Origin of the sequence: Pseudomonas marincola, assembly GCF_900682675.2 — a bacterium.
GTDB classification, from domain to species: Bacteria; Pseudomonadota; Gammaproteobacteria; order Pseudomonadales; family Pseudomonadaceae; genus Aquipseudomonas; species Aquipseudomonas marincola.
The window spans coordinates 690,141-740,000 of record NZ_LR215729.2 but is presented as its reverse complement, the minus strand read 5'-3'; the positions used below and the strand labels follow the sequence as shown (position 1 = coordinate 740,000).

At 56.9% G+C, this 49,860-nt stretch carries 47 protein-coding genes (1 of these 47 cut by a window edge); 27 read left to right on the top strand and 20 right to left on the bottom strand.

All coding sequences use genetic code 11. The annotated features are described in order from the left end of the window. Positions 1–216 precede the first annotated feature (216 nt). Positions 217–1,416, bottom strand: coding sequence for a tyrosine--tRNA ligase (tyrS, locus tag PMYSY11_RS03245; protein ID WP_069902640.1), 1,200 nt, complete (start codon positions 1,414–1,416; stop codon positions 217–219). Between the two features lie 223 nt (positions 1,417–1,639). Here tyrS and PMYSY11_RS03240 point away from each other — a divergent pair, with 223 nt between their 5' ends. Together PMYSY11_RS03240 and PMYSY11_RS03235 are read left to right on the top strand one after the other, a co-directional pair. Further along, positions 1,640–3,046 (top strand): peptidoglycan DD-metalloendopeptidase family protein, encoded by a 1,407-nt coding sequence (locus PMYSY11_RS03240; RefSeq protein WP_150548314.1) that lies wholly within the window; start codon positions 1,640–1,642, stop codon positions 3,044–3,046. 4 nt (positions 3,047–3,050) lie between these two features. Beyond that, positions 3,051–4,142: an anhydro-N-acetylmuramic acid kinase gene (locus PMYSY11_RS03235; protein ID WP_150548313.1), complete on the top strand. Its 1,092-nt coding sequence runs from the start codon at positions 3,051–3,053 to the stop codon at positions 4,140–4,142. Positions 4,143–4,215: 73 nt separating this feature from the next. Here the strand turns inward: PMYSY11_RS03235 and erpA are convergent, their stop codons facing one another. The 4 genes from erpA to argC form a co-directional block, all read right to left on the bottom strand. After that, a complete protein-coding gene (gene erpA, locus PMYSY11_RS03230; protein WP_069902671.1) occupies positions 4,216–4,566 on the bottom strand; it encodes an iron-sulfur cluster insertion protein ErpA in 351 nt (116 codons plus the stop codon). A 77-nt stretch (positions 4,567–4,643) separates the two neighbouring features. After that, the gene (locus tag PMYSY11_RS03225) at positions 4,644–5,054 is read right to left on the bottom strand and encodes a bactofilin family protein (RefSeq protein WP_069902637.1); all 411 of its coding nucleotides are present in this window, start codon (positions 5,052–5,054) and stop codon (positions 4,644–4,646) included. 15 nt (positions 5,055–5,069) lie between these two features. Then, positions 5,070–5,795 (bottom strand): DUF6776 family protein, encoded by a 726-nt coding sequence (locus PMYSY11_RS03220; protein ID WP_069902636.1) that lies wholly within the window; start codon positions 5,793–5,795, stop codon positions 5,070–5,072. Then, positions 5,795–6,829, bottom strand: a complete 1,035-nt coding sequence (gene argC / locus PMYSY11_RS03215; protein WP_090515381.1) for an N-acetyl-gamma-glutamyl-phosphate reductase — start codon at positions 6,827–6,829, stop codon at positions 5,795–5,797. Before argC ends, PMYSY11_RS03220 begins: the two co-directional genes overlap by 1 nt. A gap of 132 nt (positions 6,830–6,961) precedes the next feature. Between argC and hemJ the strand changes: the two genes are divergently transcribed. From hemJ to PMYSY11_RS03195, 4 genes are all read left to right on the top strand, one after another. Beyond that, positions 6,962–7,390 carry a protoporphyrinogen oxidase HemJ gene (hemJ, locus tag PMYSY11_RS03210; RefSeq protein ID WP_090515383.1) on the top strand — a complete coding sequence of 143 codons (429 nt, stop codon included), beginning with the start codon at positions 6,962–6,964 and terminating at the stop codon, positions 7,388–7,390. Positions 7,391–7,453: 63 nt separating this feature from the next. Continuing rightward, entirely contained in the window at positions 7,454–8,410 is a 957-nt protein-coding gene (locus PMYSY11_RS03205; RefSeq protein WP_150548312.1) for an NAD(P)H-dependent flavin oxidoreductase, read from the top strand. Between the two features lie 146 nt (positions 8,411–8,556). Then, entirely contained in the window at positions 8,557–9,510 is a 954-nt protein-coding gene (locus PMYSY11_RS03200) for a DUF805 domain-containing protein (RefSeq protein WP_150548311.1), read from the top strand. A gap of 77 nt (positions 9,511–9,587) precedes the next feature. Continuing rightward, positions 9,588–10,379, top strand: coding sequence for an SDR family NAD(P)-dependent oxidoreductase (locus tag PMYSY11_RS03195; RefSeq protein ID WP_150548310.1), 792 nt, complete (start codon positions 9,588–9,590; stop codon positions 10,377–10,379). Positions 10,380–10,388: 9 nt separating this feature from the next. On the opposite strand, the gene PMYSY11_RS03190 is transcribed toward PMYSY11_RS03195, so the two are convergent. Next, entirely contained in the window at positions 10,389–11,873 is a 1,485-nt protein-coding gene (locus PMYSY11_RS03190) for an AAA family ATPase (protein ID WP_172970659.1), read from the bottom strand. Positions 11,874–11,958: 85 nt separating this feature from the next. Between PMYSY11_RS03190 and PMYSY11_RS03185 the strand changes: the two genes are divergently transcribed. From PMYSY11_RS03185 to PMYSY11_RS03175, 3 genes are all read left to right on the top strand, one after another. Further along, entirely contained in the window at positions 11,959–12,297 is a 339-nt protein-coding gene (locus tag PMYSY11_RS03185; RefSeq protein WP_090515392.1) for a histidine triad nucleotide-binding protein, read from the top strand. A gap of 109 nt (positions 12,298–12,406) precedes the next feature. Further along, entirely contained in the window at positions 12,407–13,054 is a 648-nt protein-coding gene (gene coq7 / locus PMYSY11_RS03180) for a 2-polyprenyl-3-methyl-6-methoxy-1,4-benzoquinone monooxygenase (protein WP_150548308.1), read from the top strand. A 144-nt stretch (positions 13,055–13,198) separates the two neighbouring features. Further along, complete coding sequence (locus PMYSY11_RS03175; protein WP_150548307.1) at positions 13,199–13,963, top strand: carbonic anhydrase; 765 nt, start codon at positions 13,199–13,201, stop codon at positions 13,961–13,963. Between the two features lie 84 nt (positions 13,964–14,047). On the opposite strand, the gene speD is transcribed toward PMYSY11_RS03175, so the two are convergent. Next, positions 14,048–14,842 carry an adenosylmethionine decarboxylase gene (gene speD, locus PMYSY11_RS03170; protein ID WP_069902627.1) on the bottom strand — a complete coding sequence of 265 codons (795 nt, stop codon included), beginning with the start codon at positions 14,840–14,842 and terminating at the stop codon, positions 14,048–14,050. A gap of 314 nt (positions 14,843–15,156) precedes the next feature. Continuing rightward, positions 15,157–15,579 (bottom strand): OsmC family protein, encoded by a 423-nt coding sequence (locus tag PMYSY11_RS03165; RefSeq protein ID WP_150548306.1) that lies wholly within the window; start codon positions 15,577–15,579, stop codon positions 15,157–15,159. A 230-nt stretch (positions 15,580–15,809) separates the two neighbouring features. Here PMYSY11_RS03165 and crp point away from each other — a divergent pair, with 230 nt between their 5' ends. Next, positions 15,810–16,454 carry a cAMP-activated global transcriptional regulator CRP gene (crp, locus tag PMYSY11_RS03160; RefSeq protein ID WP_069902625.1) on the top strand — a complete coding sequence of 215 codons (645 nt, stop codon included), beginning with the start codon at positions 15,810–15,812 and terminating at the stop codon, positions 16,452–16,454. Between the two features lie 52 nt (positions 16,455–16,506). Here crp and trpC read toward each other — a convergent pair whose 3' ends face one another. The 6 genes from trpC to rpe all read right to left on the bottom strand — a co-directional run bounded on the left by trpC (position 16,507) and on the right by rpe (position 22,130). Then, a complete protein-coding gene (gene trpC, locus PMYSY11_RS03155; RefSeq protein ID WP_150548305.1) occupies positions 16,507–17,343 on the bottom strand; it encodes an indole-3-glycerol phosphate synthase TrpC in 837 nt (278 codons plus the stop codon). Continuing rightward, positions 17,340–18,389: an anthranilate phosphoribosyltransferase gene (gene trpD, locus PMYSY11_RS03150; RefSeq protein WP_069902623.1), complete on the bottom strand. Its 1,050-nt coding sequence runs from the start codon at positions 18,387–18,389 to the stop codon at positions 17,340–17,342. Before trpD ends, trpC begins: the two co-directional genes overlap by 4 nt. Next, positions 18,386–18,982 (bottom strand): aminodeoxychorismate/anthranilate synthase component II, encoded by a 597-nt coding sequence (locus PMYSY11_RS03145; protein ID WP_150548304.1) that lies wholly within the window; start codon positions 18,980–18,982, stop codon positions 18,386–18,388. Before PMYSY11_RS03145 ends, trpD begins: the two co-directional genes overlap by 4 nt. Before the next feature lie 10 nt (positions 18,983–18,992). Further along, positions 18,993–20,471 carry an anthranilate synthase component I gene (trpE, locus tag PMYSY11_RS03140; RefSeq protein ID WP_069902621.1) on the bottom strand — a complete coding sequence of 493 codons (1,479 nt, stop codon included), beginning with the start codon at positions 20,469–20,471 and terminating at the stop codon, positions 18,993–18,995. Positions 20,472–20,772: 301 nt separating this feature from the next. Beyond that, positions 20,773–21,456 carry a phosphoglycolate phosphatase gene (locus PMYSY11_RS03135; protein ID WP_090515400.1) on the bottom strand — a complete coding sequence of 228 codons (684 nt, stop codon included), beginning with the start codon at positions 21,454–21,456 and terminating at the stop codon, positions 20,773–20,775. Next, positions 21,456–22,130, bottom strand: a complete 675-nt coding sequence (rpe, locus tag PMYSY11_RS03130) for a ribulose-phosphate 3-epimerase (RefSeq protein ID WP_090515402.1) — start codon at positions 22,128–22,130, stop codon at positions 21,456–21,458. Before rpe ends, PMYSY11_RS03135 begins: the two co-directional genes overlap by 1 nt. A 135-nt stretch (positions 22,131–22,265) precedes the next feature. Between rpe and PMYSY11_RS03125 the strand changes: the two genes are divergently transcribed. After that, the gene (locus PMYSY11_RS03125; RefSeq protein ID WP_150548303.1) at positions 22,266–23,261 is read left to right on the top strand and encodes an alpha/beta hydrolase family protein; all 996 of its coding nucleotides are present in this window, start codon (positions 22,266–22,268) and stop codon (positions 23,259–23,261) included. A gap of 25 nt (positions 23,262–23,286) precedes the next feature. Here PMYSY11_RS03125 and PMYSY11_RS03120 read toward each other — a convergent pair whose 3' ends face one another. The 3 genes from PMYSY11_RS03120 to PMYSY11_RS03110 are packed head-to-tail and all read right to left on the bottom strand — an operon-like array spanning position 23,287 to position 25,749. Then, positions 23,287–24,042, bottom strand: a complete 756-nt coding sequence (locus PMYSY11_RS03120) for a DnaJ domain-containing protein (RefSeq protein WP_150549646.1) — start codon at positions 24,040–24,042, stop codon at positions 23,287–23,289. Between the two features lies 1 nt (position 24,043). Next, positions 24,044–24,727: an N-acetylmuramate alpha-1-phosphate uridylyltransferase MurU gene (gene murU, locus PMYSY11_RS03115; RefSeq protein WP_150548302.1), complete on the bottom strand. Its 684-nt coding sequence runs from the start codon at positions 24,725–24,727 to the stop codon at positions 24,044–24,046. Next, positions 24,724–25,749 carry an aminoglycoside phosphotransferase family protein gene (locus tag PMYSY11_RS03110; RefSeq protein WP_150549645.1) on the bottom strand — a complete coding sequence of 342 codons (1,026 nt, stop codon included), beginning with the start codon at positions 25,747–25,749 and terminating at the stop codon, positions 24,724–24,726. Before PMYSY11_RS03110 ends, murU begins: the two co-directional genes overlap by 4 nt. A gap of 126 nt (positions 25,750–25,875) precedes the next feature. Between PMYSY11_RS03110 and PMYSY11_RS03105 the strand changes: the two genes are divergently transcribed. From PMYSY11_RS03105 to PMYSY11_RS03055, 11 genes are all read left to right on the top strand, one after another. Next, on the top strand, positions 25,876–28,686 hold the full coding sequence (locus tag PMYSY11_RS03105) for an LPS-assembly protein LptD (protein WP_150548301.1): 2,811 nt from the start codon (positions 25,876–25,878) through the stop codon (positions 28,684–28,686). Further along, complete coding sequence (locus PMYSY11_RS03100; protein ID WP_150548300.1) at positions 28,667–29,959, top strand: peptidylprolyl isomerase; 1,293 nt, start codon at positions 28,667–28,669, stop codon at positions 29,957–29,959. Before PMYSY11_RS03105 ends, PMYSY11_RS03100 begins: the two co-directional genes overlap by 20 nt. Beyond that, on the top strand, positions 29,956–30,945 hold the full coding sequence (gene pdxA / locus PMYSY11_RS03095) for a 4-hydroxythreonine-4-phosphate dehydrogenase PdxA (protein ID WP_150548299.1): 990 nt from the start codon (positions 29,956–29,958) through the stop codon (positions 30,943–30,945). The genes PMYSY11_RS03100 and pdxA overlap by 4 nt, the downstream gene beginning before the upstream one ends. 104 nt (positions 30,946–31,049) lie before the next feature. Continuing rightward, positions 31,050–31,871: a 16S rRNA (adenine(1518)-N(6)/adenine(1519)-N(6))-dimethyltransferase RsmA gene (rsmA, locus tag PMYSY11_RS03090; RefSeq protein ID WP_150548298.1), complete on the top strand. Its 822-nt coding sequence runs from the start codon at positions 31,050–31,052 to the stop codon at positions 31,869–31,871. Positions 31,872–31,894: 23 nt separating this feature from the next. Continuing rightward, positions 31,895–32,275 carry a Co2+/Mg2+ efflux protein ApaG gene (apaG, locus tag PMYSY11_RS03085; protein ID WP_069902610.1) on the top strand — a complete coding sequence of 127 codons (381 nt, stop codon included), beginning with the start codon at positions 31,895–31,897 and terminating at the stop codon, positions 32,273–32,275. A gap of 1 nt (position 32,276) precedes the next feature. Continuing rightward, the gene (locus tag PMYSY11_RS03080) at positions 32,277–33,101 is read left to right on the top strand and encodes a symmetrical bis(5'-nucleosyl)-tetraphosphatase (RefSeq protein WP_150548297.1); all 825 of its coding nucleotides are present in this window, start codon (positions 32,277–32,279) and stop codon (positions 33,099–33,101) included. Further along, positions 33,098–33,427 (top strand): thiosulfate sulfurtransferase GlpE, encoded by a 330-nt coding sequence (glpE, locus tag PMYSY11_RS03075; RefSeq protein ID WP_150548296.1) that lies wholly within the window; start codon positions 33,098–33,100, stop codon positions 33,425–33,427. The genes PMYSY11_RS03080 and glpE overlap by 4 nt, the downstream gene beginning before the upstream one ends. Positions 33,428–33,704: 277 nt before the next feature. After that, on the top strand, positions 33,705–35,627 hold the full coding sequence (locus tag PMYSY11_RS03070; protein WP_069902607.1) for a PrkA family serine protein kinase: 1,923 nt from the start codon (positions 33,705–33,707) through the stop codon (positions 35,625–35,627). Positions 35,628–35,724: 97 nt separating this feature from the next. Further along, complete coding sequence (locus tag PMYSY11_RS03065) at positions 35,725–36,999, top strand: YeaH/YhbH family protein (RefSeq protein WP_150548295.1); 1,275 nt, start codon at positions 35,725–35,727, stop codon at positions 36,997–36,999. Continuing rightward, the gene (locus PMYSY11_RS03060; protein ID WP_090515422.1) at positions 36,996–38,576 is read left to right on the top strand and encodes a SpoVR family protein; all 1,581 of its coding nucleotides are present in this window, start codon (positions 36,996–36,998) and stop codon (positions 38,574–38,576) included. Before PMYSY11_RS03065 ends, PMYSY11_RS03060 begins: the two co-directional genes overlap by 4 nt. A gap of 131 nt (positions 38,577–38,707) precedes the next feature. Next, on the top strand, positions 38,708–39,946 hold the full coding sequence (locus PMYSY11_RS03055) for a multifunctional CCA addition/repair protein (RefSeq protein WP_150548294.1): 1,239 nt from the start codon (positions 38,708–38,710) through the stop codon (positions 39,944–39,946). Here PMYSY11_RS03055 and folK read toward each other — a convergent pair. Continuing rightward, complete coding sequence (folK, locus tag PMYSY11_RS03050) at positions 39,943–40,476, bottom strand: 2-amino-4-hydroxy-6-hydroxymethyldihydropteridine diphosphokinase (RefSeq protein WP_150548293.1); 534 nt, start codon at positions 40,474–40,476, stop codon at positions 39,943–39,945. The genes PMYSY11_RS03055 and folK overlap by 4 nt on opposite strands. Then, positions 40,467–40,823 (bottom strand): dihydroneopterin aldolase, encoded by a 357-nt coding sequence (gene folB / locus PMYSY11_RS03045; RefSeq protein WP_150548292.1) that lies wholly within the window; start codon positions 40,821–40,823, stop codon positions 40,467–40,469. Before folB ends, folK begins: the two co-directional genes overlap by 10 nt. A 251-nt stretch (positions 40,824–41,074) precedes the next feature. Between folB and plsY the strand changes: the two genes are divergently transcribed. Continuing rightward, a complete protein-coding gene (gene plsY, locus PMYSY11_RS03040; protein ID WP_069902601.1) occupies positions 41,075–41,644 on the top strand; it encodes a glycerol-3-phosphate 1-O-acyltransferase PlsY in 570 nt (189 codons plus the stop codon). A gap of 35 nt (positions 41,645–41,679) precedes the next feature. Here plsY and tsaD read toward each other — a convergent pair whose 3' ends face one another. Then, positions 41,680–42,705, bottom strand: coding sequence for a tRNA (adenosine(37)-N6)-threonylcarbamoyltransferase complex transferase subunit TsaD (gene tsaD / locus PMYSY11_RS03035; protein WP_150548291.1), 1,026 nt, complete (start codon positions 42,703–42,705; stop codon positions 41,680–41,682). A 205-nt stretch (positions 42,706–42,910) separates the two neighbouring features. Between tsaD and rpsU the strand changes: the two genes are divergently transcribed. The 4 genes from rpsU to PMYSY11_RS03015 all read left to right on the top strand — a co-directional run. Beyond that, positions 42,911–43,126 carry a 30S ribosomal protein S21 gene (gene rpsU, locus PMYSY11_RS03030; RefSeq protein WP_003296736.1) on the top strand — a complete coding sequence of 72 codons (216 nt, stop codon included), beginning with the start codon at positions 42,911–42,913 and terminating at the stop codon, positions 43,124–43,126. A 174-nt stretch (positions 43,127–43,300) separates the two neighbouring features. Continuing rightward, the gene (dnaG, locus tag PMYSY11_RS03025; RefSeq protein WP_150548290.1) at positions 43,301–45,289 is read left to right on the top strand and encodes a DNA primase; all 1,989 of its coding nucleotides are present in this window, start codon (positions 43,301–43,303) and stop codon (positions 45,287–45,289) included. Positions 45,290–45,356: 67 nt separating this feature from the next. Then, the gene (gene rpoD / locus PMYSY11_RS03020; protein WP_069902598.1) at positions 45,357–47,201 is read left to right on the top strand and encodes an RNA polymerase sigma factor RpoD; all 1,845 of its coding nucleotides are present in this window, start codon (positions 45,357–45,359) and stop codon (positions 47,199–47,201) included. 358 nt (positions 47,202–47,559) lie between these two features. Then, positions 47,560–49,860 carry the 5' portion of an EAL domain-containing protein gene (locus PMYSY11_RS03015; protein WP_239655531.1) on the top strand. It continues 1,383 nt past the right edge of the window, so the window shows 2,301 of its 3,684 coding nt (coding positions 1–2,301); it begins with the start codon at positions 47,560–47,562; the stop codon falls past the right edge of the window.

Below are 49,860 nucleotides of genomic sequence, written 5' to 3'. Positions count from 1 at the left end.
CTGTCAACACCTCGTTTTCTACCGCTTTCGATCACCGTGGCGATCACTCTAAAAGGCTTTCAAACCACCCTTCAGAGCCCGGCGCATTCTACACAGCTTTCGCTGCTTTGCAACCCCTCTTTTTAAGCTAACTTCTTGTTTTATAAGAAGTTTTCCGAGAGGTCGCCGCCGGGAGAGGTGCGCATTATAGGCACCTCAGTTTTGCCGTCAAGGGTTTTATTCGGCTTTCAGGCTAATCCGTGCAAATGACTTCTTACCGGCCTGGCAGACATGAGTTGCGCCCAGCTTGAACAGGAAGGAGCGATCTACAACCTGACCATCAACACGCACACCGCCAGAACCCAACAAGTCACGCGCCACTGCCGCGTTCTTTACCAGGCCTGCCTTATTAAGGAGAGCGGCAATCGGCATGTCTTCGCTCGCAGCCAATTCGACCTCAGGAAGATCTTCCGGCAGCTCGCCATCCTTCATGCGGTTACCCGCAGAGCGATGAGCGTTTGCAGCCGCCTCTTCTCCGTGGAAGCGCGCAACGATTTCTTCTGCCAGCTTGATTTTGATGTCGCGCGGATTCGCACCGTTTTCGACATCCAGCTTGAACTGATTGATTTCATCCATTGAACGGAAGCTGAGCAGCTCGAAGTAACGCCACATCAGCGAGTCGGGCATCGACACCAGCTTGTTATAGATAGTGCCCGGTGCTTCCTGAATACCGATGTAGTTGCCCAGCGACTTGGACATCTTCTTCACACCATCCAGACCTTCAAGCAACGGCATGGTCACGATGCACTGCGAAGACTGGCCGTAAGAGCGCTGCAATTCGCGCCCCATCAGCAGGTTGAACTTCTGATCGGTACCGCCCAACTCGACATCGGCCTGCAAAGCCACAGAGTCATAACCCTGCACCAGCGGGTAGAGGAACTCGTGAATCGCAATCGGCTGATTGGTGGTGTAGCGCTTATTGAAGTCATCACGCTCAAGCATGCGCGCAACGGTGTATTGCGACGCCAGTTTGATGAAGTCGGCAGGCGTGAGCGTCTCCATCCAGGTGGAGTTGAAGGCAACCTCGGTCTTGGCTGGGTCCAGAATCTTGAACACCTGCGCCTTATATGTCTCAGCGTTGGCCAACACCTGCTCGCGCGTTAACGGAGGGCGCGTAGCGCTCTTGCCGCTCGGGTCGCCGATCATGCCGGTGAAGTCACCGATCAGGAAGATCACCTGATGACCCAACTCCTGGAATTGACGCAGCTTATTAATAAGCACCGTATGCCCCAGGTGCAGATCAGGTGCCGTTGGGTCGAAGCCCGCTTTAATGCGCAACGGCTGACCGCGCTTGAGCTTTTCGACCAGCTCGGACTCAACCAAAACCTCTTCTGCGCCGCGCTTTATCAGCGCCAGCTGCTCTTCAACCGACTTCATGGCAGGACTCTTAATCACTCAAAACGAAAGGGAACCAACGATACAAGATAACGGACAAATAACAAGTTTTGCCAACAGCTAGTCAGTCTGCGGCGTGATAGCACTGTAACAGGGTTGCCTCACAGGCATTTTGGTTATATTTTATACAGTTAGTGCATATTCATCATGTAATTCATCTTTTCCATATTTTTCTTTTCATCTCTTCAAAGTCAAAAGTAGCCATATGACCCATAAAATAAGCACGGCGCCACCCCTGTACCCCAAAACCCACATTTTGGCTGCCAGCGGTGTCGCCGCTGTGCTGAGCCTCGCCTTGTTAGTGTTCCCCACACGTGAAGTAGAAGCCAAGAAGACCTATCTGGGCCTTGAACTGGACGCCCCAACAGAACAACTGCTTAATAATGAAGACCTGCCAGAAAAGCTTGAGGCCCCAATCCTCGCCTCGCCTTTCGCGCAGATAGAAGGCGATTCAGCAGATGCAAAAGAAGTCGCCCTCAAGGAAATCACTCCAGAGCCGCCTGAAGACCCCACGCAAAAATCCATCACCGTTGCGAGTGGCGATACGCTCTCGACCATCTTCGAAAAAGTTGGCCTGCCCAACAGCACGCTGCATGACGTGCTGCAAAGCGATAAGAACGCCAAACGTTTCGCCAAGCTGAAAGTAGGCCAGACCCTTGACTTCAAACTGACCGAAGACGGCCAGCTCGAAAGCATCGAGTGTCAGGTAAGCCAACTCGAAACCATCCGCATGGAAAAGAGCACGAATGGCTACGCCTTCAAGCGCGATATGCTCAAGCCGGAAGTCCAGTCCGCCTACGCCCACGGTGTAATCACCGATTCGCTGTTTGCCTCAGCCCGTCGCGGCGGTCTTTCGCACAACCTGACCATGGAACTGGCGAATATTTTCGGCTACGACATCGACTTCGCGATGGACATTCGCAAAGGCGATGAGTTTGAAGTGATTTACGAGAACAAGGTGGTAGACGGCAAGAAAGTCGGCACCGGACATATCCTCTCGGCACGCTTCAAAAACCGCGGCAAAACCTACACAGCTGTTCGTTATACCAACCAGCAAGGCAACACCACCTATTACACAGCCGATGGCGGCAGCATGCGCAAGGCCTTCATCCGCACGCCAGTCGACTTCGCCCGCATCAGCTCGCGCTTTTCCAACGGTCGCCGCCACCCAATTCTGAATAAGATCCGCGCCCACAAAGGCGTCGATTACGCAGCGCCTCGTGGCACCCCGATCAAAGCGACTGGCGATGGCAAGATCGTACTTGCGGGTCGTCGTGGCGGTTACGGTAATGCTGTAATCATTCAGCACGGCCAACGCTACCGCACGCTTTACGGCCACATGCAGGGTTTTGCCAAAGGTATTCGTACTGGCGGCTCGGTCAAGCAGGGTCAAATCATCGGCTATATCGGCACAACCGGCCTCTCTACCGGCCCACACCTGCACTATGAGTTCCAAGTGAACGGTGTACACGTCGACCCGCTCAGCCAAAAGCTGCCGATGGCAGACCCGATTGCCAAAAAAGAGAAGGCACGTTTCATGAAGGTCAGCCAACCGTTAATGGCGATGATGAACAAAGAGCACGAAACCATGCTCGCGCTTAACAAGCGTTAAGTTCATGCACCGCTATTTCGGGGTCATGTCGGGCACCAGCCTCGACGGCCTGGACATTGCCCTGATCGAACAGGGCAATTCCACTCGCTTAGTTGCCACCCACTACATCCCGATGCCGAATCAGCTGCGCGCAGACATTCTCGCTCTGTGCGCAAGCGGCCCGGATGAACTGGCCAGAGCGGCACTCGCCGAACAACAGTGGGCACAGCTTGCAGCGCAAGGCATTGGCGCAATACTCCACGAGCAGAACCTGAACCCTGAAGATGTCCGCGCCATTGGCAGCCACGGCCAGACCGTGCGCCACGAACCGGCACGCGGCTTCACAGTTCAGATCAGTAACGCTCCTTTGCTTGCAGAGTTGACCGGTATTTGCGTGGTCAGCGATTTTCGCCGGCGCGATGTCGCCGCTGGCGGTCAGGGCGCTCCTTTGGTGCCGGCCTTTCATGAGGCGGTGTTCAATGCGGCGGGCGGCTTGCGCGCAGTTCTCAACATCGGCGGTTTCAGCAACCTGACGCTGCTGGCACCTGACGCCGAGGTTCGTGGCTTTGACTGCGGCCCCGGCAATGTTTTGCTCGACGCCTGGATTGGCCGACACCAGAACGCCAGTTACGATCAGGACGGCAACTGGGCGGCCACAGGGCAGGTGCAAGCGCAGTTGCTCGACGCCTTTTTGCAGGACAGCTTCTTCGCCACCCAAGGCCCCAAAAGCACCGGCCGTGAGCTGTTCAATATCGAGTGGCTGGATCAGCACTTGAGTCGACTGCCATCATTTCGCCCAGAAGATGTGCAAGCCACGCTGCTTGAGCTGACTGCTCAAACCATCGCCAAAGCCTTGCTCAGCGCTCAGGCTAAAACCGAACAATTACTGGTTTGCGGCGGCGGCGCGCGTAACATCACGCTGATGAACCGCCTTGCAGCCTTGCTGCCAGACTGCAGCGTTTGCGCGACCGATACCCACGGCGTTCCTGCTGACTGGGTCGAGGCGATGGCCTTTGCCTGGCTCGCCCATTGCTGCCTGGAAGGCATACCCGCAAACCGCCCAAGCGTTACCGGTGCCAAAGGCTTGCGGATACTCGGCGCCATCCACCCGGCCTGAGCTTTATTACCCCACATACAAAAACGCCGCACTGATTAGCGCGGCGTTTTTGGTGTGACTCAAGCAAGCATAATCAGATCGAGAATGAAGAACCGCAGCCGCACGTAGTGGTTGCATTCGGGTTATTGATCACAAAGCGTGAGCCTTCCAACCCTTCCTGATAATCCACTTCGGCACCTGCTAGGTATTGAAAACTCATCGGATCAACTACCAGGCTAACGCCTTCGCGCTCAATGATGGTGTCATCATCTGCGACTTCTTCATCAAAGGTGAAGCCATACTGGAAACCAGAGCAGCCGCCACCTGTAACGAATACGCGCAACTTCAGACGAGGATTTCCCTCCTCATCGACCAGGCTCTTCACCTTGCTCGCTGCACCTTGGGTAAACAGCATTGCTGTAGGGGTGAAGGTTTCGACGCTCATGCTGACTATCTCCCGGCGCCAGGCGCCATACTGCATTGATGCCGTGCATTATCCGCTTACCCTACAAATGCGGTCAACTATTCTGCGATTTCTAGGCTCTCGGGTAATTCTAACGGCTTTACATGTTCTTTCAGGTGGCAAAGATTACCTTCGATTTGGGCGCCCATTGCCATCTCCATCAGACCATAATAGAGATTACCGCATACGCGTGCACGCGCGCCGAGCTCGAGATGCTCGCTGGCATAAACATCGCCAATCACTTCACCGTCAATAACTATATGGGGTGCGCGAACCTCACCTTCAACCTTGCCTTCGACACTGACGCGGATCATTCCCTCAGTAGTCAGTAGATTCCCTTCTACCCGACCATCAACCTGAACAGCTCCCATAAAGCGCATTTCGCCAGACAACGATGCACCCGCGGCTATGAGGCTGGTTTTGCCAGTAAATCGCTGCACGTCAACCTTCTTCTTTTCTTTGTTCCACATGTGGGCCACTTACTCTTAATCGATCCATTTGAATGTGCGTTCCAAAGGTTTCTCACCTTTGACTTCGGCGCGCACTCGAACCTGAGCGGGCACGAAGCCTTCAGGTATTTCCAACTCGGCGAAGCGTCCTGCCTCGGGAATTGACTTAAAGTGTTTGAAGGTGAAGGGCAGCGACTTGCCATCGAACTGCCCCGCCGCCTCTGTCGTCAGCTCGGACAATTCAAGCTTGGCTGACTTGCCAGCCTGCTTGCCCTCAACCGTAATCCGCAGTTGGCCGCTTAAGGGTTTGTCATCCTTACCCACCCGACTGAGGAGTATCTTGTAGCGATAATTGCGTGGCTTTTCCGTGGACTGCAGCTCAAAGGTGCCAATTCGCAAGCCGTCTTGACGACTATTGGGCGCCAGCACTCCTTTATAGGAAGCCAAATCCTGCTGCAGTTTGAAAATCTGCTCTTCAAGAAGCTTTATCGACAAGCGACTTTGCTCATTGGCCTGCAACGCAACCGTTTCGCCACTGGCCGCTCTGGCCAGGCTCTGCTTCAACTGCTCGATCTCGGCGTCTTGCTGGGCAACCCGCTCTTGCAGCGGTTTTACCTGATCGTTCAGGGCCTGCATTTGCTCGTCATGCCAATAGGCGCCGACCATAAATGCAGCCGGGATCGCCAGCAGCGCAACCGTTAGCGCAACGCGCAAGCGCCCAGTACGACGGGCGCCACGCGGATGAACCTCCCAGCCTGCCATCAGGGCAACATGGCCGCATGCGCAAGGCCGGCATTCTCTTCCAGGCCAAACAGAATGTTCATGTTCTGCACGGCTTGACCAGAAGCGCCTTTGACCAGATTGTCGATGACCGACAAGATCACCACCAAGTCACCATCTTGCGGACGATGCACGGCGATGCGGCAAACGTTGGCGCCACGCACGCTGCGTGTTTCCGGATGGCTGCCAGCTGGCATCACATCCACGAAGGGCTCATTGGCATAACGCTTTTCGTACAGCGCCTGCAGATCTACCGAACGATCGACCACGGTTGCGTACAGCGTCGCGTGAATACCGCGAATCATCGGCGTAAGGTGCGGTACGAATGTCAAACCAACCTCATGCCCCGCAGCGCGGCGCAGGCCCTGACGAATTTCTGGCAAGTGACGGTGACCTTTGACGCCGTAAGCCTTCATGCTCTCGCCCGCCTCGCTGAACAGCGAGCCAACACTGGCGCCACGCCCTGCTCCACTGACGCCGGACTTGCAGTCGGCAATCAACCGATCGGTATCAGCCAGCCCTGCTTCAAGCAGCGGCAGCAAACCCAACTGAGCCGCCGTCGGGTAGCAGCCAGGCACCGCAATCAAACGAGCTTGCTTGATCGCGTCACGATTGACTTCCGGCAGGCCATAAACCGCCTCACCCAAAAGCTCAGGAGCGCCATGCGGTTGGCCGTACCATTTGGCCCACTCATCGGCATCGGCCAGACGGAAATCGGCAGACAGGTCGATAACCTTGGTGCCAGTGGCCAGCAAGTCAGCAGCCAGTGCGTGCGCTACGCCATGCGGGGTTGCGAAGAACACCACATCACAGGCGCCCAGCGTGGCGACGTCCGGCACACTGAACGCAAGCGTTGGATAATGGCCGCGCAAGTTCGGGTACATCTCGTCCACTCGCATACCGGCTTCGGAGCGCGAAGTAATGACTTCAACCTGGGCCTGCGGGTGCTGCGCCAACAGACGTAACAGCTCGACGCCGGTGTATCCGGTTCCACCTACAATCCCAACCTTGATCATTGCTTGCCCCTTACGATAGCGCTGAAAAGATGCTGATGATAAGGCCGCAGCCGCCGCGGGCCAACCGCCATTGATGACGGATGCCGTACAGGCCTCTACTATCTGCCTATCTATTTGCCAAGGTGTTACCCAATGCTCTATTTGTGGCTCAAAGCTCTGCACATTATTGCGCTGGTCTGCTGGTTTGCCGGACTGTTTTATTTGCCACGCCTGTTCGTCTATCACGCCATGAGCGACGACCAGATCAGCCGCGACCGTTTCTGCACCATGGAGCGCAAGCTGTATCGCGGCATCATGACCCCTTCGATGATCGCAACCGTGCTGCTGGGCATCGGCCTCATCAGCCTCAATCCCGGTTTCTACTTTAGTCAGGGCTGGATGCACGCCAAACTGAGCTTGGTCGTGTTACTAGTGATCTATCACTTCATGTGCGGCGCACAAATGAAACGTTTCGCGCGTGGCGAAAATCAGCGCACCCATGTTTTTTACCGGTGGTTCAACGAAGCGCCGGTTCTGGTGCTGCTCGGTGTGGTAATCCTGGTTGTGGTGAAACCCTTCTAGGCCGCGTCGCGCTCATTAACCGCCGCCAAAGAGCAACTATTCACAGACATTGAAGGAAACTTTATGACTTTGCCCGCCTTGCTCGAAAACAAACTCCGTCTGCCTCTGGTCGCAGCGCCGATGTTTCTGGTGTCGAACCCGGACCTGGTGCTTGCCTGCTGCAAAAATGGTGTCGTTGGCAGCTTTCCCGCACTCAATCAGCGCGAAAGCGCCGGCTTCAAGCAATGGCTTGAGCAAATAGAAGCGGGCCTTACCCCAGACAGCGCGCCTTATGCGGTCAACCTGATCGTGCACAAGAGCAACCCACGGCTGCAGGCTGATCTGGCCATTTGCATCGAACACCAGGTGCCCATCGTGATCACCAGCCTGGGCGCAGTCAAAGAGTTGGTAGATGCGGTGCATGAATATGGCGGCTTGGTTTTCCACGATGTCACCACGCGCCGTCACGCCGAGAAGGCAGCCGAGGCCGGAGTTGATGGATTGATTGCAGTGGCTGCCGGTGCGGGCGGGCATGCCGGGACCTGGAGCCCGTTTTCGCTGATCGCCGAGATTCGCCAGTTCTTCGATAAAACCCTGTTGCTTTCGGGCTGCCTCAATCATGGCCACGAAATCCTCTCCGCACAGTTGCTCGGCGCCGATCTGGCCTACATGGGCACCCGCTTTATTGCGACCACCGAAAGTGACGCGCAGCCTGAATACAAGCAGATGATTCTCGGCGCCAAAGCGGCAGACATCATCCATACCCCGGCGGTGTCCGGCGTACCCGCCAGTTTTATGCGCCAAAGCCTGGAACAAGCTGGTTTTGACCTTAACCAATTGCAGAACAAGGGTGAGATCAATTACGGGGAGAAACTCAAACCCATCAGCGATGAAGCAAAAGCCTGGAAAACCGTCTGGTCTGCTGGTCAAGGCGTTGGCGAAATCAGCGATGTTCCCGACACGGCAGAGTTGATTGCACGACTGGATCGTGAATATCAGGCCGCGCTCAACCGTGCTCTGGCACTCAAGGCTGCGCACTGAAACTAACGACTTGAGTTGATGGCAATCTGCTACATTTTATCGGCTGCCGACAACCGTCCAGCGTTACAAACCAGCGGTGCCATTACCGCTGGTTTAGCATCAAGCAATCACATCAATAGAGTTCTGCCGCAGAGAAGGATGCTCTTATGAATCAAGCCCGTTATAAAATTGTGTTCAGCGGCGAGCTTATGCCTGACGCCTCGTTGGACACGGTGAAGGAAAACCTGGCCCGGCTGTTTAAAAGTGACGTCAGTAAAATCAATGACCTGTTCAGCGGCAGGAATGTCGCGATCAAACATAATCTCGCCGAAAGCGAAGCTGATCAATACATCGGCGCCTTGCAGCGTGCCGGTGCAAGGGTCCGCAAAGAGCCTGAACTCAGCGAAAGCCTCAGTTTAATGGCAACCGATGATCATGGCGCGCCTGCAGCGGCGGCCGAGTCAGCCGAGCAAATGACCTGCCCCAAATGCCAGCACGTTCAACCCAAAGCGGACGAGTGCAGTGCCTGCGGCATCATCATCGAGAAGTATATCGCCCGCCAGGCAACCCTGACCGACAGCGCCCCGGCGCAGAGTAGTGAGGTCTCGGCAGTAGCGCCCGCCTCGCCTTACGCACCGCCAAAGGCCAACGTCAGTGACAACATGCCCGAGTTCGGCCAACTCAAAGCCTTCACCACCAATGGCCGGATTGGCCGCCTGCGTTATCTGGCATGGACGCTGGTCATGCTGCTTGCCAGCACACCGCTGCTGGGTGTTGCGGCGGCAGGCTACGCCATATCCGATCTGTTCGGCAGCCTGTTGGTTGTACTCGCGACTATTGCCGTGTTCGTAATCGCGATTCAGATAGGTGTGCAGCGCCTGCATGACATTGGCTGGTCTGGCTGGCTCTTGCTGATCAATATTGTGCCGGTGGTGGGCAGCGTGTTCGCCCTGCTGATGGTGGTAATGCCCGGTACCAACGGCGCCAATCGCTACGGCCCAATGCCGCCGCCCAATAGCACCGCAGTTAAAGTACTGGCCTGCTTGTTCTTGCTGGTACCGTTGAGCGGCATTATTGCTGCCATCGCCATGCCAACTTTATTTTCCGCCTATGCGCCTTAATCGATAAGCTATGCACTGTCTCCATTTGGAGGGGGACGCCCCGAACAGGGTTAAACCAACTGCAACATGGAGACAGCATGACTCAGTACGCACTTGTTACAGGTGCATCCAGTGGTATTGGCCTGGCACTGGCCGAGGCGCTCGCAAGACGCGGGCGCAACTTGATTCTGGTCGCCCGCAAACGCCCTGCCCTTGAGAGTATCGCCAGCGAGCTGGCCATGCGTTTCTCGGTCGAGGTTCTGTTTCGCGTTTGCGACCTCAGCGAGCCACAACAAGTCACCGGCCTGCTATTCGAACTGGAAGAACAAAACCTGCGCATCGACCTGCTGGTCAACAATGCCGGCATCGGCACAGCTGGCGCGTTTGTCGCTCAGGACTGGCGCCGCGAGCAGCAATTACTAGAGGTCAACGTACTGGCACTGGCGCGCCTGTGCCATTCCATTGGCAACATCATGGCCGGACAGGGCAGCGGGCAGATACTCAATGTGGCATCAGTCGCCGCCTTCCAGCCGGGCGCGTGGATGAGCAACTATTACGCGAGCAAGGCTTACGTGCTGCACTTCTCCGAAGGCTTGCGCGAAGAACTCAGCCGCTACGGCGTCAGCGTTTCAGTGCTGTGCCCCGGGCCGACTAAAAGCGCATTCTTTCGCAGCGCAGAGCTGGATGTCAGCGGTATTGAAAACAGCAAGTTGATGATGAGCTGCGAAGAAGTGGCGCTGATTACCGTCAAGGCACTGGCAAAGCGCCGGACCATCATCATTCCGGGCTGGCGCAATCGACTGCTGGCACTCTCGCCGCGCTTTGCCCCACGTTGGCTGGTGCGCAAGATCAGCGCGAAGATCAACCAGCGCGTGGGCAAGATCGCTTAGCGATACCGTTCAACCATCGGCGCTCACCGTTCTGCCACGCGCCCAGTCACGCAGCGCCGTGATCTGCTCGGCCATCACCACCGAAAGCGGCGCGGTTGCCTGAATCGCCTGCACCAGCAGCGCCTGATCGACCGCGCGCTGCTGGGCTTGCGCCATATACAGCGCACTGACAATCACCTGCTCAATCTCGGCTCCGGAAAACCCAGCGCTGGCCGCAGCCAATGCAACCAAATCGAATTCAGCCGCGGCCATTTCGCGACGCTGTAGATGGATGCTGAAGATCTGCTCGCGTATCGCACTGTTTGGCAGGTCGACAAAAAACACCTCATCAAACCGGCCTTTGCGCATCAGCTCCGGCGCCAGCTGGTCGATGGCATTGGCGGTCGCCACCATAAATACCGGCGCCGTGCGCTCCGCCATCCATGTCAGCAAAGTGCCCAATACCCGCTGGCTCACACCGCCATCGTTATCGCCGGTCGCCAGCCCCTTCTCGATTTCATCGACCCACAGAACGCAGGGCGACATTTGCTCGGCAAGCTTCAAGGCGTCGCGCAGATTACGCTCGGTCTCGCCAAAGAACTTGTTGTACAGCGCAGCAATATCCAGGCGCAGTAGCGGCATGCCCCACATACCCGCGACGGCTTTGGCGGCGAGGCTTTTACCGCTGCCTTGCACGCCGAGCAGCATAATGCCCTTGGGTAAATCGGTGGCCGAGGCGCTCAAAAATGCGCTTTGCCGGGCTGCCAGCCAACTCTTCAGATTGCTCAGACCGCCCACTTCGGCAAAGCGTGCGGTTTCATACTCGAAGCTCAACACACCATCGAGATCGAGCAGTTTGAATTTGGTCTTGTTCAGTTCGGGCAAGTCTTCCTGCGTAATCGCGCCGTCATCGCAAATCACATTTCGCGCCAGCACGCGCGCTTCGGCATGGCTCATACCGCGCAGATTCTTCACCACCTGCTGCAAGGTTTTATTGTCGGTGCGCACCCGCACATTACGGTTGCGCTCGCTCCAGCTCGCCGCCTCCTCTCGCACAATTGCCAGCAACTCATCTTCCGATGGCAAGGCCAAAGCAAATCTGGCGGCATAACGCTGCACTTCAGCGGGTAACTTACAGGCATGTGAAACCAGCACCAGCGTGGGTTTATGCGCGTCCTCGCTCATGGCGATTTCTTTGAGCAAGCGCACCAACTTGGGGTTATCGCTGAGAAAGGGATGCAGATCGCACATCACATAAAGGGTTGGCTGCACATCGGCCTTGATCAGCCGCAGCGCCGCCTCCGGCTCTGTACTGTTGTGCTGATCAGCGCCGTCTGCGCCAAAGCCAAGGCGCTGTAAACCCTCAGTAACGGACCAAAGCACAATACTCAGCGCGCGCCTGACGGCTAGACTGGTAAGGGTTTCAAGGACGCGACGCTCATCCCATGACTCGATCAAGATCAGTTTGACCTTGGAATCCAGAACTAAACCAAGGTCATGAATATCGTTTCTCAAGCTGAAATCCTTAGCTGGCGGTGGCTCGCACGTGCGATCTGCACGGCGGTTTAAACCCAAGTTCCTAACAGCCCGGGAGGTTTTTATGGACTGTCTGTTCTGCAAGATTGTCAGCGGCGACATCCCTGCGCAAAAGATCTATGAAGACGATCAGATACTCGCCTTCAACGATATTAGCCCGCAAGCGCCGGTGCACTTTCTGGTTATCCCGAAAAAGCATATCAGCACGCTCAATCATCTGACCGCAGATGATAAAGAGCTCGCCGGGCATATTCTCCTGACGGCTCAACATTTGGCAAAAGAGTCAGGGTGCGAAGCGGGCTTCAGGGTTGTGATGAACTGCGAAGAGCACGGTGGCCAAACGGTTTACCACATTCATATGCACGTGCTCGGCAAGCGTCAAATGACCTGGCCACCTGGCTGATTGCTCAGCCAGGAGCACGCCCACTCACGGGCAGGCGCTGATCTCGATCAAACCTGACGCGCGGGTTTAGAGTAAACTGTGCGCTGTTGTTTTCGTCGGAGATATTCTCATGGCCCAAATGCGTCACTACTCCCCAGTCGACCGCCTGCTGCTGCAAGCAGATACGGCGCTGCGCACGTTGTTGCCATTCAGTGGCCAGCCAAGCCGACCTTCACCCGCTATCGTGCAGCCCGAAGCACAGCTTGATGCCGAGCAAACCCAGCATATTGCCGGGCTGATGCGCATCAATCACACCGGCGAGGTGTGTGCTCAGGCGTTGTATCAAGGCCAGGCATTAACCGCCAAACTGCCACATGTGCGTGAAGCCATGGAACAGGCCGCCGATGAGGAAATTGATCATCTGGCGTGGTGCGAGCAGAGAATCCGTCAACTGGGCAGCCACCCAAGCGTACTCAACCCGTTGTTTTACGGTTTGTCGTTTGGCATCGGTGCATTTGCAGGGCTGGTCAGTGACAAAGTCAGTTTAGGATTTGTTGCTGCCACTGAAAATCAGGTGGTGAAACACCTCGATGATCACCTGCAACAAATTCCCGCCACAGACGAGAAGTCTCGCGCCATTCTTGAACAGATGCGTGAAGATGAAGAACATCACGCCTCAAGCGCAATTGAGGCCGGTGGCTTGCGCTTTCCTGCGCCGATAAAGCTGGGCATGTCCCTGTTATCCAAAGTGATGACCAAAAGCACTTACCGCATGTAATCATCGACGGGCTCAGGACTGCCTGAGCCCGCCCTGAAACTTCGTGATTTCTCGTAGTCTTTTTCCGCACAACTGTTATAGCCCGCCCTGACCCCGCCAAACTCTCTACCATCGCCCCTGTTAATTATTACAGGGAGTTTCAACGTGTCTGTAAAACATATTCAGCAGAAACTATTCATCGCACTGCTTATCGCGATGCCTGTTCATGCACTCGCCAGTGGCTGGAGCTACGCAGGCCAGAACGCACCAGAGCATTGGGCAGATATAGACCCGACAGGTGGCAGCGAGGCTTGTCTTGCTGGGGAGGCGCAATCACCCGTGGATGTAGATCTACACAAGCTTGCGCATCAACCCGGCTTAGCCAAAGACCTGACCATCAACTACCAACGCAGCGCGCTGCAGTTGGTCAATAACAGCCACTCAATCCAGGCCAACCTGCAACCAGGCAACTCTCTGATATTCAAGGGCAGTAGCTACAACCTTGTGCAGTTCCATTTTCATACGCCGAGCGAACACCAGTTCAATGACAAGAATTTCCCGATGGAAATGCACCTGGTCAATCAGGCTGAAGACGGACGACTGCTGGTAATGGCGGTGATGATCAAACAAGGTGAAGCCAACACTGAACTGGATCACCTGTGGAAAATGCTGCCACAAAAAGCCGGTCAGGCCTTCGACATCAGCGAGCCACTGGCACCTGACCTCGCGGCCATATTGCCGAGTAATAGCAAGCATTTGCTGTATACCGGCTCGCTGACAACACCGCCATGTACCGAGGGCGTACAGTGGGTGTTATTCGAGCAACCGATTGAGATGTCCGCCGCGCAGATCAAGGCATTTCAACAGCTATACGCCGACAACCACCGCCCGATAAAACCGCTCAACTCGCGCCAAGTGATTGAAGACTAATCGCTCCAGGGCTGCTGGCCGTTAACCTGAGTTATTCATGACCACAAAAAAACCCGCCGAAGCGGGTTTTTTATGCTGCTGCAATTACTTCCAGAGGTTGCGCGCGTAGAAAATCTCGAGCATCTCATGGCGAACACGGTCTTCGACCAGTTGGCGCTGTTCAGGCGTCAGGCTGCTGGTCGCATCGCCGAACAGGTAGTTGTCGAGGTCGAACTCTTTGAGCAGCATTTTGGTGTGAAACAGGTTCTCCTGATACACGTTAACGTCGGTCATTTGATACGCCGACTGCGTGTCTTCGGACAGGTAGTTCTGAATGGAATTGATCTCGTGATCGATGAAGTGCTTGTGGCCTTCAACGTCACGGGTGAAACCGCGCACACGGTAGTCAACGGTGACGATATCCGAGTCAAACTGATGAATCAGATAGTTAAGTGCTTTCAGCGGCGAAATCACGCCACAGGTCGACACGTCGATATCGACACGGAAGGTCGCAATTCCATCTACCGGATGGATTTCCGGATAGGTATGGACGGTGATGTGGCTTTTATCCAGGTGCGCGAGAATAGTCTCTGGTAACGGACCAGGCGACTCCTCAATCTGGCTTTCTGTTGGCTCAACCGGCTGCTCGGAAATCAGGATGGTTACGCTGGCCCCTTGGGGGTCGTAATCCTGACGAGCGATGTTGAGGATGTTGGCACCGATAATGTCTACAACATCAGTGAGAATCTGCGTCAGGCGCTCAGCATCGTATTCCTGGTCGATGTACTGAACATAAGCCTGCTGGTCTTCCGGCGTTTCCGCGTAGCAGATGTCATAGATGTTGAAGCTCAAGGTCTTGGTCAGGTTATTGAACCCATGGAGCTTGAGTTTGCTTTTCACCGTTGTAGAACTCTCTTTATAAGCGGCAACGCCGCGTGGTCGAGCATGCCCGTCAACCGTGATGTACCCGGTTGCGTAGGACGGTTTACACCTCTTCGCATTGCGATTTTGGTTATTGGTTCCAAGAGCGCGGCTGCGCTCAAAAGGGGCGCCATTATGCAGATTGATGCCCATGCCCGCTAGAGCATGCAGCATACAAATGATAAAGGGATTGCAGTGGCAAACATTTTGGCTGTTGCAGCCAGAATGGACTTACTCCGGAACAAACCAGGGACACTGGTTTATCCCGGAAAACACTTGTCTTTAGATTGGAATTAACCCAATTCGACGATCTCATAATCGTGGGTAATTTCAACACCGCCACGGCCGAGCATTATCGAGGCCGAGCAGTACTTCTCTGCTGACAGCTCAACGGCCCGCTTAACTTGTGCTTCTTTCAAGCCGCGACCTTTAACCACGAAGTGTAAATGGATCTTGGTGAACACTTTTGGCTCTTCGCTTGCACGCTCAGCCTCAAGAAAAGCCTCACAGCTTTCTACCGCTTGTCGCGATTTTTTTAGGATACTGACTACATCAAAGTTGCTGCAGCCGCCCAAGCCGATCAACACCATTTCCATCGGACGCACGCCCAGATTACGTCCACCACTCTCTGGCGGGCCATCCATTACAACCGCGTGGCCACTGCCCGACTCGCCTAGAAACAGGGCGTCTCCGGCCCATTGAATGCGCGCTTTCATTTGCAAGCCTCCGCTAGAAAAAGGGCCAGCAGCTTATCACAGGCAAGTCCGGGATAAGTTCCGTCGAAATAGCCGAGAAGTTGCAAATAAGGTGTTATCCAGGTCGCAAAACATTATCTCGCAACACTCTGCCTGTTAAGATGACGCCGGATTACTGGCACACTGAATGCGACTACTAATAAGAAAGCGTCTGTCGCACAGGCATAAATTTTTTAATTCGGGACTCGGGAATGGTCGCTATAACCCTTACACCTAAAATAAAGAATCTCGATAAGATCTTGGCACATTGCCATCGCCGTCGTTATACGGCAAAGAGCACGATTATCTATGCAGGTGATCGTAGCGAGACTCTATTCTTTATCGTCAAAGGCTCTGTCACCATCCTCATTGAAGATGACGACGGGCGCGAGATGATCATCGCCTATCTCAACAGCGGAGACTTCTTCGGAGAGATGGGTCTATTTGATAAAGTGGGCGCTGAAAAGGAACGCAGCGCTTGGGTAAGAGCTAAAACGGAATGCGAAGTTGCAGAACTCAGCTACACCAAATTCCGTGAATTGACGGAACAAGATCCAGACATCCTTTACGCACTCGGCAGCCAGATGGCTGAACGCTTGCGCGCCACAACTCGTAAGGTCGGTGATCTGGCCTTCCTTGATGTGACGGGTCGCGTTGCACGTACCCTGCTCGATCTGTGCAAACAACCGGATGCGATGACGCATCCGGATGGCATGCAGATCAAGATCACTCGTCAGGAGATTGGCCGCATTGTCGGTTGCTCACGCGAGATGGTCGGCCGGGTTCTCAAGTCGCTTGAGGAACAGGGTCTGGTCAACGTCAAAGGCAAGACCATGGTGGTATTCGGCACACGCTGAGTACCAGGCATAAAAAAACCGGCATCGATGCCGGTTTTTTTATGCCTGCGATTTAGTCAACATCGGGGCTGTAGGCCACACGCTTGCGCGTCGGGAAGAACAGTTTCTCCAGCTCCGTACCTGGGTTCTCGGCGCGCATGAACACTTCGCCGACCAGAAACGCGTAAACGTCGTTGATTTCCATCAGCTCGACATCAGCCCGATTGAGAATGCCGCTCTCAGTGACGACATGACGATCCTGCGGCACCCGGGTAATCAGGTCGAGCGTGGTGTCGAGGCTGACCTCAAAGGTATGCAGATTACGGTTATTGATGCCGATAAGAGGCGTGTCGAGCACATTGAGTGCGCGCTCCAGCTCATCGCTGTCGTGCACTTCAACCAATACATCCAGATCGACGCTTTTGGCGGCTGCAGCCAGTTCGGCCATGCGAACATCATCCAAAGCCGAGACGATCAGCAGTACACAGTCGGCGCCCAACGCCCGGGACTCGATGATCTGATACGGATCAATCATGAAGTCTTTACGGATAACCGGCAGCGAACAGGCGTTACGCGCTTGCTGCAAGTAGGCATCAGATCCCTGAAAGAAGTCGATATCGGTGAGTACCGACAAACAGGTCGCACCACCGGCTTCATAGCTGCGGGCGATTTCAGCGGGGTCAAAATCCTCGCGCAATACGCCTTTGCTTGGCGACGCCTTCTTCACCTCGGCAATGACCGCCGCTTGCTTCTGCGCGATTTGGGTTTGCAGTGCACGGGCAAAACCACGCGGCGCATCAGCGTTTCGCGCCTGTGTCTCAAGCTCCGCCATACTTGTTACGGCACGGAGGGCAGCGACTTCCTCGGCCTTGCGCGCAAGAATCTTCTCCAGAACAGTTGGCAAGCTCAACCTTCATTCTCCTGTTTGAAAACAGTGGTAAACGACACCAACTCTTCCAGCTTCTCGCGGGCCAGTCCGGTGTGTAGCGCATCATGCGCTCGGGCTACGCCCTCTTTCAGAGTAGCCGCCAAGTCAGCCGCGTACAGCGCTGCACCCGCATTTAGAATAATCATTTCGGCAGCCTTCTGTCCGGCCTCGGTTTTACGCTTGCCGAGTGCGTCCAGCACCAGATCCAGCGAAGCCGCCGGGCTGTCGACAGACAACCCGATCAGGCTCTGGCTCTGCAGGCCAACATCTTCCGGCAATACCTGGTACTCACGAACCTCGCCATCTTTGAGTTCGGCCACATGTGTTGCGGCGGCCAGACTGAACTCATCGAGGCCATCACGCGAATGCACCACCAGAATGTGTTTACTGCCCAAACGTTTGAGCACCTCAGCCAACGGCCGGCACAGGGCCTGGCTGAATACGCCAACAACCTGATGCTTGACGCCAGCCGGATTGGTCAGCGGGCCAAGCATGTTGAACAGAGTACGCAAGCCGAGTTCGCGACGCGGGCCTGCCGCATACTTCATGGCTTTATGGTGCACCTGAGCAAACATGAAACCGACGCCGACGCTGTCGATGCAACGCGCGACTTGCTCAGGTTGCAGGTTCAGGTAAATACCGGCCGACTCCAGCAAGTCGGCGCTGCCGCTCTTGCCCGAAACGGCGCGGTTACCGTGTTTGGCAACCTTGCCGCCCGCCGCCGCAACAACAAACGAGGCAGCAGTGGAGACGTTGAAGATATTGGCGCCATCACCGCCGGTGCCCACCACATCAACCACATGCTCAAGGGTTGGCAGCTCGACGTGATGCGCCAACTCGCGCATCACCGAAACCGCACCGACGATTTCGTCGATGGTCTCGCTCTTCATGCGCATGCCCATAAGAAATGCACCTATTTGGGCATCGGTGCATTGGCCGGTCATGATTTCACGCATGACGTCCTGCATTTCTTCGGTGCTCAGGTCGAGCTGGTTAACCACACGATTCAGCGCTTCCTTGATATTCATGCGCGCATACCTCCTTGTTGCTTGAGGAAGTTGGCAAACAGTTCGTGGCCTTGTTCGGTCAGAATCGACTCGGGGTGGAACTGCACGCCCTCAACATTCAGGGTCTTGTGACGCAAGCCCATAATCTCATCCACCGAGCCGTCTTCATGCTGAGTCCATGCGGTCAGCTCAAGGCAATCGGGCAAGGTTTCACGCTTGACCACCAGAGAATGGTAACGGGTCACGGTCAGCGGATTGTTCAAGCCGTTGAATACGCCCTGATCATGGTGATAAACCGGGCTGGTCTTGCCGTGCATGACCTGACGCGCACGGACCACATCGCCACCAAAAGCCTGGCCGATGCTCTGGTGTCCCAGACATATGCCGAGCAGTGGCAGCTTACCGGCGAAATGCTTGATCACTTCCAGCGAAATGCCCGCCTCATTCGGCGTGCACGGCCCCGGCGAAACCACGATACGCTCTGGGTTCAGCGCTTCGATATCGGCCACGGTCAATTCATCGTTGCGTACTACTTTGACGTCTTCACCCAGCTCACCGAGGTACTGCACCACGTTGTAGGTGAAGGAGTCGTAATTATCGATCATCAGTAACATGACGGGCTCCTCAGTGAGTGGATTGTTCGGCTAGCGCAACCGCGCGGAACATGGCACGACGCTTGTTCAGCGTCTCTTCCCACTCAAGTGCAGGCACCGAGTCGGCGACAATACCGCCACCCGCTTGCACGTGCAGCTCACCGTTTTTAATAACCGCAGTGCGAATCGCAATGGCCGTGTCCATGTTGCCATTCCAGGCCATGTAACCCACTGCACCGCCGTAGACGCCACGCTTGACGGGCTCCAGCTGGTCAATGATTTCCATTGCGCGAATTTTCGGCGCACCCGACAACGTGCCCGCTGGCAAAATGGCCCGCAGTGCATCCATCGCCGTCAGCCCCGGCTTTAATTGGCCGGTGACGTTGGAGACGATGTGCATGACGTTGGAGTAGCGCTCAATGACCATTTTCTCGGTCAGCTTGACGCTGCCCGTTGCGGAGACCCGACCGACGTCGTTGCGGCCCAGGTCAATCAGCATCAGGTGTTCAGCAATCTCTTTGGCGTCCGAGAGCAAATCTTCTTCGAGGGCCAGATCAGCCTCTTCATTCGCCCCACGCGGGCGTGTGCCGGCGATAGGACGCACAGTGATCAGGTTATCTTCAACGCGCACCAGCACTTCCGGCGAGCTGCCGACGACATGGAAATCGCCAAAGTTGAAGAAGTACATATAAGGCGTCGGGTTGATGCAGCGCAGCGCCCGATACAGATCAATCGGCGCTGCCTTGAAGTCAATCGACATGCGCTGCGAAGGCACGACTTGCATGCAGTCGCCCGCCAGAATGTATTCCTTGATGGTATCGACTGCGCGCTCGTAGTCTTCCTGACTGAAGCTTGAGCGGAACGCCGGCTCGGCGCCCACCGGTGCATTCAGATCCACGCCGAGACGCGGGGTAATCGGCTGGCGCAATTTCTGCAGAATCTCTTGAAGATGCGCCTGCGCCTGCTCGTAACCATCGGCATGCGCCGGGTCGGCGAGCACGATTGCATGCATCTTGCCTGCGAGGTTGTCGAACACCACAACCGCATCGGAAACCATCAGCAGGATATCCGGATTGCCCAGCGGATCTGGATTCGGGCAAACGGCCAGGCGCTTTTCTACATAACGCACACTGTCGTAACCGAAGTAGCCAACCAGCCCGCCGTTGAAGCGCGGCAAGCCCGGCAGGGTCGGCACTTTATAGCGCTCCTTGAACGACTCGACGAACGCCAGCGGATCTTCACACTCGTGGCGCTCGGTCTCAACGCCGTCGATGCTGACGATCACAGTGTGTTCATAAGCGCGCAATACCGTACGCGCTGGCAGGCCGATGATGGAATAACGCCCCCACTTCTCGCCGCCCTGAACGGACTCGAGCAAGTAGGTGTTCGCCTCATCGGCAAGCTTCAGGTAGATAGACAGCGGGGTGTCGAAGTCAGCAATGGTTTCGTATGCAACAGGGATACGGTTATAGCCGGCAGCGGCTAAACGCAGGAATTCTTCGCGGATCATGATCAGCCTCGTGGCTTGAGGTTTAACGGTCGAGTGCAAACACGCCGGCTAAGCGGCCAATATCAGGTCAGAGGCGCCAGCGCCAACGGGCCAGTGCCTTGATGATTTTCATCCCGGCTCGTTCGAGCCAGAGTTTGCAGGTAACCACCACGGAGGGATCTCTTAGACGGGCAATAAAGTGCAGCAACACTAGCGCAGCCGCTTGCGCTAATCAACCCGCCGACACGGCTCCGGGCAAGAGGTCGCTGGCACTTTGCGAAAAAAACCGACTCAGTGCCCTCTTGCCTTGGCGCCAGCGCGGTTAGGCCGGCAAAAGTTCGCGCAGATTATCCAGCACCCGGGCCGGGTTCTCTTCACTGATCGGACGGCCGTGGTTGTATCCGTAATTGAGCGCCACACAGGCAACCTGCGCGGCTTTGGCGGCTTGCACATCGTTGCGCGAGTCACCAATGAACAGCGCCCGTTCTGGCGTTACATTGGCCATGTGCATGACATGCAGCAAGGCTGCCGGATTGGGCTTTTGCTGGGGCAAGGTATCGCCACCGACAATCCAGCGGAAATAGCTGCCAAGGCCCAGTTCATCCAGCAACGGCGCCACAAAGCGCTCGGGTTTATTGGTCACGATTGCCATCGCAACTCCCTGCTCCTGCAACCACTCCAGCACTTCACTGACGCCAGGGTAAACCGTGGTCAACTCATGGCTGTCAGCATAGGCCTGCATAAACAACTCCAGCGCTTGCTGCTCGTCAGCAAGGCTAATGTGCTGATGCTCGATACCGCCGGCCAACGCGCGGCGCATCAACACCTTGGCGCCATTGCCGATCCAATCCCGCACGCGCTCAACACCAGCAGGCTCACGCCCCAGTTGCACCAGCGCTTTATCGACTGCCGCCGCCAGATCCGGAACCGAGTCGATCAGCGTGCCATCCAGATCGAACATCACCAGTTCCGGCAACTGGCCATTGAACAGTTGACGCAACGCCATTAGCGCTGCACCTGCGCAAGCTCTGCACGCATGGCATCGATCACCTGACGGTAATCCGGCTGATTGAAGATCGCCGAACCCGCGACAAAGGTATCCGCACCGGCTTCGGCGATTTCACGGATGTTCTGCACATTGACCCCGCCATCGATTTCGAGACGGATGTCGCGGCCACTTTCGGTGATCAGCGCACGTGCTTCGCGCAGTTTGCCGAGGGTGGCCGGGATGAACTTCTGCCCGCCAAAACCGGGGTTCACGCTCATCAGCAGAATCATGTCGACTTTATCCATGACGTACTTGAGCACTTCCAGCGAGGTCGCCGGATTAAACACCAGGCCCGCCTTGCAGCCCGCCGCACGAATCAGTTGCAGCGAACGGTCAACGTGCTCGGACGCTTCAGGGTGGAAAGTGATGTAAGTGGCGCCCGCTTCGGCGAAGTCACCAATCATGCGATCGACTGGCTTGACCATGAGATGCGCATCAATCGGTGCGGTGATGCCATATTTACGCAACGCCGAGCACACCATCGGGCCGATGGTCAGGTTGGGGACGTAATGATTGTCCATCACATCAAAGTGAACAATATCGGCGCCGGACGCGAGTACGTTATCGACTTCCTCGCCCAAACGAGCAAAGTCAGCGGACAGAATCGACGGGGCGATGGCGAAGGGTTGCATGGCTCACCTCAGTGGCTTTCACGGAAGGCCGCTATTGTAGCAGCCCCAACCTTGCTTTGGCTGGCATTGCGGCGCAGACAAACTGCTGCGATTACCGCTAGTCTTGGCGTTGATGTTGCCCGCCGGAGTTGTTGAATGCGCCCTACCGCTATAACCCTGCCCGTAATTGGACTCAGCCTGATACTCAGCCTGCCCGCCCTTGCTGAGGACGCCGAGCCCGCCGCGCCGGATAATAAAGCCAGCGAGCAGGCTGTCGCGCCTCGCGAGCCACTGACCGCGCGCAGCCAGGTGGAGGCGACGGCTCTTGAACGACAGATTGACCCAAAGCAGGTGCAACACCTGCAAGCGGGTGATGAGCAGTTTCTGGCGCTCTGGCTTGAAGCCAACAGTGCGCAACCGCGCGGCGCGGTGATTCTGATTCCAGGCGACAACGAAAGCGCCGACTGGCCGCAAACCGTCGGACCGCTAAGGCGCAAGCTGCCAGACAACGGCTGGCATACGCTTAGTCTGACGCTGCCTGATCCACTCAGCACAGTCCCGATCGTCACGCCGACACCAGAAAAGCCGGCCTCTGACGCCGCCGAGACAGCGACAGAAGATGAAAAAACGGCTGGGCAACCGGCTGAGGCCGCAGTCGAAACGCCACCAGAGCCCAGCACTGAAGCCGACACGCCAGTCGAAGTTGTCAGCACGCCGGATGCAGAGGAATTACGCAAGCAGCATGAACAACGGATCTTTGCGCGAATAGGCGCAAGCCTTGAATATGTGCGCCAACACAAACCCCGAACCATCACATTGCTGGGTCAGGGCACCGGCGCGTACTGGGCAGCGCGCTATATCAGCGAGCGCCCGGCCAAGGACATACAGCGGATAGTTGCAATATCCGCGCAGGCGCCAGAATTTGCTTCAAGCCAACTTGAAGCCTTACTGACTGAAAACAAGACTGCCACGCTGGACGTGTTCTACCGCTCGACGACTGCAAGCAACAAGCAACTGCACCAGCGCTTGATGGCCAGCAAACGCCAAGCTGAATCAGGCTACGAGCAAATTGCCCTCAATCCACTGCCGGGTAACCTGCATGATGAGCAGGAGCAACTCTACCGACGTGTCCGCGGCTGGTTGGAGAAATAGCAGCGATTGCCGGAGTGCTGATTCCCTAGAAGCCGCGGCGCTGGCGAATAACGCGGTAAGCCTGATGCAATTCGCGGGTCTTCTCTGTGGCCTCGCGAACTTGCTCGGCACTGGCACCGCGGCCGGCAAGTTTGTCGGGATGGTGCTTGCTGAGCAGCAGCCGGTAAGCACGTTTAATCTGCGCCGGATCACTGTCATCGCTGACGCCGATAATGCGCAAAGCGCCCTGATAACCACCGCTAGCCAGAGGCTGAGTTGCCGCCTTGGGTGCATAATTGGCGCTAATGGCTTCCTGCTCGGCAGCCGGCACGCCTAACCATTTACCCCAAAGCATTATCAGCTCGCGCTCGGGTCGGCTAATGCGCCCGTCCGCCCAGGCCATGCGCCAACAGGCGCGCAGCAGGCTATCGGCATTGCCGCGCTGACGCTGCAAAGGGGAACGCAGGCTGTCCGTGCCTGTTTTACCGCGAGCAAAGGCCTCGATCGCACGCATTCGACTTGGCTCATCGAAACCCAGACGACGCATCTCCGCCCGCGCCTGCTGAATATGCGCATCGAGCACCCGCCCTTCGCACTTGGCCATTCGCCCCAGCATGACGAATAACACGTAGGGATCATCGGCTATGGCCGGGCGCTGAAAACGCTCGAGCAGAGCCGACCAGCTTGCCAATCGCAAGCGACGGTCGATGATCTGGCCCAGCAAACCGCCTAGCAGCGCGCCCGGAATACTCGCTGCTGCGAACCCCGCCAGCGCGCCGATTGCGGTAATCGGGAAGATCAATTCAAGCCTCCGCCGCCAGTAGTTGCTCAACCTCAGCCAGCCGCTCGAAAGTGCCGACATCGACCCAGCAACCTTTATGCAACTCACCACTGACCTGCCCGCGACTCATGGCTTCGCGCAACAAGGGCGCAAGCTTGAAAGCGCCCGCTGTGCAGTTGTTGAATAAGGCCGGATCAAGCACCGCGATGCCACTGTAGGTGTAGCGATCAGCAGCCGTATTGGCCGATGCAGGAGCATCCGTCAGCAAGCCTTCACTCAGGCAGAAGTCACCCGTCTGGTGATGGGCCGGATTCTCGACCAATACCAGGTGCGCGAGACCCTCATGGGCTTTGCGCAGCTCGGCAAATGGATAGTCAGTGAAGATGTCGCCATTGACCACCAGAAACGGTTGATCACCCAGCAGCGGCAACGCACGGAATATGCCGCCGCCGGTTTCCAGCGGCTCACCTTCAGCGGAGTAGACGATGCTGACGCCGAACTGTTCACCATCCCCCAAGTACGCTTCAATCTGGGCACCCAGCCAGGCATGGTTAATTACCAGTTCAGTGAAGCCAGCGGCGGCTAGCGCACGAATGTGGTACTCGATCAGCGGCACACCCGCAGCGCGAACCAGCGGTTTAGGCGTATGCAAGGTCAACGGACGCAACCGCTCACCCTTGCCCGCGGCCAGAATCATGGCTTTCATGCCTGCTCACCCTCCACGCCCTGCAACTCTTCGATCAGCTCAGCCAACTCGGCAAGTTCGGGCCGACGCGCAAGCACTGCAGCTATATAGGCGAAGAAACGCGGCACATCTGCCAGATACTTGGGCTTGCCATCGCGATGACAAATGCGCGCGAATATCCCAATGACCTTTAGGTGACGCTGCACGCCCATCAGATCGCTGGCGCGCATAAACTGGTTGAAGTCCGGCTGTACCGGCAAACCGGCTGCCAGCGCCTGCTGCCAATAGCCTTCAAGCCAGGCGTGTACTTGCGGCTCCGGCCAACTGAGGAAGGCATCCTTGAACAGGCATGTCACGTCGTAGGTGACTGGCCCATACACCGCATCCTGAAAATCAAGCACGCCCGGATTCGGCTCGCTGATCATCAGATTGCGCGGCATAAAATCGCGATGGACCAGCACCTTTGGCTGATCAAGCGCACTGCTTATCAGCAGCCCACAGACCCGCTGCCATTTGGCCTGTTGCTCGGCACTGAAGGTGAAGTCCATATGCCGCTGCACATACCACTCAGGAAACAGTTGCAGCTCACGCAGCAGCAACGCCTCGTCGTAGCTCGGCAAGGGAGTGTCCATTGGCAGTTTTTGCAATGCCAGCAGTGCGTCGATGGCATCAGCGAACAAGGCGTCTGCATTGCCCGCATCAATCACATCCAGATACGTTTTGCTGCCCAGATCGTTAAGCAACAAAAAACCTTGCTGTAAATCTTCGGCCAAAATTTTCGGCACATTGAGTCCGGCAGTCGCCAGCAGAGCCGCCATTTTCACAAATGGACGGCAATCTTCCTGCGGTGGCGGCGCATCCATGACAATCAAAGTGCGCCCGGCGCCTTGCCAGCGAAAATAGCGGCGAAAGCTCGCATCGCTGCTCGCAGAGGTTAATGTGGCGTCCGGAACAGCGCCCCAACCCTGCTCTGAAAATAGTTTTGGCAGCACCTGATTAAGCCAATTATCAAGGAGTTGCAGGCGTTCATCGTTTTCATACATCACTAAGGGTCTCCGACGGCGCTAGCCGTTGCGCGGGTCATGCTTTATTATCCAGCATCTTTTAAAGCCCATCGAGAGGCGTGTAGCCTCCGGGCATATGACACGCAGGAAGCCCGGAAAAACAAGATGGCAGTTAAAACTCCCGCGGTACGTAAAAAATTCCCACTTCTCGTCACAGGCAGCCTGTTGGCTCTTCAACCTATGGCGAGTCAATTTGTTGTTGCAGCCGAACAGTTCGACTGCGGCGTTTCTCCGAGCGGTGGCTGGGCGTGTGCGCCCAAGACCAGCAACGTCGAATTACCGGCGCGCCCTGCTCGCAGTACACCTGAGGCTGACACCAGCGCAACCAATGTTGCCGCTCCGGTCGCAGCCGGTGCTGCAGTTGCCGCAACGAGCAGCAAACCGGCGAAAAAGCTCAACACGACCAAGCAGGTTACCGAAGCGCAAGGCTTGGGTCTGGCCTCTCGCAGCGCCGACTATAGCCATCTTGACTGGGTTCCGCGCGAAAAGTTGACGCCGGAGCAGCTTGCCGAGACAGCGCCATATTGTTCCGGTGCTTACGTTGAGCCCGAACGCCCAGGCATGGATGACACCACGCCAATGAACGAGGCGCCGCTGTTCGTCTCGGCGAAAGCGTCGCGTTACGAGCAAGAGACTCAGAAAGCGACCCTGGCGGGTGATGTTGTTCTGCGCCAGTCGAGCATGCAGGTTGAGGCCAATGAAGCCAGCCTGCTGCAAGCCGAGAATCGCGGCGTACTCGATGGCAACGTGCGCTTGCGCGACAAAGGCGCGCTGATTGTTGGCGATCATGCTGAGCTGCAGCTGGATAACGGTGAAGCGCAGATTGATAACGCCGAATATGTGATGCACGAAGGTCAGGCGCGCGGTAATGCACTCTATGCAAAACGTGAGCAGACCTCGATTATTCGTCTTAAAGACGGCACGTTCACCCGCTGCGAACCGAACAGCAACGACTGGCACCTGAAGGGTAACAACATCACCCTCAACCCGGTGACTGGCTTTGGTTCGGCGACCAACGTGACCTTGCGCGTCAAAGACTTCCCGGTGTTCTACACGCCATATATTTACTTCCCGATCGACGATCGTCGCCAGTCAGGTTTCCTGACGCCGTCAATCAGCTCATCGAGCAGTAACGGCCTGACGCTGGAAACGCCTTACTACTTCAACCTTGCGCCCAACTATGACGCCACGCTGTACCCGACGTACATGGGTGACCGTGGCTTGCATCTGGAAGGCGAGTTCCGCTACCTGAGCAAAACCGGCGAAGGCCAGGTCGGCGCGGCCATTCTGAATGACAAGAATGACGATCGAGACCTGCAGTCCGACTCCAAGGACACTCGCTGGTTGTACAGCTGGCAGCACAAGGAAGGCCTGAACTCACGCCTGACAGCTGAAGTCGATTACACCGACATCAGCGACCCGTACTACTTCCAGGATCTGGATACCGATCTGGGTATTGATACGCCGGACTTTATCAACCAGCGCGGCACCCTGACCTATCGCGGCGACTCCTATGTCGCACGGCTCAATGCTCACGCCTATGAGCTGGCGAATATCACCGACATCACCCCATACGATCGCCTTCCGCAGATCACAATTGATGGCCAGCTGCCGTTTCAGCCTTCGGGTCTGAACATGAGCTATGGCGCTGAACTGGTTCGCTTTGACCGGGATCTGCGCAGCGGCGATTACATCAATGAAGATGGCGTCGTCGAGCAGCCTTGGTACGACAACAACGTGACCGGCCTTGCGCGTGCGAACGGTACTCGTATGCACCTCGAGCCCGCTGTCAGCCTGCCGCTCGACTGGAGCTGGGGCTTCGTCAAACCGCAGCTGAAGTACCTGTACACCAACTATGACCTCGATCTGGACTCTATCGGCAAAGCGCAACTCGCCGGAGGCGCAGGCTCATTTGACGATGCCCCTGATCGTGGCGTTGGCATGTTCAGTGTCGACAGCGGCCTGTACTTCGACCGTGACACCCAGTGGTTCGGCACCAACTTCCGCCAGACGCTCGAGCCACGCATGTACTACCTGTATGTGCCCGAGGAAGATCAAGACGATATTCCGGTATTCGACACCAGCGAAACCACCTTCAGCTACAACTCGCTGTTTCGCGAAAATCGTTTCACAGGTAAAGACCGGATCGGTGACGAGAACAAACTCTCGTTTGGCGTAACCAACCGCTGGATCGAAGACAACGGCTTTGAGCGTCAGCGTCTGAGCATCGGCCAGGCCGTTTACTTTGAAGACCGCAAGGTTCAGCTGCCAGGTATCGATTACAAAACCCGTGACGATGCACAGTCCTCGGTGTCACCGATTGCACTTGAGCACTCGTACCGGTTCAACCGCGACTGGCGCCTGGACTCGGACTTCAACTGGGACCCGGATGCTCGCAGAACCCGTTCCGGCAGCACCATGTTCCATTATCAGCCTGAAGATAATCCGGGCAAGATCATCAACGCCGGTTATCGCTATCGCAACGACACCGTCCGCTACGACCAGAGCACTGGTCAGTGGGTTGTCGGCGGCGGCGATTACGGTGTTCCTGGCAGCGCCAACTACATCAAGGATTACTACAAGATCAGCCAGCACGACTTCTCGGTGGTCTGGCCGATCGTTCAGCAATGGAGTCTGATCTCACGCTGGCAGTATGACTACGGCCGCAACCGTACACTGGAAGCCTTTGGCGGCCTTGAGTACGACAGCTGCTGCTGGAAAGTACGCGTAATCGATCGTTACTGGATCAACTACGACGAAGTCAGCCTCAACCCAGACTTGAACGACGATCCTGATCGCGGGATCTTCCTGGAAGTAACGCTTAAAGGCCTCGGCGGCGTTACTGGTAAATCCGCAAGTTCGTTCCTGAATAACGGCATTCAAGGTTATCGTAAACGTGAAGATGAAGCTTTCTGATTGCCTGCGCCCCCTGATGCTGGGCGCAGTACTTATTGGCTCTATGGCACACGCTGAAGTTCAGCCGCTGGACCGGGTCGTCGCCATCGTGGACAACGATGTCATCATGCAAAGCCAGCTCAACTCACGCCTGCGTGAAGTTCAGCAAACCATCGCCAAGCGCGGTGCGGCCGTGCCGCCTGATGACGTCCTGCAAAATCAGGTGCTCGAGCGTCTGATTCTGGAAAACCTGCAGCTGCAGATTGGTGATCGCTCCGGTATTCGTATCGGCGACGAAGAACTCAATCAGGCAATCGGTACGATTGCCCAGCGCAACAACATGACCCCTGCTCAGTTCAAGGCAGCCCTGACCCGTGACGGCCTGTCTTATGAAGATGCCCGCGACCAGGTACGCCGCGAAATGATCATCAGCCGCGTGCGCCAGCGCCGCGTGGGTGAGCGTATTCAGGTGAGCGATCAGGAAGTGAAGAACTTCCTCGCCTCCGACCTGGGCAAGATGCAGCTTTCGGAAGAATATCGCCTGGCCAACATCCTGATTCCGGTTCAGGAAGGTGCTTCCTCAGACGCGATCCAGACTGCAGCCAAGCAGGCTCAAGATATCTACAGCCAACTAAAGCAAGGCGCCGACTTCGCGCAGATGGCGATTGCCCGCTCGGCGAGTGAAAGCGCGCTGGAAGGCGGCGAAATGGGCTGGCGTAAAGCCGGTCAGCTGCCACCGCCATTCGACACCATGCTCAGCACGATGTCGGCAGGTGAGGTGACCGAGCCTGTACGTACGCCAGGTGGTTTTATCATCATCAAGCTGCAAGAAAAACGTGGCGGCGGCGCTCAGGTCAGCGAAGAAGTTAATGTTCGCCATATCCTGATCAAGCCAAGTGAAATCCGCAGCGATGCCGAAAGCCAGCGTCTGGCCCAGCGTCTGTATGACCGTATTGCCGCAGGCGAAGACTTTGCCGAACTGGCGAAAAACTTCTCGGAAGACCCAGGCTCTGCTCTTAATGGCGGCTCGCTGAACTGGATCGACCCGAAGGTACTGGTTCCAGAGTTCCAGGCGGTAATGAACAGCACGCCGAGCGGTGAAGTGTCCAAGCCATTCAGAACCAGTTTTGGCTGGCACATTCTGCAGGTTATGGGCCGTCGCGCCACGGACAACAGCGAGAAGTTCCGCGAGCAGCAAGCGATGAACATCCTGCGTAACCGTAAGTACGACGAAGAACTGCAAACCTGGCTGCGTCAGATCCGCGACGAGGCCTACGTAGAAACCAAGCTGTGAGCAGCAAACCCTTTGCCCTCACACCGGGCGAGCCCGCAGGTATAGGTCCAGACCTATGCCTGCTGCTGGCCCGCGAGCAACAGGCGCAGCCAATCATCGCGATTGCCAACTGCGCCCTGCTCGCCCAGCGCGCACAGCTGCTGGGCCTGAATATCCAGCTCATCAGCGTCACTCCCGATGCATTTCCCGAGCAACCGGCGCCTGCTGGCAGCCAATACGTGTGGGACACCCCGCTCGGCGCGCCCGTTACCGCTGGCCAGCTCAACCCCGCAAACGCTGCTTATGTGCTTGAAACCCTGACCCGTGCGGGCCAAGGCTGCATGGACGGGCATTTCGCCGGGATGATTACCGCGCCTGTGCATAAAGGCGTCATCAACGAAGGCGGCGTGAGTTTCTCCGGCCATACCGAGTTTCTGGCCGAACTGACAAACACCGAACAGGTCGTGATGATGCTCGCGACCCACGGCTTGCGCGTCGCCTTGGTGACCACTCACCTGCCGCTCAAAGATGTAGCAGATGCCATAACACCCGAACGCTTAAGCCGGGTAACGCGCATTCTGCACAACGATTTGCGCGACAAGTTCGGCATCAGCCAGCCGAAAATTCTGGTCTGCGGCCTCAATCCGCACGCCGGTGAAGGCGGCCATCTTGGCCACGAAGAAATCGACGTGATCGAGCCAACGCTTGAGCAACTGCGCGCTGAGGGCATCAACCTGATCGGCCCGCTGCCCGCCGACACGCTCTTCACCCCCAAGCACCTCGAACATTGCGACGCCGTCTTAGCGATGTATCACGATCAGGGCTTGCCCGTGCTCAAGTTCAAAGGCTTTGGCGCTGCGGTGAATATCACCCTCGGTCTGCCGATTATCCGCACCTCGGTCGATCACGGCACAGCGCTGGACCTCGCAGGCAGCGGCAATATCGACACCGGCAGCCTGCAAGTTGCCCTGCAAAATGCCTTCGCCATGGCAGCCAGTCAGGCTTAACGCCACGATTGCAGCTGTACGCAGCTACTTTTTGCCCCATCACTGTTAAACTGCATCTCTTTGTTTTCGCTTTAAGCTTGCGGCTTGAAGCTTGGAGCTGCTGTATGTCTGAACATTACCAACACAAGGCGCGCAAGCGCTTTGGTCAGAACTTCCTGCATGATGCCGGCGTGATCCATCGCATCCTGCGCGCTATCCATGCCCGCGAAGGCGAGCATGTGCTGGAAATCGGCCCGGGTCAGGGCGCTCTCACTGAAGGCCTGCTAAGCAGCGGCGCGCAACTGGATGTGATCGAGCTCGATAAAGACCTGGTGCCAATTCTCAACGCCAAGTTCGCCAACCACAGCAACTTCAAGCTGAATCAGGGTGATGCGCTCAAGTTCGACTTTGCCCGTCTCAACGCCGCGCCTAACAGCCTGCGCGTGGTCGGCAACCTGCCTTACAACATCTCTACTCCACTGATCTTTCACTTGCTGAGCAATGCCTCGCTGATTCGCGACATGCACTTCATGCTGCAAAAAGAAGTGGTCGAGCGTCTGGCCGCAGGGCCTGGCGGTGGCGATTGGGGCCGTTTGTCGATCATGGTGCAATACCACTGCCGCGTGGAGCATTTGTTCAACGTCGGGCCCGGCGCGTTCAACCCGCCGCCCAAGGTAGACTCGGCAATCGTGCGCCTTACGCCGCATGAGGTGCTGCCGCATCCGGCCAAGGATCACAAACTGCTCGAACGCGTGGTACGCGAAGCCTTCAACCAGCGCCGCAAAACCCTGCGCAACACACTCAAAGCCCTGTTGCCGGCAAGCGAGATCGAAGCCGCAGGCGTTGACGGCAGCCTGCGCCCCGAACAACTGGACTTGGCTGCATTTGTGCGTCTGGCTGATAAATTGGCCGAGCAACCAGTCGCCAGTGCCGAGACGGATCACTGATACCTAATTTGCGAGTCATCCCTATGTCTGATCCACGCTACCAGGTCGACGTTAGCGTCGTAACCCGCTTCCTACCCGAGCAATCCCAGCCCGAGCAGGAGCGCTTTGCCTTCGCCTACACCGTCAGCATCACCAACAACGGTGAGTTGCCAGCCAAGCTGCTGTCGCGTCACTGGGTGATTACCGACGGCAACGGCAAGGTACAGGAAGTCCGTGGCGCCGGCGTTATCGGCCAACAGCCGCTGATTGCCCAAGGCGAGACTTACACCTACAGCAGCGGCACCGTAATGGCCACGCGCGTCGGCACGATGCAGGGCAGCTACAAGATGATCAGCGAAGATGGCGCGAACTTCGACGCACCGATTGCACCCTTTCGCTTAGCCGTACCAGGATCACTGCACTGAGATGACCACCTATGCTGTCGGCGACCTGCAAGGTTGCCTGAACCCCCTGCAATGCTTGCTTGAGCGAGTAAAGTTCGACCCGGAAGTTGATCGGTTGTGGCTGGTCGGTGACCTGATAAACCGCGGCCCGGATTCGCTCGGCACTCTGCGTTTTCTCTACGCGATGCGCGACTCGGTGACCTGCGTGTTGGGGAATCATGACCTGCACTTGCTGGCGGTTGCGCATAACGTCGAGCGTCTGAAAAAGAACGACACGCTACAGGAAGTTCTCGATGCTCCGGATCGGGACGATCTGCTCGACTGGCTGCGTCAGCAGAAAATCATGCACTACGACGCCGAGCGCAACATGGCCATGGTGCATGCCGGTATCGCCCCGCAATGGACGCTGGAGAAGGCGCTCAAGCGCGCCGCAGAGGTCGAAGAAGTGCTGCGCGACCCTAACCGACTGCCCGTGTTTCTCGATGGCATGTACGGCAACCAGCCCGATTGCTGGGATGGCGACCTGAAAGGTATCAAGCGCCTGCGCGTTATCACCAACTACTTCACCCGCATGCGCTTTTGTAAGGCCGACGGTACGCTCGACCTCGTCAGCAAGGAAGGCCTGGATACGGCCCCCAGCGGTTTTGCCCCCTGGTTCAGCCACCCGAGCCGCAAGACCCGTGATGTGAAAATCATTTTCGGCCATTGGGCGGCACTTGAGGGCAACTGCACCGAGCCCAACGTATTTGCCCTGGACACCGGTTGCGTCTGGGGCGCGGCCATGACGCTGATGAACATCGACAGCGGCGAAATGCACCGCTGCAACTGCAATGAGGACTCCGCATGAGCGACTTCAAACGAATTTCCCCCGAGCAAGCTCAAGCACTTCGCCAGCAGGGCGCCGTGATCGTCGACATCCGCGACCCGCAGAGTTTCGACATGGGCCATATCGCCGGCTCGCATCACCTGGATAACCACTCGCTGGTCGACTTTATTGCCAAGGCCGATCTCGATCATCCGCTGATCGTTTCCTGCTATCACGGCAACTCCAGCCAAAGCGCTGCCGCCTACCTGATTGGCCAGGGTTTTACTGACGTTTACAGCCTTGATGGCGGCTTCGAGCTGTGGCGCGCCACTTACCCTGAAGACACGCGCCAGAGCCCCGACGAATAATTTTTTACATCTGCCAAGGCCCGCCATATCGGGCCTTGCGCGCACTTTCTGGTTTCCTGCGCCAAGCTATTTGCGCATATCGCCTTGCCCTCGCAAATTCCGAACTATCCTTTATCTCAGGCCATCCAAATAAGGTAGAGCCGGCAAGCCGGCAGCCGGGCCATCGGTACGACTTTTAGGTGTTTCGGGGGATTTACCTAGGTTGACTTCTCAGCCGTCCATCCGTGCCCGTTCGACCGATCCCTGCTAACTCTTTTGCATCGAGCGAGGTGAAGTCATGAGCATTTTCAGTCACTTCCAACAACGTTTCGAAGCGACCCGCCAGGAAGAGTATTCCCTGCAGGAATATCTCGAACTGTGCAAACAGGATCGCAGTGCTTATGCCTCGGCAGCTGAACGGTTGTTACTGGCAATAGGCGAGCCCGAGCTGCTCGACACGGCAGCCAACCCCAGGCTTTCACGTATCTTCTCGAACAAGGTGATCCGCCGCTATCCGGCTTTCGCCGACTTCCATGGCATGGAAGAGTGCATCGATCAGATCGTGTCCTACTTCCGCCACGCCGCCCAAGGGCTCGAAGAAAAGAAACAAATCCTCTATCTGCTGGGCCCGGTCGGCGGCGGCAAGTCCTCGCTGGCTGAAAAACTCAAGCACCTGATGGAAAAAGTGCCTTTCTACGCGATCAAGGATTCACCGGTTTTCGAGTCGCCACTCGGCCTGTTCAGTGATGCCGAAGACGGCGCCATTCTGGAAGAGGAATACGGTATTTCGCGGCGCTATCTGGGCAGCATCATGTCGCCGTGGGCCACCAAGCGCCTGAGCGAGTACGGCGGCGATATCAGCCAGTTCCGCGTGGTCAAACTCTACCCCTCGATTCTGCGGCAGATTGCCGTGGCAAAAACCGAACCCGGCGATGAAAACAACCAGGACATCTCGGCACTGGTCGGCAAGGTTGATATCCGCAAGCTGGAAGAATTCCCGCAGAACGACGCGGACGCCTACAGCTATTCAGGCGCCTTGTGCCGGGCAAACCAGGGCCTGATGGAATTCGTCGAGATGTTCAAGGCGCCGATCAAGGTCCTGCACCCGTTACTCACCGCGACTCAGGAAGGCAACTACAACAGCACCGAAGGCCTCGGCGCGATCCCCTACAACGGGATTTTGCTGGCGCACTCCAACGAATCTGAATGGCACAGTTTCCGTAACAACAAGAACAACGAGGCGTTCATTGACCGGATCTACATCGTAAAAGTGCCTTACTGCTTGCGCGTCAGCGATGAGATCAAGATTTACGACAAGCTGCTGCTCAACAGCTCACTGGCTAACGCCCATTGCGCGCCAGACACCCTGAAAATGCTCGCGCAGTTCTCGGTGCTGTCGCGGCTCAAAGAGCCTGAGAACTCGAATATCTACTCGAAAATGCGCGTCTACGACGGTGAAAACCTCAAAGACACCGACCCGAAAGCCAAGTCGATTCAGGAATACCGGGACACAGCGGGCGTCGATGAAGGCATGAACGGCCTGTCGACTCGCTTCGCCTTCAAGATTCTGTCCAAGGTGTTCAACTTCGACCCACACGAAGTTGCCGCCAACCCGGTACACCTGCTGTATGTGCTTGAGCAGCAGATTGAGCAGGAGCAGTTCCCGGCAGAGACCCGCGAGCGTTATCTGCGCTTTATCAAGGAATACCTGGCGCCGCGCTATATCGAGTTTATCGGCAAGGAAATCCAGACCGCTTATCTCGAGTCTTACAGCGAGTATGGTCAGAACATTTTCGACCGCTATGTGCTGTACGCCGACTTCTGGATTCAGGATCAGGAATACCGCGATCCGGAAACCGGCGAGATCCTCAACCGCGTAGCGCTCAACGAAGAGTTGGAGAAAATCGAGAAGCCGGCCGGCATCAGTAACCCCAAGGATTTCCGCAACGAAATCGTCAACTTTGTGTTGCGTGCGCGGGCCAACAACAATGGCAAGAACCCAACCTGGCTCAGCTACGAGAAACTGCGCGTCGTGATAGAGAAGAAGATGTTCTCCAACACCGAGGACCTGCTTCCGGTCATCAGTTTCAACGCCAAGGCCAGCAAAGAGGACCAGCAAAAACACAACGACTTCGTCACTCGCATGGTCGAGCGCGGCTATACCGACAAACAGGTTCGGCTGTTGTCTGAATGGTATCTGCGAGTTCGTAAATCGCAGTAATGCAGCCTCAAGCCACCCGGTGATGACTGCGCAAGAGCGAGGGCGACACGCTCACCCTCGCTCGCAGCTTGCCGCTTGAAGCTCCCCGGAGGGGCCTATGAGCTATGTGATTGACCGTCGCCTTAACGGCAAGAACAAGAGCACGGTAAATCGTCAGCGTTTTTTACGGCGTTACCGTGGTCATATCAAAAAGGCAGTTGAAGAAGCTGTCAGCCGCCGCTCGATTACCGACATGGAGCACGGCGAGCAAATCAGTATTCCTGGCCGCGACATCGACGAGCCCGTGCTTCACCATGGCCGCGGAGGCCGCCAGACCATTGTTCATCCAGGCAACAAGGAATTCAGCGGCGGTGACCGTATCCCGCGCCCGCAAGGCGGGGGTGGCGGCGGCCAGGGCAGCGGCAAGGCGAGTAACAGTGGCGAAGGCATGGACGAGTTCGTCTTCCAGATCACTCAGGAAGAGTTTCTCGACTTCATGTTCGAGGATCTCGAGTTGCCCAATCTGGTCAAGCGTCACCTGACCGGAACCGACACGTTCAAGACCGTGCGCGCGGGTATCAGCAGCGAAGGCAACCCTTCCCGAATCAACATACTGCGCACGCTGCGCTCCGCTCACGCCCGGCGCATCGCACTCTCTGGCAGCAGCCGCAAGAAGCTCAAAGAGGCCATGCTCGAACTTGATCGGCTCAAGCGCGAGGAGCCCGACAACTTCGGCGATATACAGGCGCTTGAAGAGGAAATCAGCAAGCTGCATATCCGCATTAACCGGGTGCCGTTTCTCGACACCTTCGACCTCAAATACAACTTGCTGGTTAAACACCCCAACCCGAGCTCAAAAGCGGTGATGTTCTGCCTGATGGACGTTTCCGGCTCAATGACGCAAGCCACCAAGGACGTCGCCAAGCGCTTCTTCATCTTGCTCTACCTGTTTCTCAAGCGTAATTACGACAAGATCGAAGTGGTGTTCATCCGTCACCACACCAGTGCCAAGGAAGTCGATGAGGAGGAGTTTTTCTACTCCCGCGAAACCGGTGGCACCATTGTCTCCAGCGCGCTGAAAATGATGCAGGAGATCATGGCCGAGCGTTACCCGGTCAATGAGTGGAATATCTATGCCGCTCAAGCCTCGGATGGCGACAACTGGAATGACGATTCCCCGGTGTGCCGGGATATATTGATCAACCAGATAATGCCGTTCGTGCAGTACTTCACTTATGTCGAGATCACACCGCGCGAACATCAGGCGCTATGGTTTGAATATGAGCAAGTGGCCGAAGCGTTCGCCGACACCTTTGCCCAGCAACAACTAGTCTCAGCCGGCGATATTTACCCGGTATTCCGCGAACTGTTTCAGCGGAGGCTTACGACATGACCCAACCCGAAGGCAGCGTACGCGACAAGAAACGCCAGCCGATCTCGACCACTTCAGAGTGGACGTTCGAGCTGATCCGCAGCTACGACCGCGAGATTGCCCGCATCGCCGAACGCTATGCGCTGGACACCTATCCCAATCAGATCGAGGTGATTACCGCCGAGCAGATGATGGACGCCTACGCCTCTGTGGGCATGCCGCTGGGCTATCACCACTGGTCTTATGGCAAGCACTTCCTGAGCACCGAAAAGAACTACAAGCGCGGTCAGATGGGCCTCGCCTATGAAATTGTGATCAACTCCGACCCCTGCATCGCCTACCTCATGGAAGAAAACACCATGTGCATGCAGGCCCTGGTAATTGCTCACGCCTGCTACGGGCATAACAGCTTCTTCAAGGGTAATTACTTGTTCCAGACCTGGACCGATGCCAGCTCTATCATCGATTATCTGGTGTTCGCCAAGCAGTACATCATGCAATGCGAGGAGCGCCACGGCATTGATGCCGTCGAGGATTTGCTCGACTCATGCCACGCCCTGATGAACTACGGCGTAGACCGTTACAAGCGGCCCTACCCTATTTCTGCCGAGGAAGAACGCCGCCGCCAGAAAGAGCGCGAAGAGCATCTGCAGCAGCAGATCAATGACTTGTGGCGCACCATTCCCAAAGGCGCGAGCAAAGGCGGTGAGCAAGACGCTCAGCGCTTCCCGTCCGAGCCACAAGAAAACATCCTGTATTTCCTCGAAAAACACGCGCCATTACTGGAACCGTGGCAGCGCGAGATCATCCGCATCGTGCGCAAGGTCGCGCAGTATTTTTATCCACAACGCCAAACGCAGGTGATGAATGAAGGCTGGGCGACGTTCTGGCATTACACCCTCACCAACGACCTTTACAACGAAGGGCTGGTCACCGATGGCTTCATGATGGAGTTTCTCCAGGCCCACACCAGCGTGATCTATCAGCCAGGCTTCGACAGCCCGTATTACAGCGGCATAAACCCCTACACACTGGGTTTTGCCATGTACAGCGACATACGCCGGATGTGTGAAAACCCAACCGACGAAGATCGCGCCTGGTTCCCGGATATCGCCGGATCTGACTGGTTATCGACCCTGAAATTCGCCATGCACAGCTTCAAGGACGAGAGTTTCATACTGCAGTACCTCTCGCCCAAAGTGATCCGCGACCTGAAGCTGTTCAGCATTCTTGATGACGACCAGAAGGATGATTTACTGGTCCCCGCGATTCACGACGAACCTGGCTATAAAACCATCCGCGAGCTGCTGGCTGCGCAGTACAACCTTGGCAACCGCGAGCCCAACGTACAAATCTGGAGTGTCGACCGGCGTGGCGACCGCTCGCTGACCTTGCGCCATCAACAGCACGACCGCAAACCGCTGGGCAGCTCGACTGAAGAAGTACTCAAGCACCTGCACCGTTTATGGGGCTTTGATGTGCATCTGGAAATCTGGCAAGGCGACAAGTTGGTCAACAGCCAGCATGTGCCGCCGAAAAACGAACCCGAACGTGAAGGCGAGTTTCCCCGACTCGATCTGGTCATTCCACCAATCTAATCTCCCCTAGCCAGCCCCGCGACCAGACTGCACCTCGCGGGGCTAGCGCCTTATTCAGCACGCACTTTTCCCTCCAGCCTGCGTAACCGTTATCCTCTGCGTCAACAGAGGCAATTTTGCAGATGGGTGCTATGCAAATTTACAAAGTCGGCGGTGTGGTGCGTGATCGCTTGTTGAACATTGCGTCGAAAGATATCGACCGCGTCGTCGTGGGCGCTACCGCCGAGCAAATGCTTGAACGGGGATACCGCCCTGTTGGCGCGGATTTTCCGGTCTTTCTGCACCCCAAAACCGGCGAGGAATACGCCCTCGCCCGCACCGAACGCAAAAGCGGCCGTGGCTATGGCGGCTTCACCTTCTTCGCCAGCCCCGACGTCACACTGGAACAAGACCTGATCCGCCGCGACCTGACCATCAATGCAATGGCCGAGGCCGATGACGGCACGATCATCGACCCTTACGGCGGCCAGCGCGACCTTGAAGCGAAGGTGCTGCGCCACGTTTCCCCCGCCTTTGCCGAAGACCCATTGCGCGTGCTGCGCGTCGCCCGATTTGCGGCGCGCTACGCACCATTGGGTTTTATCATTGCCGACGAAACCTACGCGCTGATGCGTGAGCTGAGTGACTCGGGCGAGCTTGCCGCCCTGACCGCAGAGCGCAGCTGGACCGAAATTTCTCGTGCGCTGATGGAGCCGCGCCCGGATGTATTCATCCAGGTGCTGCACGACTGCAACGCTCTGCACGCGCTCTTGCCAGAGGTCGATGCCTTGTTCGGCGTTCCACAACCGCCGGCGCACCATCCGGAAATAGACACCGGCGTGCACGTATTGGCGGTGTTGCGCCAAAGCGCCGAGCATCAGTTACCACTGACAGTGCGCTGGGCCTGCCTGCTGCACGATGTCGGCAAAGGCCTCACGCCGGAGTCCGAATGGCCCCGCCACATTGCCCACGAGCAAAAAGGCCTGCGACTGATCAAGACAATCAATCAGCGCTGTAAAGCCCCCAAGGACTGTCAGGAACTGGCGCTACTGGTTGGCGAATACCACACGCACGGTCATCGCGCGCTGGAGCTGAAACCATCGACACTGCTCGAGCTGCTACAAAGCTTCGATGTGTACCGGAGACCGCAACGCTTCGAGGAGTTCATCAGCGCCTGCGAAATGGACGCCCGCGGCAGAACGGGACTGGAGAAGCGCGAATACCCGCAAGCCGATTACTTGCGGGGCGCCATGCAGGCGGCGCGTGAAGTTGCAGTGCAGCCGCTGCTGGAACAAGGCTTTAAAGGGCCGGAGCTGGGCGCTGCGCTCAAGGCTGCCCGCTTGCAAGCACTCGTCGCCTACAAGCAGAGCGCCAGGCCTGCCGCCGATTAACGGTCAGGCGAGGCGAGCAAATCGGCAGGCGTCAGCTCGACGCCGCGCCACTGAAAACTGACCGGGCGCAACTGCTGATTGATTGTTGCCGCCTGCCACAAGTCGGCGAAACTGCGCTGCACACCCGGATGCACCGTTTCGGGTGCCAACAGCGCGAGCGGCCAGAGCACAAAGGCGTTCTTCAGGATTTCGGCGCGCGGCAACTCGAGCCCCTGAAAATTACCGACCCAATCACTGAACAACAGCACGTCGATATCCAGCGGTAATCCCACCCGATCTGGCGCATAGCGGCCGTTATCGGCTTCGATGAATTTCAGCCGGCGATCAAGCTCATGCAATTCCAGCTCACACAGCCCGGTGACCACCAGATTGAAAAACGGCCCGCTCTTGATCCCCACAGGCGCGCTTTCAAACACGGCTGAACAGCGCATGTCTGTGAGCATTTCCGCCAGCGCATCGAGCCCGGCCTGCAGATGAACTTCGCGCTCGATATTGCTACCGAGGCCAAGGTAAACCCGGGTCAGCGACATCCGCGCTCAATCTCCACGCCAACTCCGCCACTCGCGGCGGGAACCGCACCCGGCTTGGTCAATCGCAGGCGCAACCAGGGCACTTGGAACTCGTCCATCAGCAACTGCGCCAAGCGCTCGGCAAAGGTCTCAACCAGAATAAAGGACGACTCACTGGCGAATGCCTGCACGCGCTCGGAGAGCTTGGCGTAATCCAGCGCCTTGTTCAGGTCATCGCCAGCCGCTGCCGGACGAATATCCCAACCCAGGGTCAGATCCAGGCGCAGACACTGACGAATTGTGCGCTCCCAGTCGTACGCACCGATCACTGTGTCGACCTCAAGGCCGCTGACAAAAACTGTGTCCAAACCCGCTCTCCAAACACCATCTCAATAATCGACATGCAGCATGTCACACGGCACGCTCGCATGCATATCAGCCCGGCAATCCCTGGCAATTTTTCGCCCTGGCGGTTAACCGGGAACGACTCAATTGCCTCGCTGCAATCGAAGGCTGTCAGTTTAACCTGCGCAGCGGCTTGCGCGGGCAAAAAGACCGACTCGCCGTTATCTTCAAACGCCTGCTAGAATCGCCGAACACCTGCCATGGAATGGGTACCATGTTTTGGCTACTGGCGTTTCTCGCCTACCTGATGGGTTCTTTGTCCTTCGCCATCTTGCTCAGCATGCGAGCTGGCACGCCCGACCCTCGGGGTTTTGGCTCGGGTAATCCGGGGGCGAGTAACGTTATGCGGGTAGCTGGCAAGCGGCTGGCCGTACTCACGCTGCTGGGCGATATCAGCAAAGGGCTGGTTCCGGTCGTCATCGCCAATCTGGCCGGCTTCAATTTGCAACAACAAGCCTGGATTGGTCTGGCAGCAGTAATCGGCCACCTGTTTCCCCTCTACTTTCGCTTTCGCGGCGGCAAAGGTGTCGCTACAGCGGCGGGCATGTTGCTGGGTTTATCTCCGATCGCGGCACTGTTGGCGATAGCCGCCTGGGTGACTACTTTTCGCCTTACCCGAACCAGCTCGCTGGCCTCACTGATTTCGGTGCCACTGACCATACCCTTGCTGGCGTGGCTGCACCCAACCGTGTTGATGCCGGTGTCGGTACTCAGCGGCCTGATCGTGTGGCGCCACCGCAGCAACCTGCGAGATCTGTTCGCAGGTCGCGAACGGCATTTCTAATCAACCGCGATCAAACGCCCAGCAGAGCTGACCGCTCAAATAGCCGGCAAGCTGTCCATCGGCCAACGCGCCTGCACGACAATACCCAAACCGTCATGCTGGCCAGCCTTTAAGCGCTGGCAGCCCGCATAGGCGATCATCGCGCCGTTATCGGTACAGAACTTCGGCCGCGCATAGAACACTTGCCCATTGAACTCGCTAAGCATCTCGCCGAGCGACTGGCGCAAATCACTGTTGGCGCTGACGCCGCCAGCAATCACCAGATTCTTAAGGCCCGTCTGCTTCAGCGCGCGACGGCACTTGATGGTCAGGGTTTGCACCACCGCATGCTGGAACGCCAGCGCGATGTCGCAACGGGTCTGCTCAGAGTCATCGCCTTCGTCACGGCACTTCTGCCATGTATTCAGGGTGAAGGTCTTGAGGCCGCTAAAACTGAACTCAAGCCCTGGACGATCCGTCATCGGTCGCGGGAACACGAAACGCCCCGGTGTTCCGCGCTCAGCCAGCCTGGCGATTTCCGGGCCACCCGGATAATCGAGCCCCATCAGCTTTGCAGTTTTATCAAATGCCTCGCCGGCAGCATCGTCGAGCGACTCACCCAGCAAACTGTATTGGCCAATACCATCTACCCGAACCAGCTGCGTGTGGCCACCGGACACCAACAAAGCGACGAACGGGAAGGCCGGTGGATTTTCCTCCAGCATAGGGGCCAGCAAGTGCCCTTCCATGTGGTGTACACCCAGCGCCGGAACACCCCAGGCGAATGCCATTGCCTGGGCGCAAGAAGCCCCGACCAGCAAGGCTCCAACCAGACCAGGACCCGCCGTGTAGGCCACCGCATCAATCTGATCTGCCGTGCAACCGGCTGTCGCCAACACCTCGCGGATCAGCGGCAGCATGCGCTTTACGTGGTCACGCGAAGCCAGTTCAGGCACGACCCCGCCGTAGACACGGTGCAGGTCGATCTGACTGAACAGCGCATCCGCCAACAGGCCGCGTTCACTGTGATAAAGCGCGACACCGGTTTCATCGCACGACGTTTCTAAGCCCAGAACCAGCATTGATAAAGCCTTGATTGAGGTGGGGTTTACTAATAAAGGCAGGCATAATAATAGCCGTGACCGTGCGTCGACCAGAGCTTTTCGATCAGAGGCTTTGCATTCGCCGCGATGAAGCGGTAATATCCGCAACCCTTGAAAACCAACGTTCTTCAGAGCCAAGGCTAGAAGTACGTTACCCACGGAATTAAACGAAGGTACGACCTGGATGCCAGCCGTCAAAGTTAAAGAGAATGAACCCTTCGACGTAGCCCTGCGTCGCTTCAAACGCTCCTGTGAAAAAGCCGGTGTTCTGGCTGAAGTTCGCAGCCGCGAATTCTACGAAAAGCCGACTTCAGAGCGTAAGCGCAAAGCAGCTGCTGCTGTTAAGCGTCACGCCAAGAAAGTTCAGCGCGAGCAGCGCCGCAGCGTTCGTCTGTACTAATACTGTACAGCACGTCGCCGCAGTGAGCATTGCCCGGCCTAGGCCGGGTTTTGCTATTTAAGCCTGCACACATCGTAGAATACCGATACTCCGCACACCGTTAGGTGATGTTCGGAGTTTTTTGCTTTCCAGTTAACAGCAACGCTGCGTGATGCGGCAGTATTCTGGGTGCCTATGGCCGGCCTGATCCCTCAGTCTTTTATTGATGACTTGCTCAACCGCACCGACATTGTCGATGTGGTCAGCTCGCGCGTTCAACTAAAGAAAACCGGCAAGAACTACACCGCCTGCTGCCCTTTTCACAAAGAAAAGACCCCATCATTCAGCGTCAGCCCGGACAAACAGTTTTACTACTGCTTTGGCTGTGGCGCGGGCGGTAATGCGCTCGGCTTCCTCATGGATCACGACCAACTGGACTTTCCCCAGGCGATCGAGGATCTGGCCAAGAGCGCCGGCATGGAAGTGCCGCGCGAGGAAGGCGCACGCAGCAACAAGCCGCGCCAGCCCACCGACTCACCGCTGTATCCACTCCTGACTGCCGCCGCCGAATATTACCGGCAAGCACTCAAGAGCCACCCGCAGCGCCGCGCCGCCGTCGACTACCTGAAAGGCCGCGGCCTGTCCGGCGAGATCGCCCGCGACTTTGGCCTGGGCTTCGCTCCGCCTGGCTGGGACAACCTGCACAAGCATCTGGGCGGCGACAGCCTGCAGATCAAAGCCATGATCGACGCCGGCCTGCTGGTCGAGAACACTGAGACCGGCAAACGCTACGACCGCTTCCGCGACCGGGTAATTTTCCCGATTCGCGACAGCCGCGGCCGCGTGATCGCATTTGGTGGCCGGGTACTCGGCGATGACAAGCCCAAGTACCTGAACTCACCGGAAACACCGGTATTTCATAAAGGCCAGGAACTCTACGGACTGTTTGAGGCGCGCAAGAGCAATCGCGACCTAGACGAGATCATGGTCGTTGAAGGCTACATGGACGTCATCGCCCTCGCCCAACAAGGCTTGCGCAACGCCGTCGCAACACTGGGCACAGCCACCAGCGAAGAGCACCTGAAGCGTCTGTTTCGCCTGGTTCCCAGCGTGCTGTTCTGCTTCGACGGTGATGGCGCAGGCCGCAAGGCTGCATGGCGAGCACTGGAAGCGACCCTGCCCAACCTAAAAGACGGGCTGCGTGCGCGCTTTCTGTTTTTGCCAGACGGCGAAGACCCGGACACACTGGTGCGCAGCGAAGGCACCGATGCTTTCCGCGCCCGTATCAATCAGCACGCACAGCCGCTGGCCGACTATTTCTTCCAGCAGTTGAGCGACGAGGCCGACCCGCGCTCCCTCGAGGGCAAAGCGCATTTAGTTACTCTCGCCGCACCGTTGATCGACAAAATCCCGGGCAATAACCTGCGCATCCTGATGCGCCAGCGCCTGACCGAGATCACCGGACTCAACAGCGAAGCCATGAGCCAGCTGAGCCCCACCAACAGCTCAGCACCCAGCGCCCCTACTCATTCCAGCAGCGCACCCAACGAACACTTCGATATTCCAGACAGCGCCTACCATGACATGGCGCCCAGCTATACTGAATACGAGCCAATGCCTGCGCAGCCCGCTTTTGAACAAAACCTCAAAGCCGGTAACAAAGACAAAGGCGCCTGGAAAAAGCAGGATGGCAAGTGGAGCAAAAAGGGCCGTGACGACTTTCAACCTCGTCAGCCCCGCACTGCCGTCAGCGTTGAATCACCACGCTTGAGCGCCCTGAGAACCCTGCTGCATCATCCAGAATTGGCGCAGAAAGTCGACGATGTCAGCCATTTCGCTGCAGAAGACGACACCTACGCGCAATTGCTGGTCGCCCTGCTCGGCGCCCTGCAGAAGAACGCCCAGCTCAGCCCGCTGCAACTGATTGCGCGCTGGCACGGCACCGAACAAGGCCGTTTATTGCAGGCTTTGGCAGAAAAGGAATGGTTGATTTCAGCCGATAACCTTGAACAACAGTTTTTCGACACTATAACTACACTTGTAGCCCGCCAACGCGAACGCAGTTTGGAACATTTACTGCTTAAAGCGCGCCAGAGTGAATTGAGCGCAGAGGAGAAAGATCAACTGCGCAACCTGTTAAACCGCACAACCTCGCCAGTAATTCTAAGCCCAACTGGCGCGTGAGGGAGTTTCTCGGGTATAATCCGCGGCTTGTTTTTAGCCCGCCAAGACCTTCAGTGGATAGGGTGTTATGTCCGTAAAAGCGCAACAGCAATCTCGTTTGAAAGAATTGATCAGCCGTGGTCGTGAGCAGGGTTACCTGACTTACGCGGAGGTCAATGACCACCTGCCGGAAGATATTTCCGATCCGGAACAGGTGGAAGACATCATCCGCATGATTAACGACATGGGGATCAACGTATTCGAGAGTGCTCCGGATGCTGACGCCCTGTTGTTGGCGGAAGCGGATACCGATGAAGCTGCAGCAGAAGAAGCCGCAGCAGCACTCGCAGCCGTTGAGACCGATATCGGTCGCACCACCGACCCGGTGCGCATGTACATGCGGGAAATGGGTACTGTCGAATTGCTTACCCGCGAAGGCGAGATCGAAATCGCTAAACGCATAGAGGAAGGCATCCGGGAAGTCATGGGCGCTATCGCTCATTTTCCTGGCACCGTCGAGAGTATTCTTGCCGAATACAACCGCGTTACCACCGAAGGTGGACGTCTGGTCGAAGTCTTGAATGGCTATATCGACCCGGACGATGGCATCGCGCCTGCCGCAGAAGCACCAGCACCCATCCCTGCGAAGGAAGGTGCGGCTGATGACGACAATGACGATGACGACGCAGACGATAGCGAAGATGAAGAAGAAGGCGATGGCGGCCCTGATCCGGAAGAGGCACTGCGCCGCTTCACGGCTATCGGCGAGCAACTCGACATTGCCAAGCAAGCGCTGAAAAAGCATGGCCGTGGCAGTAAGCAGGCGAACGCCGAGCTGAAAGAACTGGCTACGCTGTTCATGCCGATCAAACTCGTGCCTAAGCAATACGAAGCACTGGTTGTTCGTCTGCGTGGTGCGCTTGACCGTTTGCGCGGCCAAGAGCGCGCAATCATGCAAATCTGCGTCCGTGATGCTCGCATGCCTCGTACAGATTTCCTGCGCCTGTTCCCAGGCAATGAAATTGACGAGACCTGGGCAGCCGGACTGGCCAAAGGCAAGGCGAAGTACGCCGAAGCCATTGGCGAGCGCGAAGCTGATATTCAGCGTTGCCAACAGAAGCTGATTGCCCTGCAGGAAGAGTGTGAACTCACTCTGGCCGAGATCAAGGACATCAACCGTCGCATGTCGATCGGTGAAGCCAAGGCTCGTCGCGCCAAGAAAGAAATGGTCGAGGCTAACCTGCGTCTGGTTATCTCGATCGCCAAGAAGTACACCAACCGTGGCTTGCAGTTCCTCGACCTGATCCAGGAAGGCAACATCGGTTTGATGAAAGCGGTAGACAAGTTCGAATACCGCCGCGGTTACAAGTTTTCGACCTACGCCACTTGGTGGATTCGTCAGGCGATCACTCGCTCCATTGCTGACCAGGCGCGGACTATCCGTATCCCTGTGCACATGATCGAGACGATCAACAAGCTCAACCGTATCTCGCGCCAGATGTTGCAAGAGATGGGTCGTGAACCGACGCCGGAAGAGCTGGGCGAACGCATGGAAATGCCCGAGGACAAAATCCGCAAGGTATTGAAGATCGCTAAAGAGCCGATCTCCATGGAAACACCGATTGGTGACGACGAAGATTCGCATCTGGGCGATTTCATTGAAGACGCCACCATGCAATCGCCAATTGATGTGGCGACCGTGGAAAGTCTCAAAGAAGCCACCCGTGAAGTACTCGCCGGCCTCACAGCACGTGAAGCCAAGGTACTGCGCATGCGTTTCGGCATCGACATGAATACCGACCACACCCTTGAGGAAGTTGGTAAGCAGTTCGATGTAACGCGTGAGCGTATTCGTCAGATCGAAGCCAAGGCGCTGCGCAAGCTGCGCCACCCGACGAGAAGCGAGCACCTGCGCTCCTTCCTCGACGAGTAAGGCTTAGCCGCATCATCTATCAGCCCTCCGGCCTCAAAACCGGGGGGCTTTTAGTTTCTGGTGTGCAACTGCGCAATCCGGCTAAGATCAAGCTATGCCCACGCAGAATGAGAACCGCATGCCGCGAATTGCCGCTGCCATTCTTTTGTACTTGGCGTGCTCTGTAGCGCAGCCCTGGACGCCCCTCGCTCTGGCCGCGAATGATGCATCGGCCACACAAACACCCTTGCAAGAGGGATCGGCTGCTGGGCGGGTTTTCTCGGGAGAGCCTGCCACAGGGATGCCTGCCACAGGGTTGCCTGCCACAGGGTCGCCTGCCGCAGGGTCGCCTGCCGCAGACCATACACAGCAGGACGCATTGGCGAAGTTGGGCCTCACGGCACAAGAAAAGGCCTGGCTTGCGCAGCATCCCACGCTGCGTCTTGGCACCGATCCAAGCTGGCCGCCTTTCGAGTTTACCGGCGCGAACAATAGCTACCTTGGCCTGTCCGCGGAATACGTGCGCCTGATCGAGCAACGCCTGAATATAAAGTTAGAGCACGTTGAGCCAGGCAACTGGAGCGCCGTGCTTGAGCAAGCTAAAAACGCCAAGATTGACTTGCTGCCTGGCGTTATGGCAACACCCGATCGCATCAAGACGCTGGCATTTACCCGCCCCTATCTCGACTTTCCAATCGTAATTCTCGCCCGCGAGGACGGCCCACACCCCGACAGCATCCGTGCGCTTTACGGGTTAAAAGTAGCGGTCGTTAAAAACTACGCGCCCGATGAGTTGCTACGCCAGCAACATCCAGACCTCAACCTGTTGCAGGTCCCAAGCGTTAACGCTGGCCTTCAAGCGTTGGCTACAGGCCGGGCCGACGTTCTGATCAGTGACATTGCATCAAGTACCTGGAGCCTGCATCAGCAGAAAATCGACAACCTGATCATCAGCGGCGAAACGCCCTATCGCTACCAACTGGCGATGGCGGTACCAAAACAGAATGCGATTTTCGTCGAGATACTCGACAAGCTTTTTGCCAGCCTGACCCCAGGCGAGCAGATCGCCCTTCAGGAACCCTGGGTCGGCGGCAAGCTGCAATACAACAACACCTGGCAAACACTGCTGGATTACGGCCTGCCAGCCCTGCTCATATTGCTGGCGATTCTGGCGCTGACGCTGATGATAAACCGGCGCATGAGCGGGGAGATTGCACGGCGGACCACGCTTGAACACGAACTGCGCTGCAGCGAGGCGCATTACCGCCGGCTGGTTGAAAACCTCTCCGCCGTGACCTGGGAGGCGGCCATTGGCGAGACGGCCTATCGCTATGTCTCACCGCACGCTGAAAAGCTACTGGGCTACTCACTGGAGCAATGGCGCCAAGCAGACTTCTGGCCCCTCAAACTGCACCCGCAAGACCATCAACAGACCACTCAAACCCGGCGGGCAGAGACTGCTGCAGGCCGGGACCACACCCTCGAATATCGAATGATTGCCGCCGATGGCCAAACCGTGTGGATTCGAGAAATCGTCACCATCGACAACGCACAAGAGCAACCAACCTTACGCGGCCTGATGATCGATATCAGCGAAGCCAAACATATCGAACAGGCCAAACGCACCTCCGAACTCAAGTTCTCCCTGGTATTCCAGAACTGTCCGGACGTGATGATCATCAGCCAGCGCGAGGATGGCCGCATCATTGATGCCAACTACGCCTTCGAGCAACAAACGGGAATATCGCGCAGCGAGGCACTGGGCAAAACCGCAACCGAGATGAACCTCTGGAGCCTGCCCAACACCGGCCCGGAATTAATCCGCCGACTGAACAACGGCGAAAGCCTGAGCAACATCGAAATGCCCTTCCAGCTCCGTAACGGCAACAAGCTCACCGGCTTGCTCTCGGTGCAGGCATTTCAGCTCGACGAGGTGCCGGTGCTCATCGCCATCGTACGCGACATCACTCAACTCAAGCGCACTCAAAAACAGCTGCAAACCTCGGAAGAAAAATTCGCCAAGGCCTTCCACGCCTCACCCGACGGCATGCTCATCACCCGCCTCGAAGATGGCCTGCTGATAGACGCCAACCTGGGCTTTGAACAAATCACCGGCTACAACCGCGAAGTCCTCAGCCATAAAACCACCGTGGAACTTGGCCTCTGGGCGAAACCCACAGACCGCGACAAACTGATCGAACAGATCAAGACCGTCGGCAGCGTACGCCGGCAAACATCACGCATCCGCCATCGCAATGGCAACCTGTGCATCTGTGAGATTTCCGCGCAAATGATCCAGATAGGTGAGCAGAGTTGCCTGCTGAGCATTATTCGCGACATCACCGAACGCGAGAGCATGCAGGCTAAATTGCAACTGGCCGCCACCGTGTTTGAAAGCACGATTGAAGGTGTGGTCATCACCGACACCCAGCAGCGCATTACAGCCATCAACCATGCATTCAGCGAAATCACTGGCTACAGCGAAGCCCAGGCATTGGGCCAAACGCCACGTATTCTGGCCTCAGGCCAACATGACCGCGAGTTCTTCAGCGAGATGTGGCAGCGCCTGAATATACATGGCCATTGGCAAGGCGAGGTATGGAACCGGCGCCTGAATAACGAAAGTTTCCCAGCCTGGCTGACCATAAACGAGGTGCGCGACAATGAGAGCAACCTGAGC

Excerpts from the sequence above, each read along its gene's own strand:
- tyrS (WP_069902640.1), bottom strand. The coding sequence starts at position 1,416 with ATGAAGTCGGTTGAAGAGCAGCTGGCGCTGATAAAGCGCGGCGCAGAA.
- PMYSY11_RS03240 (WP_150548314.1), top strand. The coding sequence starts at position 1,640 with ATGACCCATAAAATAAGCACGGCGCCACCCCTGTACCCCAAAACCCAC.
- PMYSY11_RS03235 (WP_150548313.1), top strand. The coding sequence starts at position 3,051 with ATGCACCGCTATTTCGGGGTCATGTCGGGCACCAGCCTCGACGGCCTG.
- erpA (WP_069902671.1), bottom strand. The coding sequence starts at position 4,566 with ATGAGCGTCGAAACCTTCACCCCTACAGCAATGCTGTTTACCCAAGGT.
- PMYSY11_RS03225 (WP_069902637.1), bottom strand. The coding sequence starts at position 5,054 with ATGTGGAACAAAGAAAAGAAGAAGGTTGACGTGCAGCGATTTACTGGC.
- PMYSY11_RS03220 (WP_069902636.1), bottom strand. The coding sequence starts at position 5,795 with ATGGCAGGCTGGGAGGTTCATCCGCGTGGCGCCCGTCGTACTGGGCGC.
- argC (WP_090515381.1), bottom strand. The coding sequence starts at position 6,829 with ATGATCAAGGTTGGGATTGTAGGTGGAACCGGATACACCGGCGTCGAG.
- hemJ (WP_090515383.1), top strand. The coding sequence starts at position 6,962 with ATGCTCTATTTGTGGCTCAAAGCTCTGCACATTATTGCGCTGGTCTGC.
- PMYSY11_RS03205 (WP_150548312.1), top strand. The coding sequence starts at position 7,454 with ATGACTTTGCCCGCCTTGCTCGAAAACAAACTCCGTCTGCCTCTGGTC.
- PMYSY11_RS03200 (WP_150548311.1), top strand. The coding sequence starts at position 8,557 with ATGAATCAAGCCCGTTATAAAATTGTGTTCAGCGGCGAGCTTATGCCT.
- PMYSY11_RS03195 (WP_150548310.1), top strand. The coding sequence starts at position 9,588 with ATGACTCAGTACGCACTTGTTACAGGTGCATCCAGTGGTATTGGCCTG.
- PMYSY11_RS03185 (WP_090515392.1), top strand. The coding sequence starts at position 11,959 with ATGGACTGTCTGTTCTGCAAGATTGTCAGCGGCGACATCCCTGCGCAA.
- coq7 (WP_150548308.1), top strand. The coding sequence starts at position 12,407 with ATGGCCCAAATGCGTCACTACTCCCCAGTCGACCGCCTGCTGCTGCAA.
- PMYSY11_RS03165 (WP_150548306.1), bottom strand. The coding sequence starts at position 15,579 with ATGAAAGCGCGCATTCAATGGGCCGGAGACGCCCTGTTTCTAGGCGAG.
- crp (WP_069902625.1), top strand. The coding sequence starts at position 15,810 with ATGGTCGCTATAACCCTTACACCTAAAATAAAGAATCTCGATAAGATC.
- trpD (WP_069902623.1), bottom strand. The coding sequence starts at position 18,389 with ATGAATATCAAGGAAGCGCTGAATCGTGTGGTTAACCAGCTCGACCTG.
- PMYSY11_RS03145 (WP_150548304.1), bottom strand. The coding sequence starts at position 18,982 with ATGTTACTGATGATCGATAATTACGACTCCTTCACCTACAACGTGGTG.
- trpE (WP_069902621.1), bottom strand. The coding sequence starts at position 20,471 with ATGATCCGCGAAGAATTCCTGCGTTTAGCCGCTGCCGGCTATAACCGT.
- PMYSY11_RS03135 (WP_090515400.1), bottom strand. The coding sequence starts at position 21,456 with ATGGCGTTGCGTCAACTGTTCAATGGCCAGTTGCCGGAACTGGTGATG.
- rpe (WP_090515402.1), bottom strand. The coding sequence starts at position 22,130 with ATGCAACCCTTCGCCATCGCCCCGTCGATTCTGTCCGCTGACTTTGCT.
- PMYSY11_RS03125 (WP_150548303.1), top strand. The coding sequence starts at position 22,266 with ATGCGCCCTACCGCTATAACCCTGCCCGTAATTGGACTCAGCCTGATA.
- murU (WP_150548302.1), bottom strand. The coding sequence starts at position 24,727 with ATGAAAGCCATGATTCTGGCCGCGGGCAAGGGTGAGCGGTTGCGTCCG.
- PMYSY11_RS03110 (WP_150549645.1), bottom strand. The coding sequence starts at position 25,749 with ATGTATGAAAACGATGAACGCCTGCAACTCCTTGATAATTGGCTTAAT.
- PMYSY11_RS03105 (WP_150548301.1), top strand. The coding sequence starts at position 25,876 with ATGGCAGTTAAAACTCCCGCGGTACGTAAAAAATTCCCACTTCTCGTC.
- rsmA (WP_150548298.1), top strand. The coding sequence starts at position 31,050 with ATGTCTGAACATTACCAACACAAGGCGCGCAAGCGCTTTGGTCAGAAC.
- apaG (WP_069902610.1), top strand. The coding sequence starts at position 31,895 with ATGTCTGATCCACGCTACCAGGTCGACGTTAGCGTCGTAACCCGCTTC.
- PMYSY11_RS03080 (WP_150548297.1), top strand. The coding sequence starts at position 32,277 with ATGACCACCTATGCTGTCGGCGACCTGCAAGGTTGCCTGAACCCCCTG.
- glpE (WP_150548296.1), top strand. The coding sequence starts at position 33,098 with ATGAGCGACTTCAAACGAATTTCCCCCGAGCAAGCTCAAGCACTTCGC.
- PMYSY11_RS03070 (WP_069902607.1), top strand. The coding sequence starts at position 33,705 with ATGAGCATTTTCAGTCACTTCCAACAACGTTTCGAAGCGACCCGCCAG.
- PMYSY11_RS03065 (WP_150548295.1), top strand. The coding sequence starts at position 35,725 with ATGAGCTATGTGATTGACCGTCGCCTTAACGGCAAGAACAAGAGCACG.
- PMYSY11_RS03060 (WP_090515422.1), top strand. The coding sequence starts at position 36,996 with ATGACCCAACCCGAAGGCAGCGTACGCGACAAGAAACGCCAGCCGATC.
- PMYSY11_RS03055 (WP_150548294.1), top strand. The coding sequence starts at position 38,708 with ATGCAAATTTACAAAGTCGGCGGTGTGGTGCGTGATCGCTTGTTGAAC.
- folK (WP_150548293.1), bottom strand. The coding sequence starts at position 40,476 with ATGTCGCTGACCCGGGTTTACCTTGGCCTCGGTAGCAATATCGAGCGC.
- plsY (WP_069902601.1), top strand. The coding sequence starts at position 41,075 with ATGTTTTGGCTACTGGCGTTTCTCGCCTACCTGATGGGTTCTTTGTCC.
- tsaD (WP_150548291.1), bottom strand. The coding sequence starts at position 42,705 with ATGCTGGTTCTGGGCTTAGAAACGTCGTGCGATGAAACCGGTGTCGCG.
- rpsU (WP_003296736.1), top strand. The coding sequence starts at position 42,911 with ATGCCAGCCGTCAAAGTTAAAGAGAATGAACCCTTCGACGTAGCCCTG.
- dnaG (WP_150548290.1), top strand. The coding sequence starts at position 43,301 with ATGGCCGGCCTGATCCCTCAGTCTTTTATTGATGACTTGCTCAACCGC.
- rpoD (WP_069902598.1), top strand. The coding sequence starts at position 45,357 with ATGTCCGTAAAAGCGCAACAGCAATCTCGTTTGAAAGAATTGATCAGC.